Origin of the sequence: Grimontia sp. AD028, from assembly GCF_000973155.1 — a bacterium.
In the GTDB taxonomy this organism is placed as follows: domain Bacteria; phylum Pseudomonadota; class Gammaproteobacteria; order Enterobacterales; family Vibrionaceae; genus Enterovibrio; species Enterovibrio indicus.
The window spans coordinates 1-47,715 of record NZ_LASY01000062.1 but is presented as its reverse complement, the minus strand read 5'-3'; the positions used below and the strand labels follow the sequence as shown (position 1 = coordinate 47,715).

Genomic DNA, 47,715 nt, shown 5'->3' with positions numbered 1-47,715 from the left:
AGTTGACTGACGCCGTGCTCATTGTTGTTCCTACTGGATTTCTGGGCGATGCCTCCCAACATTACGTCCTTACTTTTTGTAGGTTTAAAGGAGTCAATCCAAACAATGAGGAGAGGTCTACACGATGCCAGGAAAAGTTTCCGATTACATGACACGTAAACTGGTGACCATCAGCCCCGACATGGGAGTGCGTGAAGCGTATTTCCTCATGAGGGACAAAGACATTCGCCACCTTCCTGTCGTAGAAAACGACGAATTGGTGGGGATCATCAGTGACCGACAACTTCGTCGCCCCAACTGGGCCGATGAAGCACCTGACATCGAACACCCTTATCTGCTTTCAGATGACCTCAATGTGGGTGATGTCATGGTGACAGATGTGATTTCCTGTCACACCTACGAAACCCTTTCCAAAGCGAACCAGAAACTACTCGATCACAACGTCGGTGCCCTGCCAGTTCTGGACAAAACAGAAACACTGGTCGGTATTTTGTCTGCCGTCGATTTGCTCGGCGCTTTGCAAGATATGCTTCAGCGCGAGAAGAGTCAGAAAAAGCTTCGTGCTTAGGGGCCGTTTACCTTTACAAAAAGAAAGCCGCATTACGCGGCTTTCTTCATTCATGAGCTTTATCAATATAGCGTCAGCGTTAGTTGAACAAACCTTGAAGTAGCTTATTGGCCGCATCCTTCACTTTGTCGTCCTCTGCTTTATCACCCAACAGCTTTTTCAAACCGCGCTCCGCTTCTTTGCGCGCTTTTTCTTCCAGCACTTTGTTAGAGGTCAGCAATGCTTTTACATCGAGGTTATAGCTAGGCGCTGTCCACGTACCGCCAATCTTCACAGGAATCGTGACATCTTTGAGCTCATCGATATCTTTGCCACCCTGACCTTTACTGGTGCCTACCACAGAGACAAACACTTCAAAGTCGAGGTCTTCTTTCACCAGATTGGTTTGGCCTTCGCTACGAACGCGCAGCGCTGGCGCTTCCATCTTCATATTACGGGTAGAAGCGATACCTTTGCCGAGGTTGAAAGTCGCCGTCAGTGCGCTGAAGTCTGTCTTACGGGTTTCTTCCACATACTCTGCACGCTGGCCTTTCAGCGTTGCTTTCGCTTCACGGATCATTTCAGGTATGTTGATACCGTTGATGGCACCGTCTGCAAAGTTAATCGCTACCGTGCCGGTAATGCCTGTACGCAAGCGCTTTTCAGACAGGCCAACACCACTGACGTTTGCGTCAATGCTGCCTTTACCCGCCAACATATCCTGATTTGCTGCCGCCTGAAGAAGTGGGAGCACATTGACGTTCTTGATGTCTTTTTTCACCTGATAACGGGCAGGAGAAGTGGTCGCATCGAGCTTGCCTTCTACCTTGATTGTCCCACCGTATAACTTGGCATCGAACTGTTTGACATCAACCTTGCCACGGTTAACGGCAAAGTTAGCAATCACATCAGTCACTTCCACGTTGCTCGCAACGAAGTCATCAATAACGATTTTACCTGCGATATCCAACCCTTTCAGAGCAGAGAGGTCAGGTTCAACATCACTAAGCGGTTTCTTCTCCGCTGGCTTTTCAGCAGAGCCGCCTTGCGAGCCACCCGATGCTGCTGGCTTATCTTCTGCTGCGGCCGCTTTGCCTCCAGGAAAAGTATCCAGGTTGATTTTCGGGCTGTGAACGTCAAATCGAATGGCTGGAATATCTGCCAGTGCAACTGACGCTTTACCATCAAAATTCAGTTCGTCGACTGCCGCTTTCAGATTTTCCAGAGACAGTTTCTGCGCCTTGTTATCGAAGGCCACGTCACCGCCCATACTGATTTTCATTTCAGGACGAGGCAATGACTTGCCTGCTACTGTCGTATTCAGTTCCAGCGCTTTTGCGGTGATCAGAGAAATCGCTTCGTCGACTTGCACTGTGGTTTTACCTTGGGCGTCAAACGACATGTCGCTGGCATTACCCTTGGCCGCAAAATCAAACACCATAGGAATCGCAAGGCCGAGGCGATCTGCTTTCAGCGTGAAGCTTTCCAGTTTTGTCGCCGCATCATTGGCGCTGGCTTCCAGTGTGAGAGTGCGAAGCTGAGATTTCATGATCTCTTTGTCGATCATAGCTTCAGCGTCACCCTTGGCGGAGAAAGCCAAAGCGTTCTGTTTGCCCACCACATCAAATTCGATTGGCACCCAAATACCGGTTTCAAGTTTGCCGATAGTCAGGTTCAGTGAGCTGATTTCACTGCTGGTATGCGTTTTGTCATCCCGCACGGTGGCGCTGGCATCCAGCAACTCCAAACCGCCGATAGAAATCGTCCACGCTTTTGCTGGTTCACCAGCGGATGCAGACTCAGAGGCCGGCTGAGTATTGCCCTCTGGCGGGGCTTTCTCTGCGCTTTGCTCACCGCTCAGACCATCGAGGTTGGTCACCCCATTTGGCAGGGTCTGAATGAATACGTGAGTGCCATGCAAGCTGACAAGGCCGATATCCAACGTATCTGACAATAGCGGCATGACCGCAACTGACATCTCCGCTTTTTTCAGTTTCAGCATGTCAGGCTCGGCAAAGCCCTCGGGGTTTTTGAACGCTAGTTGCTCAACGGACAGGCCCAAGCTAGGCCAGAAACGCCAACTGATATCGCCATCGATAACCAGCTCACGTCCTGTCGCTTTTTTCACTTCGTCAGTGATCAGCGGTTTGAAGTCATTGGGGTTGATGAATGCAACGATGGCACCAATGGCCACGACCACCAACAGCACCAGTCCGAGTAGAATGTAGAGAAGCTTTTTCATGATGATGCACATTTCCTTTTGAGATGCGGTTGAGGTTAACCAAAATGGACAAAAATTTCTGCTCTAAGTTCAGCAATTTCAGTCATTTCTGGTCCTCATCAATCCGTGATGCCACCGCACCCTGTTGATTTTTATACTTAGCATTCTGCCGTTTATGATAAGGGCGCTCCGCTGGGCTGGTCATGGTTTCAAAGCTTAGCGCACCAATTGGCATACCAGGTCGAAGTGCCAGAGGCAGTCGTCCGCTGTTGTAGAACTCCAGCACAATTTTGCCTTGCCAACCCGGGTCTATGCGATGGGCAGTGACATGCACCATCAACCCAAGCCTCGCAAGGGAAGAGCGTCCGTCCAACCAGCCAACGATATCGTCTGGCAAAGTCACGACTTCATGGGTCACCGCCAGTGCTAATTGCCCCGGATGAAGAAAGAATGCCTCGCCTTCCGCGATTTCGATTTCATCGCTCATCACCTTTTCAAGCTGTGCTGAGACTTCTTCCCTTGGACCGGATAAATCAATAAACGGCGCGCCATGCTCACTAAAGACACGAAACTTGTTGTCCAAGGTCACATCTGCTGTGACACCAGAGATAGCATCGTCAGAAGGTCTAGGTTCAATGACGATCTTGCTATCATCGAGATATTCTTTGATGTGTCTGTCACTCAATCTCATCGCACGGTCCTTCGAATAATGGCCTTTGTTTATTTTTAACCAACTTCAGGTATAAAAAAAGCCGGTCTAAACCGGCTTTTCTTTTATGCTTTCAGCAATTTGGCGATGTGTGCTTTGAGCACATCAATCGCTATTCGGTTCTTACCACCGCGCGGAACGATGATGTCCGCATATTGTTTTGATGGCTCGATAAATTGCATGAACATAGGACGAACTGTTTGCTGATACTGCTGAAGTACTGATTCCATGGTGCGGCCACGCTCAGCCACATCACGTTTCACACGGCGAAGCAGACAGATGTCCAGTGGGGTATCCATAAAGATGCTCGCATGCATCAGGTCACGAAGACGTGGGTCAGTCAGCAGAAGAATACCTTCCAGAATGATCACCTTCTTAGGCGTCAATGTGGTGGTTTCTTCCATGCGTGTGTGTTCAGCGTAACTGTATTGTGGGACTTCAACCGCTTTGCCTTCCATCAGGTCTTGAAGATGCTTGCACAGCAGATCATGGTCCAAGGCTTGAGGATGGTCGTAGTTGGTTTTGACACGCTCTTCCATGCTGAGGTGACCTTGGTCGCGATAATAGCGGTCTTCCGTGATAACACCGATCTGATGATCGCCAACTTTTTCTTTTAGTTCTTGATAAATAGTACTAGCGATCAGACTTTTACCGGATGCAGATGCGCCTGCAATACCGATAATGACACATTGGTTGTTGTCACTCATAAATGAATACCCGGAGAGTTGGCGATAAATAAACCGCCTGATTATAGGGAGTTGAACTCCCTCACGCCATCTAAATGTGTGATTAAGATCTCAAATAAAAGCAAGATGCATATTGTTTCATCACTGTGCACACGAATTGCGCACCAATTCTCGCTCTCAATATGAAACTTGTCAGTAATGTACTTGCTATTCACTCACTGTGGTGATGGATATTTGATCTGCCACACGCTCTCCATGCCAGAACAGCTGACTCGCGACTTTCTCTGCCAGTGCGAGATAAACGTCGGCATGTTCACTTTCTGGCTTGCTGGCGACAGTAGGTGCGCCAGCGTCAATATCCTCTCGAATACTAATGTGAAGGGGAACTTGAGCTAACAGCGACAAGCCATAGTCACTGGCCATTTTCACCGCGCCGCCTTGACCAAAGATCGGCTCATGGTGACCACATTGACTGCAGATATGGTAGCTCATGTTCTCTACCACTCCGAGGACCGGAACCGCGACCTTCTCAAACATGGCTACACCTTTGATAGCATCCGCTAAAGCAAGATCCTGAGGCGTGGTGACTACGACGGCTGCCGTGACGGGAAATTGCTGCGCCAGACTCAACTGGATATCACCGGTGCCCGGTGGCATATCCACCACCAGATAATCCACATCCGGCCAATGTGTTTCGTTAACGAGTTGTGCAAAGGCTTTTGATGCCATTGGGCCACGCCACACCATGGCATTCTCATCCGGTACTAAATAGCCAATGGAATTACTGAAAAGGCCATGCGCTTCAACTGGCTCCATGGTTTTTCCGTCCAATGTCGTCGGCTGTTTTCCTTTGGTACCCAGCATGATTGGCAAGGACGGACCATAGATGTCTGCATCAAGGATACCGACTTTGGCTCCTTGAGCGCGGAGGGCTAGCGCAAGGTTCACTGATGTTGTCGATTTACCTACGCCGCCTTTTGCAGAACTCACGACAATGACATTCTTCACCCCTTTAATCAGCGGTTTTTCGCCCGCTTTGAGTGGTGCAACTTTCTGCTCGATGACTAGCGCAGGAACATCCTCACCCGCTGTTTTCTGCGTTTCAATCCAGTCCCTTAACGCTTGGATCAAAGAAGATGCGGCAAAGGGGAACGAGACTTTTAACTCACCGCTTTTTGCTTGGGTCACCATGCCTTGTTTATCAGCCCAACCTTCAACAAGCGAAGCATGGGTAAATTGATTAAGGAACGTTTTCACGGTATCTAAGTCAGGTTGTGAATTCTTATTGCGGCCGAAAAACATAGGACATGCACTCTTCAGTAATGATTCTTCTAGCCTAATGAATTTTTTACGATTTCACACCCTTTAGGCAGAAGGGTTATTCGATACTGTCGCTAATGACCATTTTCTCTGTCTCTCAAGCGCTTCAAACTATGTTTTCTGGGCCTGATCAGGTAAGATTTGCGCCATTCATTCGATTCAATTGTCAAAAGCGAACTATCTAAATTATGGCTGCAAACCAACGTAAAATTCTGGTTACCTGTGCCCTGCCTTACGCGAATGGCTCTATCCATTTGGGTCATATGCTCGAGCATATTCAGGCAGACGTGTGGGTGCGTTATCAGCGCCTGCGTGGCAACACTGTAAACTTTATCTGTGCAGACGACGCACACGGTACGCCAATCATGCTGAAAGCTCAGCAATTGGGTATCGAGCCTGAAGCCATGATCGCTGAAATGCAGAAAGAACACGAAGCAGACTTCGCGGGCTTTGACATCAGCTTTGACAACTACCACAGCACGCACAGTGAAGAAAACCGTGAGCTGGCGTCTTACATCTACACCCAACTGAAGAACAAGGGCTATATCAATAGCCGTACGATTTCTCAGCTGTTTGACCCTGAGAAAGAAATGTTCCTTCCAGACCGTTTCGTTAAAGGCACTTGCCCGAAATGTAAGTCTGAAGATCAGTATGGTGACAACTGCGATAACTGTGGTGAAACCTACAGCCCAACTGAATTGATTAACCCTAAATCAGCAGTGAGTGGCGCAACCCCAGTACTGAAAGATTCTGTTCACTTCTTCTTTGACCTGCCACAGTTCGAAGACATGCTGAAAGCATGGACCAAATCTGGTGCGTTGCAGGAAGAAATGGCGAACAAAATGAACGAGTGGTTCGAGTCTGGCCTGCAGCAGTGGGACATTTCTCGTGACGCGCCTTACTTCGGTTTTGAAATCCCGGGTGAGCCAGGCAAATACTTCTACGTATGGCTGGACGCGCCAATCGGATACATGGGTTCATTTAAGAACTTCTGTAATAAGAATGGCAATGTCGATTTCGACGAATACTGGAACAAAGACAGCGACGCTGAACTTTACCACTTCATTGGTAAAGACATCGTTTACTTCCACAGCCTGTTCTGGCCAGCCATGCTGGAAGGCGCGGGCTTCCGCAAGCCAAACAACGTGTTCGTTCACGGCTATGTGACCGTTAATGGCGCGAAGATGTCGAAGTCGAAAGGTACCTTCATTAAGGCTAGCACTTACCTGAAACACCTGGATCCAGAGTGTCTGCGCTACTACTACGCAGCCAAACTGAACAACCGCATCGACGATCTTGATCTGAATCTGGAAGACTTCGTTCAGCGTGTTAACTCTGACATCGTAAACAAAGTGGTTAACCTTGCATCTCGTAACGCAGGCTTCATCGCGAAACGCTTCGACGGCATGCTGTCTGCTGAATGTGCAGAACCAGCACTTTATGAAGAGTTCACTTCTGCAGCTAGCCGCATTGGCGAACTGTTTGAAAACCGCGAGTTCAGCCGTGCTATCCGTGAAATCATGGCGCTGGCTGACAAAGCAAACCAATACGTTGACGAGAAAGCACCTTGGGTCGTCGCCAAAGAAGAAGGCAAAGACGCTGAGCTTCAAGCAATCTGTACTATGGGTATCAACCTGTTCCGTGTACTGATGACTTACCTGAAGCCAGTGATGCCAGAACTGGCAGAGCGTTCAGAAGCATTCCTGAACGAAACCCTGAGCTGGGATGGTATTGCAACGCCGCTGACTGCTCATAAAGTTGAAGCGTTCAAAGCACTCTTCAGCCGCATCGATCCGAAGAAAGTTGAAGAGATGGTTGAAGCATCTAAAGAAGATGCAGCAGCAGAGAAAGCGGTGGCTGAAAAAGCCAAAGGTCCTTTGGAAGAAGAGCCTATTGCAGATGAAATCGAGTTCGGTGACTTTGCGAAAGTGGACCTGCGTATCGCAAAGATCATTTCTTGTGAATCAGTGCCAAAAGCTGACAAACTGCTGAAGTTCCAGCTGGATATCGGCGGTGAGACCCGTCAGGTGTTCTCTGGTATCAAGTCCGCATACAATCCTGAAGATCTGGTTGGCAAATACACAGTAGTGGTCGCTAACCTGAAACCGCGTAAGATGAAGTTCGGTATGTCAGAAGGCATGATTCTGGCCGCTGGCCCAGGTGGCAAAGATCTGTGGCTGCTTGAACCTCACGAAGGGGCACAAGCAGGTATGCGTGTGATGTAATCACGACGCAGAATTCGAAAAGGAGCCAGATGGCTCCTTTTTTTTGTGCATCTAAGGGAATATTTTGTCGACCCTCATCACACTTTTGCACCAAGTTGGTTAGATTCTGCGCCATTGCTGGTCAGAAAATTCGGCATAAAAACATAACCCATTGTTTTTAAATGTATTATAAATTGGCATACACACTGCACTACTTGTTCAGGCACTCAGGAAAGAGGAACAAGTTATGGCACTGTTATCGATCATCACTCCAAACTGGCTAGTTCGCATGACGAAAGGTCTGTCGAGCTCACAGAAATCCCGACGCGACCACTACCGTTCGCAAATCAGCGATCTTCGTTCATTGCTTTGGATGCTGCATGACCACAACACCCGCTACATCCGCTGCCCTCAGTCACCTCAGGCCAGCAAAGCTCGCAAAGAGATTGCGGAGTACTGCGATAAATTGCTGGTTGAGTGTAACAACCCTCAACGCCCTTTGTTCCGTGTATTGAAGTCTCGGATGGAACAGGTGTTGTCGTCACTTCCGAATCAATCTAAAGCTGGCTGGTACGCGATACACCATAGAGCTTCAGACCACCTCATTTACATCATCGATGAAGTGACACGCTCTTATCTGGCGGAAGGAACACTCGATGCAACCTATGAAGAATATCAAGCGTTCTGGCAAACCTGGATTGATACTAAAGAAGCGCAGCTTCGTTACGAACAAGCCGTGATGCGGTTGATGGAAGGTAAAACAGCCGCGTGGCAGTCCGTGAACTTGCAAAGCCGAATCTTACAAAAGCGGATGCATCAACTTTCATTGATGTCGAGCGGAGATGCGACTTTGGCTTTTGATCGCGTAGATAATCGCTTTGATTCCGTTATTCGCTCAACGGAAGAAGAAATTCCAGCATCTTCTCTGATTAAAATCAGTCAGGATTTAAGCGTCATCTTACTGCACCTTTTTGACCGCGAATTGATTGTTCGTACTGCAGAAAACGAGACAGTCACTGCAGCTTCAGAAGACATCAAAGCGCTTCCTTTAAAAACAGGATGAGTGCCCTTCAGAAAATAAACACATAAAAAAGGTCAGCCCAGTGGCTGACCTTTTTTGTATCTGGTTTTACTAGCCGACTCGTCGGAACTGACCCACAAGTTGTTTCTGGGCAGACAAGGCTTCAACCAATCCTTGAGCTTCCTGAACTGTCTCTTTCGCAATATTCAGAGACTGATGTGAGAGCTCAGAAACAGACTGAATATTACCGTTCATCTCATTAGATACCGCCGCCTGCTCTTCAACCGCAGTCGCCACCTGATGGTTACGATCGTTGATATCAGACACCAACTCCTGCGAACGACGAAGCGCATCACCCGCTTTCTCAGCGCTGGTCACACACTCACCTGATAAGGTTGTGCCTCGTTCCATGGCATCAACCGCTTGTTGCGTACCGTTCTGAATCAATGAAATGACGTCTTGGATTTCAGAAGTCGACTCTTGTGTGCGTTGTGCAAGTGCGCGAACTTCGTCTGCAACCACCGCGAAGCCTCGGCCTTGTTCACCGGCTCGCGCTGCCTCAATAGCGGCGTTAAGTGCCAGCAAATTGGTTTGCTCGGCAATACCTTGAATAACGTCAGACACAGAGCCAATGCGCTTGCCGTGTTCTTCCAGCTCGGATATTACGCTTGAAGCGTCGCTAAGCTGCTTGGCGAGGTTCTGAATGGCATCAACTGTTTGACCCACCGTTTCCATACCGGTAAGGGTAGCATCCTGAGCTTCCGTCGCAGCGTCGGAGGCGCTCTGTGTGTTGCCTGACATATCGTTTGCTGTCGCCGACATTTCATTAATTGCCGCAGCAATCTGTTCGGTTTCAGCATTTTGATTTTCAAGATTACTGGCGGTTCTTTCACCATTTGTCTTAGCATTGGCTGCTGCATTCAACACTTGATCGCTACCATCGAGTATTCGACCAACAACCGCGTTTATTTCGGCAGCGCGCATTTTCAGTGCCAACTCAATTTCAGACACATCATCAATCGCACCATTGTAGAGATACTCCATCAATGGGTTGTCATAGGCTTCTTTCGCCAGTTTGGTCACGTTTTCTAAGCGGCGCGTCAGCATAAACATTGCCAGTATCGAGAAAACAAATTGCACTGCGATGGCTGCAGCAAACCCGGCAAAGAAACCAGCAGCACCCGCTAATATCGCCCCCGGAACAAACCACATTGCTGCTCGTTGCCACATGCGAGTACGCGGCATTTTGAGCGCTGATGGTGTTTTTCCAGCCAGCAACTGTGGATACACTTTTTCAGCACGCTCTACCGCTTTGCGGTCTGGCGTGGTTCGAACAGACTGAAATTCAACAATCTGACCGTTTTGTTTGATAGGAGAAGCGAACGCATTTACCCAGTAGTAATCGCCGTCTTTAGTGCGGTTCTTTACCAAGCCCATCCAGTTGTTACCGGCTTTGATAAAGTCCCACATATTCTGGAATGCTGCCGGTGGCATACTCGGGTGACGAACCAGGTTATGAGGCTGCCCCACAATTTCATCAAGCGTGTAGCCCGCCACCTCGCAAAAATCCTTACTCGCGTACTTAACGATACCGCGCGGATCGGTTGTCGAGAGCAAATTGTAGTCAGCTGGGAATTTTATTTCTTTATCCGTTACGGGATTGTTGACTCGCATACGACACTACCCTTTATTAGTTGCGACGATTTCTAATAAGTAATAGTAGACGAATAAACAGGAAGGAAATGATAAGGTTGCAAACAAATAACCACAATTTAATTAATACTTTATTAACTTTCTGATTTACATGATTGTTTCTCGAAAATATGAAAATAGTTTCATCAATTAAGGTGTATTAATATGTTGCTCATTAAGTGTACGCTTTCAAACTTAATGCATTAAAAATTAGGCAATGAAAAAAGAGTAATTTTCTGTTTTCAATAAAAAACCGGCCGTGGAGGCCGGTTTTTTTAAGATTTCGATTGTATTAACCGATGTGAGTCAGGCCACCCATGTAAGGACGAAGTACTTCTGGCACTTCAATGCGACCATCTTCCAACTGGTAGTTTTCAAGGATTGCTACCATGGTGCGACCAACCGCCAGTCCTGAGCCGTTAAGTGTGTGTAGCAATTCTGGCTTCTTCTCAGCCTTACGGCGGAAGCGCGCCTGCATACGACGTGCCTGGAAATCACCCATGTTTGAACAAGATGAAATTTCACGGTAAGTACCTTGAGCCGGTACCCACACTTCCAGATCGTACGTCTTCGCAGAGCCGAAGCCCATGTCACCGGTACACAGAATCACCTTACGGTAAGGCAGATTCAGCAGTTGCAGAACTTTCTCAGCGTGACCAGTCAGTTCTTCCAGCGCCGCCATTGAGTCTTCTGGCTTCACGATTTGTACCAACTCGACTTTATCGAACTGGTGCATACGGATAAGGCCACGGGTATCGCGACCGTATGAGCCTGCTTCTGAACGGAAACACGGTGTGTGCGCTGTCATACGGATTGGCAGATCGGCTTCTTCCACGATGGTGTCACGAACCATGTTGGTCAGCGGCACTTCAGCGGTTGGGATCAGAGACATGCCCACGCCTTCTTCGGTCGCAGGTTGAGTGTGGAACAGGTCTTCACCGAATTTAGGCAGCTGGCCAGTACCAAACAGGCTGTCAGCGTTGACCAAATATGGCACGTACATTTCGGTGTAACCGTGCTCAGTGGTGTGAAGATCCAGCATGAACTGGGCAATTGCACGGTGCAGGCGCGCCATTTGGCCTTTCATTACGATGAAACGTGAGCCAGACAGTTTCACTGCGCTCGCAAAATCCAGACCGCCAGTCAGCTCGCCCAGATCAACGTGGTCTTTCACTTCAAAATCGTAAGTTTTCGGCTCACCCCAAACAGAGATTTCTACGTTTTCAGATTCATCTTTACCTACTGGCACTGCATCATCAGCGATGTTTGGCACACCCATAGTGATGTCATTCAGTTGGTCCTGAAGCTCAGCCAGTTCCGCTTTCGCTTTGTTCAGCTCGTCGCCCAGGTTTTCTACCGCTGCCAGCAGTGGCTGGATATCTTCACCTTTCGCCTTCGCCTGACCAATGGACTTGGATCGTGCATTACGCTCAGCTTGCAGCTCCTCGGTGCGTACTTGCAGCGATTTGCGCTTTTCTTCCAGATTGCGGAGAGTGTCAACGTCAAGCTTGAAGCCACGACGTGCCAGTTTTTCAGCTGTTGCGTCCAGCTCGGTACGAAGTAGTTTTGAATCCAGCATGTTAATCCTGTGAATCGTTAAACAGTGCCTTAAAAGAAGTTGACGCTGCCACGCACTATTATGGCAACGTCAAATTGAAAGGATTTTTCTTCCTGAGATGGGTGACTTTAATCACCACATTTATTGGGTAAAACAATACCCAAATTGACCTTTATTTCCTAGCGTTTTCGAGGGCTATTTGCATTCAACTGCTCAAGAAACGCCAGCTTTTCTGCAATTTTGATTTCCATTCCCCGATTCACTGGCTGGTAGTAGCGTGTGCCTTTCATTTCTTCAGGGAAATAGCTCTCACCTGCGGCATACGCATTTGGCTCATCATGGGCATATCGATACCCATCGCCATACCCCATTTCTTTCATCAGAGTTGTTGGCGCATTGCGAAGGTGGTTTGGCACTTCATAATCAGGGTGCATTTTGGCATCACGTAATGCCGCTTTCCATGCGACATAAACTGAATTACTTTTTGCTGCACATGCCATGTAAACCGTTGCCTGCGCAATGGCACGTTCGCCTTCGGCAGGCCCCACACGGGTAAAACAGTCCCAGGCATTAATCGCAATTTCCATTGCACGTGGGTCAGCGTTCCCAATATCTTCTGAAGCAATTGCTAACAATCGACGGGCAACATAGAGCGGGTCACCACCAGCGGTGACGATTCTGGCGTACCAATACAAGGCAGCATCTGGATCAGAACCACGGACCGACTTGTGAAAGGCGGAAATTAGGTCGTACCAAAGATCACCCTTGTTATCAAAGCGTGCAATCTTCTCTCCGGCTACTTCGGCGAGCAAAGGCAAGGTGATCAGCTTCTTACCGCTGGCGTCTGGTTCTGCCATGTCAGACAACAGTTCCAGATAGTTCAGCGTCATTCGAGCATCACCAGAGGTAAAATCAGCCAATTGCGCTTTCACACCCTCAGCGAATTCCAGTTTTTCACCACCCAGTCCACGCTCGTTGTCAGACAGTGCCTGATCGATCACTTCCAACACATCGTCAGTATCAAGAGATTTGAGCTTGTAAACTCGTGCTCTTGAGAGCAGTGCGTTGTTCAGCTCGAATGACGGGTTTTCGGTCGTTGCACCAATAAAGGTGATGGTGCCATCTTCAATATGCGGCAGAAAGGCATCCTGCTGGCTTTTGTTGAAGCGATGCACCTCGTCAACAAACAGAATCGTTCGTCTGCCGACCAATTGGTTTTCTTTGGCTTTATCTATCGCAAGGCGAATGTCTTTTACACCGGATGTGACTGCAGATACCCGTTCAATTTCTGCGTTGGCATAACCTGCGGCGACTTCTGCCAGCGTGGTTTTACCTGTACCAGGCGGCCCCCAAAGGATCATTGAATGCAGCTGGCCGCTTTCGAGAGCACGGCGCAGAGGTTTGCCTTCATCGAGGAGATGTTTTTGGCCTATGTATTCGGCGAGGTTAGTTGGCCGCATACGCGCGGCCAAGGGGCGAAAGTCGTCCGCAAAATCCAGACTGAGGTTACTCAAATTAGCTTTCTCTGATTACTGTCGCTGGTCATCCAGCTCAACACCTTCCGGAACAGTAAAGCTGAACAGTGACGCTTTCGGAGTGACATTCTTTACGTCATCCAGTGCAAAGCGACTTTGCTGTCCGTCCTGCTCCACCACGGCAAATTCGGTAATTTTGCCATCAGGTTTCACACTAACAACAAACTCACCCAAATTTGAGGCTTCTTTTGGAGACAAAGTGAAAGTATCGCCATCCTGCTCCACGTCGTAGTTTGCCCAGTCACTCGGGTTATTGCGGGTCAGCAAGACAAAAGGCGTCTGTGAAGTGGCATCGTCCAACCGCATAGCAGTGACTTGTTCAATGAAAGGGCTGTAGTACCACAATGTTTCACCATCTGAAATCAGATAATTTTCATCCGGTGTCACCGTTTCCCAATTGAACAGGTTTGGGCGCTTCATAGCGAGACTGCCTTCGCCTTCACTGATCACATCCCCTTCCGGGCTGGTAACTGTCTGTTCAAAATTCGCAGTGAAGCTGTTGAGCTTTGACAAGCGAGAATTCAGCTCTTGCTGCGGATTTGCAAACACTGCAGGTGCTACCAGCAGCAAAGAGAACAACATTTTTTTCATTCTTATTCCAATCAATCTCTTGGCGGTGGTGGCGGTGCCAACACCTCACGATTCGAGTTATGGCCTGGCGGGCTGACAATGCCCTGCGCTTCCAACTGTTCAACAATTCGCGCGGCACGGTTATAACCGATTTTAAAGCGGCGCTGTACTCCTGAGACTGACGCGCGACGAGATTCGGTCACAAACTCAACCACTTGGTCAAACAGTTGATCCAGTTCTTCGCCGTCCCCGCCTTCTGGAGCTTCACCCGGCAACAAACCATCGCTGCCCTGATCACCGCTGGTAATTTCTGAAATGTACTGCGGCTTGCCACGCGCCTTCCAGTTGCTGACCACGCGGTGAACTTCATCATCGTTAACGAAGGCGCCATGCACGCGCGCCGGATGGTTTGAACCATTTGGCATAAACAGCATGTCACCCATACCCAGCAGGGATTCCGCCCCACCCTGATCCAGAATGGTTCGCGAGTCTGTTTTGGTTGATACCGTAAACGCCATGCGCGTCGGAATGTTTGCTTTGATTAAACCCGTAATCACGTCGACAGATGGGCGCTGAGTAGCCAGCACAAGGTGAATACCCGCAGCACGTGCTTTCTGGGCAAGACGTGCAATCAGCTCTTCTACCTTCTTACCAACCACCATCATCAGATCTGCAAATTCGTCGACGATCACTACGATGTAAGGCAGTTTCTCCAACACAGGTGCAGTTTCATCCATGCTGTCGCCCGGCTTCCATAGCGGGTCAGGGATCGGGTGGTCGGCTTCTGCCGCTTCGCGGATTTTGTCGTTGTAGCCAGCAATATTTCGAACACCCAATGCAGACATGAGTTTGTAACGACGTTCCATCTCCGCCACGCTCCAGCGAAGCGCATTGGCGGCGTCTTTCATGTCAGTGACCACTTCGGTCAACAAATGTGGGATACCTTCGTAGACGGAAAGTTCCAACATTTTCGGGTCAATCATGATGAAGCGAACATCTTCTGGCCCAGCTTTGTAGAGCATACTGACGATCATCACGTTCACACCGACAGATTTACCGGAGCCTGTTGTACCTGCCACCAGCATGTGTGGCGCTTTGGCAAGGTCCGTCACAATCGCTTCACCGGCGATATCTTTACCCAAAACCACTGAAAGCGGTGATTTCGAAGACTGGAAGCGTTCACTCGCTACCACTTCAGACATGAACACGGTTTCACGGCTGGTATTCGGCAATTCAAGGCCGATATATGGCTTACCTGGGATCACATCAACAACACGAACAGCGCTGGTTGAAAGCGAACGGGCAATGTCTTTTGAAAGGCTCATGATACGGCTGACTTTCACACCCGGTGCCAACTCAAGTTCAAAGCGCGTGATAACCGGACCAGGGAAAATTCCCTTCACAGTGACTTTGATTTTGTATTCTTCAAGGCGTGTTTCAATCAAGCGGGCCTGATACTGCAGCTCTTCATCCGATGCGCGGGTTGCTGTGTTGCGCGGAGGGTCAAGAAGATCAATGGTTGGCAGCGGTTCTTTCGGCTTCGGCAGGTTCGGTTCATCTTTGACAAGGAACGGATGCACTGCACCAGCAGCATTTTTCTGCGCTTCACGAATGGTTTCGAGGAAAGGATCTTCTTCGTCAGGAATCACCGATTCTGCCTGCGCGCGGTCAAGTTCTGACAACCCATCAGTGTTACCAATAACAATGTCTTCTCGTGTCTCTTCAATCACGACAGACTCTGTTGAGCCAAAGTTCACATCGTCATCCCAAGGGACATCATTGGTATCTGCTGATGTTTCTTCTGAAACCGTTTCTGAAACAGGTTCTTCAATCGCGACTGGGTTGGCCCGATCCAATTCGGGTTCATCTAGAGCGTTGATGTCATCATCAACTTCCGTCTCTTGATTGGCGCTGTTAAAGACGGGTTTTGGCTCCGGCGAGATAACTGGCTCATCCAACTCTGGCTCTAACGTCATCATCGGCTCTTTGCGCTCAGCAGCGGCAGCGATTGCAGCATGGATCACTGGCGGAACGGAAACTGGCGTATCTTTTTCATCGTCATCAACACGCTGTGCTTTGTTGAGCAAAGAGACATCTGCCAACTCACGCGTTTTTGCAACCGGCTTGGCGAACAGTGGATCCGATTCATCGATGTCATCTGTTAGCTCAGAGGTGTCAACGGTTGAGCCAATCATTTGTGGTTTGTCACCACGGGCCCGGTTCACCATCCAAGTGATGCCCGACAGCGTTTTCTCACCAAGAGTATCTACAATCGTCAGCCAAGAAATACCCGTAAACAGCGTAAAGCCAGCAGCCCAGACGAACATAAAGACCAGTGTGGTACCCAAGAGGTTGAACAAGGGCATTGAAAGCTCTGTGAGTACATCGCCGACGACACCACCGGATGAAAAGAACCAGAAGTCATCAAAGTTCAGGTCAGCCAACCCGCAACTGGTTAATAGCAATAGAACAACACCAAGGATTCGGGTCGCTAAGATAGTGTAATTTAAAGGCTCAGATTCGCCCCGGCGGCGGAAGAAAACCCAGCCACCGAGAAGCAAAAGAAAAGGAAGCGGATAAGCCAAGGTACCCAATGTAAAAAACAGGGTATCAGCCACCCAGGCACCTGCGTTGCCAGCAGCATTTTGTACTGGGCCATCCCAAGCAGTTTGGGACCAGGATGGGTCGGATGAATCGTAACTGAGCAGAGATACGAGGATGAAGACAGCAGACAGCAGCGCGATAATCAGTGCGCTCTCTTTCAAACGTTGTTTTCCGTTTAATCGACGTGAGGTGTCTGTCTGTTTCTGCTCCTGACGCAAGAAGAACTCCATTATCACCTATCTTTCTAACTTTAAGCCCTGAAATCGTTTCGTACCCCATCAGCACTAAGGCTGATTAGAGCGGCTTTATTATTCATTATGATTGCCTATGCCCATTTGACGAAAAACGCTTCAATAACGGGCAAATACTGGGTTAATACCCATGCTTTTGCAAAAGTGTACACCAAACAAAAAAACAAACCGAGCAGCAAGCTACTCGGTTTGTAGAATATAACACTAATCTCAGCCCTGTTTGTCCGAGGGCTGTGAGCATGTTAACGCGTTTTGATCACCAGATGATTGGTCTGTTTCACTTCTTCCATTACCACGTAGGTTCGGGTGTCATTAACACCTGGAAGGCGCAGCAGGGTTTCACCCAACAGCTTACGGTATGCAGACATATCCGATACGCGCGTTTTCAACAGATAGTCAAAATCACCGGAAACAAGATGACATTCCTGAATATCTTCGAGTTGTTGAACGGCCTTGTTAAACTGTTCGAACACATCAGGAGCACCACGGTTCAGGGTAATTTCTACAAATACCAGAAGCGACGCATCGAGAAATTGAGGGTTCAATAACGCGGTATACCCAGAGATATACCCTTGTCGTTCAAGACGACGAACACGCTCAAGACATGGGGTTGGCGACAGTCCTACTCGCTTAGAAAGTTCGACGTTAGAAACACGTCCATCCTTCTGAAGTTCATTAAGAATATTTCTGTCAATACGATCCAATTCCTTGGAGGGTTTCTTTTTGGCTTCAACCATTTTTTATTCCACCTTTTTACTTCCTTGCAATGTTAAATGCCATTTTTTCTAACATATTTTATATATTTAGCATCAAATCCGGCTTTTGGCGAACTATACTAGCTCTAAATACAACAATACTACAAAACAACAGCCAATAACTCTACAAAGAAGCGAGGTTTCAGGATGATCATTGGTGTACCTAAAGAAATCAAAAACCACGAGTACCGTGTCGGTATGGTCCCTGCCAGCGTTCGCGAGCTGATATCCCATGGCCACACTGTTCACGTCCAGTCCCAGGCGGGTGCGGGTATCGGCTTTAGCGATGATGACTACATCAAGGCTGGTGCTTCTATTCTTCCAACTGCAGAAGATGTCTTCGCAGCTGCTGAAATGATTGTCAAAGTTAAAGAGCCACAGGCAGTTGAACGTGCCATGCTACGCGAAGGGCAAATATTGTTTACCTATTTGCACCTTGCACCAGATTTTCCACAGACACAAGACCTTATCAAGAGCAAAGCTGTCTGTATAGCCTATGAAACCGTAACAGATTCTAAGGGTAGATTGCCACTTTTGGCGCCGATGTCAGAGGTCGCAGGACGAATGTCTATTCAGGCAGGTGCTCAGGCGTTGGAAAAATCGCGCGGCGGCGCCGGTATGCTGCTAGGCGGTGTTCCAGGCGTTGAACCCGCTAAAATCGTGGTGTTAGGCGGCGGCGTGGTCGGCTCAAATGCAGCTCGAATGGCTGTTGGAATGCGGGCAGATGTCACAATTTTAGACCGCAACATCGACACACTTCGTGCTTTGGACGAAGAGTTTCAGGGACGCGCAAAAGTTTTATATTCAACAGAAGAAATTCTTGAAAAACACGTTCTCGCCGCAGATTTGGTCATCGGAGCAGTGCTTATCCCTGGTGCAGCAGCACCAAAATTGGTAAATGCTGACCACATCAAACGAATGAAACCAGGCGCAGCAGTCGTCGATGTTGCTATCGACCAAGGTGGCTGTTTCGAAACCTCGAAAGCAACAACACATGCCGACCCAACGTATATTGTCGACGACGTGGTTCACTACTGTGTTGCAAACATGCCCGGCGCAGTAGCCCGTACTTCCACATTTGCACTGAACAATGCCACCCTTCCGTACATAGTGAAGCTGGCAAACTTGGGTTATCGCGACGCGCTGCTTTCTGATCAGAACCTGCTGAATGGCCTGAATGTCATCGACGGCAAAGTCACCATCCGTGAAGTGGCGGAAGCATTTGATCTGGAATACGTCGACGCAAAGGCAACACTGGCCTAACTCAAGGGTAATAACAGATAACATTTTTCGATAAAGGGCACCGCATGGTGCCCTTTCTTTAGCTCTACAATTTCCCTACAATCGGTTCCATTGCATAACACTAAATCCACCCGGAGAAATAATGAGCAACGTAAAGCATGCAAGCCTTCTTATCTTAGGTTCTGGCCCTGCTGGTTACACCGCTGCAGTTTACGCGGCGCGCGCTAACCTGAACCCAGTGATGGTAACTGGTCTGCAACAGGGCGGTCAGCTAACGACCACGACAGAGGTTGAGAACTGGCCGGGTGACGCTGAAGGTCTAACTGGCCCAGCACTGATGGAGCGCATGAAAGAGCACGCTGAGAAGTTTGAGACTGAAATCCTCTTCGATCACATCAACGAAACGGATCTGACCCAGCGCCCTTTCCGCCTGAAAGGCGACAATGGCGAATACACCTGTGATGCACTGATCATTGCAACGGGTGCATCTGCTCAGTACTTGGGCATGGAATCAGAGGAAAACTTCAAAGGGCGCGGCGTATCAGCTTGTGCGACCTGTGACGGCTTCTTCTACCGCAACCAAAAAGTCGCAGTCATTGGTGGTGGTAACACGGCTGTTGAAGAAGCACTTTACCTGTCTAACATCGCTTCAGAAGTTCACCTTATCCACCGTCGTGACAGCTTCCGTGCGGAGAAAATTCTGGTTAACCGCCTGATGGATAAAGTCGAAAACGGTAACATCGTTCTGCACACTGACCGTGTTCTGGATGAAGTACTGGGCGACGACATGGGTGTGACTGGCGTTCGTATTAAAGACACGCAGTCTGACAATACTGAAGAGCTGGATGTGATGGGTCTCTTCGTTGCTATCGGCCACAAGCCTAATACAGGTATTTTCGAAGGCCAGCTTGAAATGCATAACGGCTACATCAAAGTGCAATCAGGCCTTGAAGGCAACGCGACACAAACCAACGTAGAAGGTGTGTTCGCAGCCGGTGACGTAATGGACCACATCTACCGTCAGGCAATCACTTCTGCCGGTACTGGCTGTATGGCTGCACTGGACGCTGAGCGTTTCCTAGACGCACAAGCTAAAACCCAGTAATCCACTTCTGTTAGGCCCGTTATTATGCGGGCCTATCATTTTGCCATTTCAGCCTTCCAAAGACCGATGTAAACCGCGGAGATCTCTCCTTTAGGTTTAATCGTATCGGTCACATAAAAATACCAACGAAGTACTATGGATAAAAAGAAACAGCGTTCGCTCGCCCAGTGGCTCAAAGGGCAAAGCAAGCTTGGAAAAACCTGGCTGATGGCAGCCATTGGACTGGCGTTCTTGTCCGGTCTTTTCCTTGTTGCCCAAGCAGCTTTGCTCGCCAATATTCTCCACGACTTAATCATTGAGAAAGCCGACAAATCCGAACTTTGGCTCTCTTTTGTCGCACTCGGTATCGTTGTCTGTATTCGTGCCCTCTGCAGTTGGGGTAAAGAGCAAGCCGGCTACCGAGCAGGCGAATCCGTGCGTCTTCATATCCGCAAACTGATCCTCGATAAGCTCCATGAACTGGGTCCTGCCACGATTCAGGGCAGACCAGCAGGCACATGGGCAAGCTTGATACTCGAACAGGTAGAGGAAATGCAGGACTTTTTTGCCCGCTACCTGCCACAAATGGCCATTGCTGTTCTGATTCCCTTTATCATTCTGATTGCCGTATTCCCCTTGAACTGGGCGGCGGGTCTGATATTTCTGGTGACTGCACCACTCGTACCATTTTTCATGGCTTTGGTGGGAATGGGTGCAGCTGATGCCAATCGACGCAATTTTAAAGCACTACAGCGACTTTCCGGTCACTTCTACGATCGCCTACGTGGCCTTTCTACCATTCGCCTGTTCGATCAGGCAGAAGCCGAAAGCAATCACCTTCGCGTCGCTTCAGAAGACTTCCGCAAACGCACCATGGAAGTGCTGCGACTGGCATTCCTCTCGTCCGCCGTGCTGGAGTTTTTCACCGCGCTATCTATTGCGGTCACTGCGGTGTATTTCGGTTTCAGTTACATTGGGGAACTAAACTTCGGCCATTACGGTATGGGTATTACCCTCTTCATTGGTATTTTTGTTCTTGTACTGGCACCTGAGTTTTACCAACCACTGCGTGATCTAGGTACTTTCTATCACGCGAAAGCACAGGCGATTGGTGCTGCGGAATCCATCGTTAACTTCCTCGACTCCACACCGGAACATCAAGCATCAGGCAGTGCGAAAGTGTCTGATGAAGCGATCTGTATCAAGGCTACCGATCTCGAAGTTCTTAGCCCTGATTGTGCTGTTCTCGCCGGCCCTATCAGCTTTGAAATTCAGGAAGGTCAAAAGGTCGCGCTTGTTGGCCAAAGTGGCGCAGGTAAAACCAGTCTGATTAACGCAATCCTTGGATTTTTGCCTTATCGTGGCAGCCTGTCTATCAACGGTCTGGAACTGAAGAACGCCGATTTGGCTTACTGGCGCAAGCAGGTGAGCTGGGTAGGCCAAAATCCGCAGTTGTTCCATGGTTCAGTGAAAGACAATGTTTGCCTTGCAGCTCCTATGGCAACTGATGAGCAAATACAACGTGTAACTAAAGCAGCTTATGCTGACGAGTTTATCCAGCGACTCGAGAAGGGTCTGGAACACTCAGTCGGTGATCGTGCATCTGGGTTGTCCGTCGGTCAGGCGCAACGTATCGCGGTTGCCAGAGCATTACTTCAGGAAGGACGCTTCTGGGTGCTTGATGAACCAACAGCAAGCCTGGATGCTTCCAGCGAACGTTTAGTCATGGAAAGCCTCGACCATGCCACCAAAGACACCACCTCTTTGTTGGTGAGTCACCGCATCGACCAACTAGGCGGTTGTGACAACATTTTAGTGATGCAGCTGGGTAAACTGGTGCAACAAGGCACCTTTGAACAACTGAAACATGAAGGGGTCTTCGCCGAGATGATCCAGGCTGTCGACAGGAGCGATCTCGATGCGTGATTTGATTCCTTTCCTGAAACTCTACAAAAAGCACTGGTTCGGCTTGTCGCTTGGCATGTTGCTGTCTTTCGCGACACTGGCTGCTGCAATTGGTTTGCTGACCCTGTCAGGTTGGTTCATCGCAGCGTCTGCAGTTGCAGGCCTGCTGGCAACAGCAAACTTCAACTACATGCTGCCAGCTGCAGGCGTGCGCGGTTTTTCTATCGCAAGAACGGCTGGCCGTTGGGGCGAGCGCGTTGTCAGTCACAATGCCACCTTCAAGCTGCTGGCAGACCTTCGCATCTTCTTCTTTGAGAAACTGACGCCACTTATCCCAGGTAAAGTCGGAAACCTACGCGACGCCGATATCCTTAATCGTCTGGTGGCGGATGTGGATGCGATGGACCATGTTTATCTTCGTCTGGTCAGCCCGCTAATTGTCGGAGTGCTGGGCATTTTGAGTATTAGTGGTTTCCTGTATTGGTTTGATCCAGTTATCGGTCTCACGCTTGGTGCCATCTTGCTGTCGATGATGTTGGTGCTGCCTGTGGTGTTCTACCACCTTGGTAGGTCACATGGCATTGAAATCACTCAATCCAAGTCGCAACTGCGTATTTCTTTGCTCGACTGGCTACAGGGTCATGCCGAACTGCAAATCTTCGGCGCCGCTGATCGTTATCGCGACGCGGCAGTAGAAGCAGAGCAACGTCTTTTGTCATCACAAAGACAGATGGCGCGAATTACAGGCTTGGCAAATGGTGTATTGCTGGCAGCCAATGGCCTGACACTGGTGTTTATGCTTTGGTTGGCCGCTGATGGCATTGGTGGCGAACTGCCTAATCCTTATGTCGCAATGGTTGCATTTGCCACAATGGCAAGCTTCGAATTGATGATGCCTGTAGCCGGAGCATTCCAGTACCTGAGCCAGACAATGACATCAGCGAAGCGTCTAAACGAAATCATAGAGGCAGAGCCGGAAACGCCGTTTGATCCCATGGGCCACAACAACACAGCCAAAGGAGATATCACTTTCAGTGATGTGACCTTCTCTTACCACGGAGCCGAGCAACCCGCGGTGAATGGTATTTCACTGTCCGTGAAAGCCGGCGAAAAGGTAGCACTATTGGGCCGTACCGGTTGCGGAAAATCCACCCTGCTACAGTTGATCACCCGCGCGTGGGATCCATCATCAGGCAGCATCTGTATTGATGGTGTCGCTTTGGATACCTGGCGTGAGTCTGCTCTAAGAAGCTCAATTGCTGTCGTCAGCCAGCGCGTTGACGTATTCAATGGCGCAGTGCGTCATAACCTCTCCATGGCGAAGCCCAACGCCTCGGATGAAGAGCTAACATCCGTAATCCAACAAGTGGGTCTATCTGCTTTGCTGGAAGGTCCGGGCTTAGACACTTGGCTGGGAGATGGCGGACGCCAGCTATCCGGTGGTGAGAGGCGTCGCCTTGGCATTGCAAGAGCCTTGCTGCGAGACGCCCCTATCCTGCTGCTGGATGAGCCTACGGAAGGTTTGGATGTGAAAACAGAGCGACAAATTCTGTCTTTGCTGCTCAACCATGCCAAAGACAAAACCGTTTTGTTTATTACACACCGTCTGGTGGGACTGACCGAAATGGACAAGGTGTGTTTAATGGATGAAGGGCGAATTATCGAACAGGGCTCTCACCAAACCCTGAAAGAAGCAGGCGGTCGATACAGCCAACTGCTTCAACGAATTCAGTAAGACGTTTAAACTAAAGGGAGCATTGCTCCCTTTTTTAACAGTGAAAGAAAATACATGACGATCTATCTGCCTCCATTGGATGACAACAACCCCGACTTTTTTCCGCCCGTTTCATCGGCTCTGGAAGAACCCGATGGCTTGTTGGCTATTGGCGGAGATCTATCGCCAGAACGATTGCGTGTAGCGTATTCAAAAGGCATTTTCCCTTGGTTTGGTGAAGATGAACCGTTGCTCTGGTGGTCACCAGCGGAACGGGCAGTGATTGACCCCATCGCTTTTGTGCCAAGCCGGAGCCTCAAAAAGTATGTGCGCAAACAAGGCTACCGGGTTTCCATCAACCGGGCGTTTGAACAGGTCATTCAGCATTGCGCGCTAATCCGAGGCGAAAATCAGGTGTGGATTACACCTGAAATGCGCGAAGCTTATATCCGTCTCCACCAACTTGGTTCGGCTCATAGTGTCGAGGTATGGCAGGAAGATGAGTTGATTGGGGGGTTGTACGGCGTCAATGTCGGTTCACTCTTCTGCGGTGAATCCATGTTCTCGCTGAAAACCAACGCATCAAAAACTGCTCTTTGGTATTTCTGTGAACATTTCCGGCACCACGGGGGGAAGTTGATTGATTGTCAGATGATGACAGATCACCTCGCTTCGTTAGGCGCAAAACCTGTTCAGAGGCATGATTTCACTCTGCTGCTCAGTGAACTGAAGCACCAGATCACCGATGCATCTCTCTTCCGTTCGCAATGGATTCACGTCAATCATGGCTAGCCAATCAATACGTATCGGCGTAATGGCACCGTCTTCCTGCAGCTATCTGGCAGAGCAGGAAGAATCTGTTGCCGTGGTACTTGACCCAGAGCTTCACACTGACCGCGGCTATGGGTTTCTGGTGCAAAGTGGTTTTCGTCGTAGTGGAAACAATATATACCGCCCCTATTGTCGCGCCTGTACAGCGTGTCACTCCCTTCGCGTTGATACGTTTGGATTCATACCATCCCGTAGCCAAAAACGTCATTTGAGCCAACTGAAGCGCCTTACCGTTGAGCTTAAGGATAAGATGGACAGAGAATGGTTTGATCTATACGAGCGCTATATCTCTACCCGGCATAGAAATGGCTCCATGTATCCAGCGAGCAAGCAGGATTTCAGTTCATTTGTACAAAGTGATTGGCAGACCTCTAAGTATCTGCATCTTTATGAGAATGGGACGCTGATTGCCATTGCGGTCACGGATGTTCTCGAGAATGGATATAGCGCCATTTACAGCTTTTTTGAGCCGGAGCACCCATGGTCTCTGGGTTCACTGTGTGTTCTTGCTCAAATCAAACAGGCACGGACAAACGACATCCCCTGGTTATACTTAGGTTTTCAAATCGATGCCTGCAGTGCTATGAACTACAAACAGAAGTTCAAACCTCACCAGCGTTATGTGGCAGGAAGTTGGATAGATGGCGACCAGTTTTAGACAACAGTCCCTTGCGAGCCTACCTCTCGGTTTTCTTTAAGCCAACCGGCAGAAAAGCGACCAAACCTTAACCGATAGCTGATTTTTGCTGGTCAGTACGGATGCAAAGGGGTAAAATTCCGCCCCTAAACTTTACAGACTCAATCAATCAAGGCATTATCTGCCGGTCAAAATTTGGCTGATCGGTAGCCCAAGAGGATTAAATGGCAAAAGAAGACGTAATTGAAATGCAAGGTACCGTTCTGGATACCCTGCCAAACACCATGTTTCGCGTAGAACTAGAGAACGGCCACGTAGTCACTGCTCACATCTCTGGTAAGATGCGCAAAAACTACATCCGTATCCTGACCGGTGACAAAGTTACCGTTGAGATGACGCCTTACGACCTGTCTAAAGGTCGCATCATCTTCCGCGCGCGCTAATCCTCACGTCTCGCGAATACAAAAAACCCGGCAATGCCGGGTTTTTGTCGTTTTGAAAAACCGGACAATTATGCGTCCGGTTTTCTATTTAGGCTGGTTCCATTTCATCGCTGAAGCTGAACGTGAGTTTGTCGTTCTTCACGCCAACCTTAACCGTCCCGCCATTGACCAAACAGCCAAACAGTAGTTCATTGGCCAGATTCTTCTTCACATGATCCTGCATGACCCGCGCCATAGGACGCGCACCCATCGACTTGTCATAGCCTTTCTCTGACAGCCAAAGCTTGGCTTTGTCTGTGACTTCCAGTGACACGCCACGGGCATCCAATTGAGCCTGTAGCTCCACGATAAACTTATCCACCACCTGAAGAATAATGCTCTTATCAAGATGGTTGAACCAAATGATGTTATCGAGACGGTTACGGAATTCAGGTGAGAATACCTTCTTGATTTCCGACATTGCATCATGGCTGTGGTCTTGTTGGATCAGACCTATAGACTTGCGCACCGTTTCGGTCACACCGGCATTGGTCGTCATTACCAGAATCACATTACGGAAGTCAGCTTTGCGACCGTTATTGTCAGTCAGTGTGCCGTTATCCATTACCTGCAGCAGAAGGTTAAAGACATCCGGGTGAGCTTTTTCAATCTCATCCAGCAGCACTACACAATGCGGATGCTTGATCACAGCGTCAGTCAACAAACCGCCCTGATCGTAGCCCACGTAACCTGGAGGCGCACCAATCAGACGACTGACAGTGTGACGCTCCATGTACTCAGACATATCAAAGCGCTGAAGTTCGATACCCATAGCGCGGGCGAGCTGAACCGTCACTTCTGTCTTACCAACACCAGTAGGGCCTGCGAAAAGGAATGAGCCCACTGGCTTATTCTCTGCGCCTAATCCCGCTCGACTGAGTTTGATCGCTTCGCACAGTGCGCTGATTGCATCATCCTGTCCGAATACCAGCATTTTAAGCTTCTGCTCAAGCGACTGGAGCACGTCGCGGTCAGTAGAAGATACCGATTTTTCTGGGATACGCGCCATCTTGGCGATCATCGCCTCAATGTCACCCACACCCACGGTCTTCTTACGCTTGCTGGCTGGAGCCAGACGACAACGTGCGCCCGCTTCATCAATCACATCGATAGCTTTATCTGGCAGATGACGCTCATTAATGTATTTCGCAGAAAGCTCAACCGCGGCACGAATCGCTTTGTTGGTGTAACGAACTTCGTGGTGAGCTTCGTATTTAGGCTTCAGGCCCATCAAGATCTTAGTCGTGTCATCCAATGATGGTTCCACCACATCGATCTTCTGGAAACGACGCGCCAACGCACGCTCTTTTTCGAAGATGCTGCTGTATTCCTGATAAGTCGTTGAACCGATACAACGAAGCTTACCGCTGGATAGCAGTGGTTTTATCAAGTTGGCGGCATCGACCTGACCACCGGACGCTGCACCGGCGCCGATGATGGTGTGGATTTCATCAATGAAAAGCACCGCGTGGTCTTCTTTCTCTAGCTGTTTCAAAATGCTCTTGAAGCGCTTTTCGAAATCACCGCGGTATTTTGTACCGGCAAGCAATGAGCCTATATCCAGTGAATAGATCACGCAGTCCTGAATGATTTCCGGCACCTGACCTTCAACGATACGCCATGCAAGACCTTCGGCAATGGCTGTTTTACCGACGCCAGCTTCACCCACCAGCAACGGGTTATTCTTACGGCGACGACATAGCACCTGAATGGTGCGCTCTAGTTCTTTGTCCCGGCCAATCAGTGGATCGATACCACCCACACGGGCTAGCTGGTTAAGGTTTGTAGCAAAGTTCTCGAGACGTTCTTCACCACCACCTTCAACCGCAGCTTCATCCGACGACAAATCTGCACCAGGTAATTCTTCATCGCTGCTGGAAGACTTGGTTGTACCGTGTGAAATGTAATTAACGACATCCAGACGGCTGATGTCATTTTTCTTGAGAAGGTAAGCAGCATGCGATTCCTGTTCGCTGAAAATCGCGACCAGTACGTTAGCACCACTAACTTCGCTGCGACCTGAAGACTGCACGTGGAAAACGGCACGTTGAAGCACACGCTGGAAACTCAGGGTTGGCTGTGTTTCACGGTTATCATCGTCGACAGGGATAAGTGGAGTGGTTTGTTCAATGAATGCTTCCAGCTCTTTACGCAGAGCATCGAGATCCGCGCGGCAGGCGAGTAAAGCTTCTCGGGCCGCGACGTTTTCCAGAAGCGCCAGTAGCAGATGTTCAACTGTCATGAACTCATGACGTTTTTCACGTGCTCTTGCAAATGCCCCATTAAGGCTTGCTTCGAGTTCTTTGTTTAGCATAAGGCACCTCCCTCAAATACCACATTATGGTGTGCCGGAGAAAAACCGGGTTTGCGACTTAGGCCTTCTCCATTGTGCACAACAGTGGGTGTTGATGTTCTTTCGCATGCATCATTACTTGTGCGACTTTCATCTCGGCAACTTCCGCAGTGAATACGCCACAAACAGCTTTACCTTCGTAATGCACCGTAAGCATCAGCTGTGTTGCTTTCTCTATATCCATAGAAAAGAACCGCTGCAACACCTCCACTACAAACTCCATGGGGGTGTAATCATCATTATTCAATACCACTTTGTATAATGATGGCGGTTTTACCTTGGTTTCTTCCGCTTCCTTTACATCGGAATCCGGAACTATCCATTCGTACTTTTTACTCATAAGGGATTACAATCTTTAAGGTAGCTCAAGTGTTTCTTATAAAACAACTATTTATACGTCAGAATCATAGATTGAGACATTTAACACAAGAATCTCTACCACTATTTAAAACGTAATCCACAGATTGTATTCCAGCAACCGTTTCATTGCTACGGCGCGCTGATTTTCGCCTGCAAATCACCACATAAATCACGCTCACTCCCCTATCTACTATCAGACCGCCATCATAGTCACTCAATTTCACTTCAATATCTGGCATTTAGCAAAATCGCAATGTCAGCTTTTCCATACATAAAAATTCAAAATTATTTGGTCTCATTTTTATCAAGGTGTCTCGAAGTATCAAAACTTAATTTGCTAGATGAATGTTTCGGGATTTCATATTGCGTTTGGAAATATCGAATAATGGGTGTATTAACATATTAATTCGCAAGGAGTGATACCACTGGCAACACCCTAGTTTTACTCATAATATTCCTGTTGGTATGACCACCCCGTTGAGCCACAAGAAGGGTTCTCGTTGATGGAGTTGTAAATTAAGCCCACCAATCAACCTCTTAACGAATAAACTTTCGTTTCATTAATGAAACTCAGTTTACAAAAATGATACCCCCATCATCCTTCTGTCAGAACAATAGCCATTTTTATTAAAATGTTGTTATATGGGGGCAAGCAGGCTTGACTGTCTAAATCTTTCTACTAGAGTGGGAATTGAAGTAAAAACATACTGCATCAATTACTTCTGAGTAACGTGATTGCACGGGTTGGTTTTACTCATAGTTATGCAATTTGAATGCAAGAGGGATGTTTCGCATGGCAACTGGTACAGTTAAATGGTTTAACAACGCTAAAGGGTTTGGGTTCATTTGCCCTGACGAAGGTGATGGCGATATTTTCGCGCACTACTCCACAATACAAATGGACGGCTACCGCACGCTAAAAGCGGGTCAGACTGTGAACTACGAGGTACAGGAAGGTCCGAAAGGTTACCACGCCAGCCAAATCGTTCCTGTCGAGAACGAAGCTTTAAAATAATAGTGTTGCTATAAACTTTTTCGCTGCCGGAAGGTCGAGAATTGAAAGAGCGAACGTTACGTTCGCTCTTTTTTATTTGCGCTGATCATACCCTGAGCCCCTCACCTACTTCCCTTTATTACAATACTCCAACTCTTTCACTACCTGGTTTCACCCGTTCGACTGCCCTCATGCCTCAGAGTCGATAACATGACTGTTAAATCACTGAAAAATTGAAACTATTCCCAACTGTGGAACTCATTGCTGTGCAGATATACGAGTACATTGAGATAGCGTCATTCTAGTGCCGTAAGAGCACAACATGATGTTTGTTGGAGGACCTATGAAGACAAAAATCTATTCAACTGTACTAACCCTAATCTTACTCTTTTCATCCATCACCCATGCTTCCTTTATCGACTTTCAGAGCGAACAATGGGTAGACAATGCCCTGACGAATAAGATCGCCCAATACTCACTGACCGGCGACCCTAGGGAGCATCGCACCATCCCTTCCATTAACACACCAAAAGCGCAGCTCGGGAAACTGCTGTTTTTTAGCAAAATCCAAAGCGGCAACTTCGATACAGCTTGCGTTAGCTGTCATCATCCCACGCTCGGGGGTGCAGATGCCTTATCGATAGCTATAGGTGTAGACTCCGTCAACCCAGACTTACTGGGGCCAGGTAGACAGCATCGCTCAACGGCTGTGAATTATGATGGTGGACCCACTATGCCGCGTAATGTGCCCACCTCTTTCAATCTGGGGTTCTGGGACCGCCATCTATTTCATGACGGGCGAGTTGAAGCACTTCTCCCTGTGCCGTTTCAGCACGGGGCGATTGGCCCTATCAGTACGCCTGACTCGGGAATAGGTAATCCTGACAGTGATGCAGGTGCCAATCTTTCCCATGCGCAAGCTGGTTTTCCAATCACACCACACGAAGAAATGAGGGGTTTTTCATTCGCACAGGACAAGAGCAATCAAGAAATCCGCGACTTAATTGCTGCCAGGCTACGTGGAGAGCTTGAGCCACTGAGTATCAATCAATGGCCAACCTTATTCCGGCAGACTTTTAACAAACAGGATGCGCCTTTAGAAGAGGTGATAAACAGCGCGACGATTCGCGAAGTTCTGGGCGAATACATGCGCTCCCAGTCTTTTGTAGACAATAGATGGTATCAATATATCAAAGGCGACAAGGCCGCCTTATCCCTACAAGAAAAACGAGGGGCATTAAAGTTCTTCGCTGGCCGCTTTGAAGGTGGGTTCGATTGTCAATCATGCCACCAAGGCGATTTAATGACAGATGAAGGATTCCACAATATCGCCATGCCACAAATTGGCCGTGGTAAAGAAGATGGTGAAACGGGTACCCATGACTTTGGCAGATATAGGGAAACTTTACTCTTCCGCGATGCTTATGCCTTCAGGACTCCCTCATTGCTGAATGTAGAAATGACTTCTCCCTACGGCCACAGCGGCGCTTTCAATACGCTGGAGGGAGTCATCCGGCATCATATGGACCCATTTTATTCCGGCGTACTGTACACCTACGATGGCCCACAGCCCAATATTCAGCAGGCAGATCGTAGAGCAAATACCTATGAAGCACTTTGGACCATGTTCTTCCAACAGGCGATGGGCCTGAGTAAACTCAAATCACCTTACTTCTACGGTTCGACCGACATTAACGACTTAGCATCCTTTCTGCGAGCGCTCACTGACCCCTGCACTCAAAACCGTGAATGCTTAGAACCCTGGCTGGTTGATGACGACATTGACCCCGATGGCTTGCGTGTCCACGCTGTCGATAGCAATTTAAACCCGCTCTAAAACAAAAAACCCGGCATAAGCCGGGTTTTCAATCAATCGAGAGCCAAATTACATTTGGTCGATCATGTCTTGTGCGAACTCAGAACACTTACGCAGGGTTGCGCCGTCCATCAGACGCTCAAAGTCATAGGTCACAGTCTTGTTGCTGATCGCTTTTTCCATTGAGCTGATGATCAGGTCAGCGGCTTCAGTCCAACCCATGTGACGCAGCATCATTTCAGCAGACAGGATCAGTGAACCTGGGTTCACTTTGTCCTGACCTGCGTACTTAGGTGCAGTACCGTGAGTTGCTTCGAACAGTGCAATGCCGTCGCCGATGTTTGCACCAGGGGCAATACCAATGCCACCAACTTGTGCAGCAAGCGCATCTGATACGTAGTCACCGTTCAGGTTCATTGTTGCAATCACATCGTACTCCGCTGGGCGAAGCAGGATTTGCTGCAGGAATGCGTCTGCGATAACGTCTTTGATGATGATCTCTTTGCCCGTGTTCGGGTTTTTCAGAGTCATCCATGGACCGCCGTCCAGCAGCTCAGCACCGAATTCTTCTTTCGCTACTTCGTAACCCCAGTCTTTGAATGCACCTTCGGTAAACTTCATGATGTTACCTTTGTGCACCAGAGTCATCGAGTCACGCTCGTTGTCGATGGTGTACTGGATAGCAGCACGAACCAGACGCTTAGTACCTTCTTCAGATACTGGCTTGATACCAATACCACACTCCTCGTCGAAACGGATTTTCGTTGCACCCATTTCTTCTTTAAGGAATTTGATGACTTTGTCTGCTTCTGCAGTGCCAGCTTTAAACTCAACACCCGCATAGATATCTTCCGAGTTTTCACGGTAGATAACCATGTCAGTCAGTTCAGGTTGTTTCAGAGGGCTTGGCACGCCATCGAAGTAACGTACTGGACGTGCACAGATGTACAGATCCAGTTCCTGACGCAGTGCAACGTTCAAAGAACGGATACCACCGCCAACAGGGGTAGTCAGAGGGCCTTTAATAGCAACTTTGTATTCACGAATAAAATCCAGTGTTTCAGTCGGCAGCCATTGGTCTTCACCGTAGACTTGAGTCGACTTCTCACCAGTGTAGATTTCCATCCAGGAGATCTTACGGTCACCGCCATAAGCTTTTTCTACTGCCGCATCTACAACTTTGAGCATTGCAGGACTAACGTCAACACCAATACCATCACCTTCGATGTAAGGGATAACTGGGTTGTTAGGAACGACCAGCTTGCCGTTTTCTACCGCAATTTTCTCACCAGCTGGCACGACTACTTTACTTTCCATTTAATTCTCCTAGCGTCCATTTGTTATTTTGCGCTCACCAAACAGAACAATTTTCTGTCGCACTTCGACGCACTTTTAAGTCTGTAGCACGTCAGTTAATTGTTCTGTCTGGTACATACCCAAGGTCAACGGGCATAACATGCGGGCAAAAGAATACTGTAATTCCCGCAACACGCCAATCACATAATTCCATGTATAATACCAAGGTCTCATTTGTTACCAGACCTGATTGACACGACTTAATGACGTTTAAAACCACACCTAAAAGAGGCACTAAACCGCCGTCTTCAAAGCCGAATTTCCGACGCACTTCACGCCGACGCACTGATAAACCATCGCGTCCGAAAGGGCCGACGAAAGTTATTCTATTCAATAAACCTTTCAACACCCTGACACAGTTCACGGGCGAGCCGGGGGATTCGACCTTGGCCGACTTCATTCCAGTGAAGGACGTTTATCCTGCTGGACGCCTCGATAAAGATAGCGAAGGCTTGTTGGTGTTAACCAACGACGGCATTTTGCAGGCACGCCTGACCCAGCCACAATCCAAGTCCGCCAAAACTTACTGGGTACAGGTAGAAGGTGAGCCTTCCGAAGAATCGCTGAAGACTCTTCGTGATGGTGTGGAGCTTAACGACGGCTGGACACTCCCTGCTGGCGTGGAAGTCATGGCTGAACCCGCTATTTGGGATCGCAATCCACCTATTCGCCATCGTCCTTCCGTGCCGACAACCTGGCTAGCCATCACGCTGACAGAAGGCCGAAACAGACAGGTTCGCCGAATGACCGCTGCAGTGGGTCACCCCACCTTACGTCTGGTGAGATACAAAATGGGCAACTGGACCGTCGATGACTTGCAACCCGGTGAATGGCGTGAAGTGCCACCACCAGCACGCAATTAAATTGTGACTCACATCTCATCTGTAACCGCGTAAAGGTTTCTGTTAAACTCTGCCCCCGATTTTATTGGAGCTAGAAATTTCGTCATGTCAGATAACAGCAGCAAAAAAGTTATTGTCGGTATGTCCGGCGGCGTCGACTCCTCAGTGTCCGCCTACCTACTGAAGCAACAAGGCTATCAGGTAGAAGGCCTTTTCATGAAAAACTGGGAAGAAGATGATAACGACGAGTACTGTTCGGCAGCGGAAGATCTGGCCGATGCACAGGCCGTGTGTGACAAGCTGGGGATTACCCTGCACACCATCAACTTCGCCGCAGAGTACTGGGACAACGTGTTCGAGCACTTCCTGACCGAATACAAAGCAGGTCGCACACCGAACCCGGATATCCTGTGCAACAAAGAAATTAAATTCAAAGCCTTCCTCGAGTTCGCCGATGAAGTGCTGGAAGCCGACTACATTGCGATGGGTCACTACGTGCGCCGCACTTTCCCGACTCAGGAAGGCGAAAAAGCACAAATGCTTCGTGGTCTTGATAGCAACAAAGACCAAAGCTACTTCCTATACACACTGAGCCACGATCAGGTCGCGCGCAGCTTGTTCCCGGTTGGCGATTTGGAAAAGCCTGAAGTTCGCCGCATTGCCGAAGAGCAAGATCTGATCACCGCGAAGAAAAAGGATTCCACTGGCATTTGCTTTATCGGTGAGCGCAAGTTCACAGACTTTCTGTCGAAGTACCTGCCAGCGCAGCCAGGTATCATTGAAACCGTTGATGGCGACGAGATTGGTGAACACCAGGGCCTGATGTACCACACTTTGGGTCAACGCAAAGGTCTTCACATCGGTGGCCAAAAAGGTGGCAACGGCAACGAAGCGCCTTGGTATGTGGTTGATAAAGACGTTGAACGCAACGTACTTATTGTTGCTCAAGGTCACGACCACCCTCGCCTATTCTCAAAAGGCTTGGTGGCAGGCCAACTACACTGGGTAGATCGTGAAACGATTACCGAACCATTGAAGTGCACCGTAAAAACGCGATACCGCCAGCAAGACATATCATGTACCATCGAACCCATTGATGGTGACCAGATCAAAGTGATTTTTGATGAACCGCAATCGGCGGTGACTCCTGGTCAATCAGCGGTATTCTATAGCGGTGATGTTTGCCTGGGTGGCGGCATCATCGAACAGCGTATTTAAGGAGCACTCATCTGTGGCTAATACTTTGTTTGATCGTACCATCGCGTTCGCAGGTATCTGTCAATCCGTCAAACTGGTTCAGGAGATAGCACGCAAGGGAAGTTGTGATTACGACGCTCTAAGTGCCAGCTTGAACAGTATTATCCTCACGAATCCGTCTTCAACTTTGGAGGTTTTCGGCAATGAAGAAAACCTCACCATTGGTTTGAACACACTGATTAATGAATTAGATAACAGTCCGGGTGGCAGTGAGCTTACCCGTTATCTGATCAATCTCCTCGCGTTGGAACGCAAGCTGTCCGGTCGCCGTGACAGCCTTGCGCAACTTTCGGATCGTATCGAAACTGTCCAGCGTCAGGTTCAACACTTTGAACTGCTCGATGATCAAATGATCAGCAACCTTGCCAGTATTTACCTCGACACCATCAGCCCTCTAGGCCCACGTATTCAGGTAACCGGTAACCCTGCCCAACTGCAACAAACTGGCGTACAACACAAAGTACGCGCCCTGTTGCTTGCAGGTATCCGTGGCGCAGTGCTTTGGCGTCAGGTAGGTGGCAAACGTCGCCATCTTATCTTTGGCCGCAAGCAAATGATCGAGCAAGCCAAAATCATCCTAGCCAGAAATTCGTAATATTTAATTCAGGAGAAAGCCCATGGAACTGTCAGCATTGACAGCTGTTTCACCGGTTGATGGCCGCTACGGGACGAAAACGATTGCGTTACGTTCTATCTTCAGTGAATTTGGTCTGCTGAAGTACCGTACTATCGTAGAAGTCCGTTGGCTGCAGAAGCTGGCTGCAACAGATGCCATCAAGGAAGTACCGGCATTCAGCGCAGACGCAAACGCACTACTCGACAAAATCGCTGCAGAATTCAGCGAGGAAGATGCACAGCGCATCAAAGAGATTGAGCGTACCACCAACCACGACGTAAAAGCGGTTGAGTATTTCCTGAAAGAAAAAGTTGCAGACAATGCAGAGTTGAACGCGGTTAACGAGTTCATTCACTTTGCATGTACCTCAGAAGACATCAACAACACTTCTCACGCCCTGATGCTGAAAGAAGCACGTGAGCAAGTGATCCTGCCAGAAATCCGCAACGTGATTGACGCGATTAAAGCACTGGCTGTTGAATACCGCGATGTTCCTCTTCTGTCACGTACCCACGGCCAGCCAGCATCCCCATCTACTATGGGTAAAGAAATGGCGAACGTGGCGTACCGTATGGAACGTCAATACAAGCAAATCGAAAACGTAGAGATCTTGGGTAAAATCAATGGTGCCGTAGGTAACTACAACGCGCACCTGTCTGCATACCCAGAAGTTGACTGGCACCAGTTCAGCGAAGAGTTCATCACTGAATCTCTGGGTGTTACCTGGAACCCATACACCACGCAAATCGAACCGCATGATTACATCGCAGAGCTGTTCGATGCGATTGCACGTTTCAACACCATTCTGATCGACTTTGACCGTGACGTATGGGGTTATATCGCACTGGGTCACTTCAAGCAGAAGACGATTGCTGGCGAAATCGGTTCTTCAACCATGCCGCACAAAGTCAACCCAATCGACTTCGAAAACTCAGAGGGTAACCTGGGTCTGGCGAACGCAGTATTCGGTCACTTGGCGCAGAAACTCCCAATTTCTCGCTGGCAGCGTGACCTGACGGATTCAACCGTACTGCGTAACCTGGGCGTAGGCGTAGGCTATGCGATCATCGCTTACACCTCTACCCTGAAAGGTATCAGCAAGCTGGAAGTGAACCGTGAAGCACTTGAAGCTGAGCTGGACAAGAACTGGGAAGTACTGGCTGAGCCGGTACAAACCGTGATGCGTCGCTACGGCATTGAGAAGCCTTACGAGAAGTTGAAAGAACTGACTCGTGGTAAACGTGTAGACGGTGAAGGTATGCGTGCATTCATCGACGGCCTTGATCTGCCAGAGCATGAAAAAGCGCGTCTGAAAGAGATGACCCCAGCAAACTACATCGGTGATGCAATCAAGCTGACTGACGCGCTGTAATTTAGCGCTTCAGTCTGAAAGCCCGAATACGCCAGTATTCGGGCTTTTTATTTTGTCTGTCTTCCTACACCCAAGGGTATATAATTGCCCCCAATCCCAAGAAACAGCAATCCCACTATGTATCAGTTAAATTTTGATCTGAACGATTTCCTTACCCGCTTCTGGCATAAAGAGCCTGTTGTGATTAAAAACGGTTTCATCGATTTTGAAGATCCTATCAGCCCGGATGAAGTAGCGGGTCTGGCGATGGAAGAAGAAATCGATTCCCGCTTTGTATCCAATCTGGATGGTAACTGGGAAGTTCAACATGGGCCATTTGAAAGCTTTGAAAGCTTCCCAGACACGCATTCCCAGCTGATCGTGCAGGCAGCCAACCATTGGCATCCAGGGCCGCGTGCGTTGTCAGAGCCTTTCCGCGGTCTGCCGAACTGGCTGTTCGATGATGTGATGGTTTGTCTGTCTATGCCGGAAGGCGGCGTGGGTCCGCACATTGACCAATATGACGTGTTTATCTGCCAGGGCATGGGTAAGCGTCGCTGGCGTGTCGGTGATAAAGGCGAATACAAAGATGCCAATCACCATACTGGCCTCCGCCAGATTGAAGGCTTCGACCCGATTATCGACGAGATCCTTGAGCCAGGTGACATCCTGTATATTCCACCGGGCTTCCCGCACGAAGGCAATACTATTGAAGTGTCACTCAGCTATTCAGTAGGTTATCGCTCGCCGAAGAAACAAGAGCTTCTTAACGGCTTTGCAGATTTCGTGCTAACCAACGAATTGGGTGACAAGCACTTCTACGATCCGAATATTCAAACCCGTGATGAGCACGGCATGATCCCAACGGCAGAATACAATGCGCTGAACGACATGCTAATGAAGCTGATCAACGATGAAGATGCCAAAGCGCGATGGATGGGTGAGCAACTCAGTCAGTCTCGCCACGAGCTAGATATCATGCCAGCCGATCCACCATGGCAATCTGATGAGCTTCAACAGTTTATGGAAGACGGTTTATATCTGGAAAAAGTGTCTGGTCTTAAAGCGTTGTACCATGAGAACAATCCTTCACTGGTTTTCATCAACGGCGAAACCATTGAACTGCCAGAAGGTTGTGAAGCGGCAGCGAAGGTCTTCTGTGATATGGAATACTTCTCGGGCGAAGATTTGGGAGCAATCGCTAACAACCCTGCCCTTTTGGCACTGTTGCTTGATTTCTGCAATCAAGGATTGTGGTACCCGCAAGCCTAATACGCCGAAATATAGAAATAAAAAAGCCTTCCGTTTGGAAGGCTTTTTCATATCAGGTATCTGTTAAAGATGAACCTGCAGACAGGAAACAGAATGCAAATTCGTCCCTGCCAGCCTTGGTTTCGTCTGTGCACACGCGTCTGTCGCTTGAGGGCAACGGGTACGGAATACACAACCCGAAGGCGGGTTCATCGGCGAAGGAAGCTCACCTTCCAACAGTTGAATTTCTTTGTTCCGCTCTTTCACAGGATCCGGTACCGGAACCGCAGACATCAGGGCTTTGGTATACGGGTGTTGCGGGTTGTCGAAAAGCTCTTTGCCTTCCGCGAGTTCCACTGCGTTACCCAGATACATCACCAGAACGCGATCAGAAATGTGCTTCACTACTGAAAGATCGTGCGCGATAAAGATCAGGCTCAGGCCCATTTCTTTTTGCAGCTCTTTCAACAGGTTCACCACCTGCGCCTGAATCGAAACGTCCAATGCAGAAACCGGCTCATCACAGATCACCAGCTTAGGTTTCAGGATAAGCGCACGGGCAATACCAATACGCTGACACTGGCCGCCCGAGAACTCGTGCGGGTAACGGTTAATCACGTTCGGCAGCAGACCAACACGGGTCATCATTGCCTGTACCTGCTGTTTCACTTCGTCCTTAGACAGTTCTGGATAGAAGGTTTTCAGCGGCTCAGCGATGATGTCACCCACAGTCATACGTGGGTTCAGAGATGCCAGAGGATCCTGGAAAATCATCTGGATTTCTTTGCGCTTCTCACGCAGATCGTTACCTTCCAGCTTGGTCAGATCCTGTCCCAACCAGACAACCTGACCTTCCGTCGCCTGCACCAAGCCAATCACAGCGCGGGCAAAGGTGGATTTACCACAGCCAGACTCGCCCACGACACCTAAGGTTTCACCCTCATATAGCTTGATGTCTACGCCATCAACGGCCTTCAATGCCGTTGGCTTTGCCCAAGGCCATACTGACTTGGACGCAATATTGAAGTGCACTTTCAGGTCTTCAATATCCAATAGCAGTTTTTTATCCATCGCACCCATTACCAAGCCTCCTGATCAGAAAAACATGCGCGCAGGCGTCCATCAGCAAAAGGCGTCAGGATAGGTGATTCGCTCTTACAGCGGTCACCAACGCGATGGCAGCGGTCCTGATACGGACAGCCCGGTGGCAGTTTCAGAAGGTTTGGCGGGTTGCCCGGAATCGTCGGTAGAATTTCACCTTCCGTATCCAGACGTGGAATCGCCTTCAATAGCCCTTCTGTGTATGGGTGGCTTGGTTTGTAGAATATTTCATCGACCTTGCCGTATTCCATGGTACGGCCCGCGTACATGACCAGCACTTTGTCACAAGAGCCGGCGACTACGCCCAGGTCATGGGTGATCATGATGATGGCAGTATTGAACTCAGATTTCAGCTCGTTCAACAGCTCCATGATCTGCGCCTGTACGGTCACATCAAGGGCAGTGGTTGGTTCATCAGCAATCAGCAGTTTTGGTCGGCACAGTAGCGCCATCGCAATCATCACACGCTGGCGCATACCGCCAGAGAATTCATGCGGGTACATGGTAATACGCTTGCGCGCTTCAGGAATTTTCACGGCTTCCAGCATGCGAACAGACTCTTCGAATGCTTCCGCTTTCCCCATGCCTTTATGGAGCATGAGAACTTCCATCAGCTGATCGCTGACTTTCATAAACGGGTTCAATGAGGTCATTGGATCCTGGAAAATCATCGCGATTTGTTCCGCGCGGATTTTGTTCAGTTCCTTTTCAGGAAGGTTCAGGATCTCGTTGCCTTCAAATTTTGCGCTGCCGGAAACAACGCCGTTTTTCGCCAGCAAACCCATGATAGAGAACACGGTCTGGCTTTTACCTGAACCCGACTCACCTACGATGCCCAGCGTTTCGCCACGGTCGAGTGAGAAGTTCAGGTCATTAACTGCGGTGACAGACCCATCCTGGGTTTTAAACTCTACGCGCAGATCTTTTACATCTAACAGGCTCATACTTCCTCCTTATCGATCCTTCGGATCCAGCGCGTCACGCAAACCATCACCCACATAGTTAAAGCAAAGCAGTGTAGTGACCATAAACAGCGTTGGGAAAGCCAACTGCCAGATTGCCAGTTCCATGGTTTGGGAACCTTCTTGCAGCAGCGCGCCCCAGCTCGTCATTGGCTCTTGAACACCTAAGCCCAAGAAGCTCAGGAATGACTCAATCAGAATCATGGTTGGGATGAGCAGAGTTGAGTAAACCGCTACGATACCCAGCACGTTCGGTACGATATGACGGAGGATAATATTCTTGGTGCTAACACCACACACATGTGCCGCTTCGATAAATTCCTTGTTACGCAAGCTGAGTGTCTGGCCACGTACGATACGTGCCATATCCAGCCAGGCAATAGCACCGATAGCCACGAAAATCAGGAAGATGTTACGGCCAAAGAAAGTCACCAATACGATAACCAGGAACATGAATGGAATCGCATTCAGAATTTCCAGAATACGCATCATCACGCGGTCAGTTCGGCCGCCAATATACCCGGACGTTGCACCGTAAATGGTACCAATTACAACCGCCACCAAGGCGCCCATCAGACCTACCATCAGTGAGATTTGACCACCAACCAGAGTACGGACATAGATGTCACGACCCAGCGCGTCAGTACCAAAAATATGGCCTTCTTCGCCGAAAGACGGTGCAGCGTGCATCGCATACCAATCGGTATCATCAAACGCATAAGTCGCGAACATTGGACCGATCAATACCCATGCAGTGATACACACCAGAATGAAAAGACTGGTCATTGCGGCTTTGTTACGCATAAAACGGATACGCGCATCTTGCCAAAGGCTTCGACCTTCTACTTCCAGCTTCGCCGAGAAATTTTCGATAGCTTCGTTATTTTCTTCTCTTTTTAAAATCATGATTCAAACCTCAATAACGAATCTTCGGATCCAGCCACGCCAGAAGAATATCGACGATGGCGTTGAAGATAATAAACAGCGCACCAATCAAAATGGTGACACCCAGAACCAATGAATAGTCCCGGTTGAAGGCTGCGTTAACGAACAGCTTTCCGATACCCGGCAGGCCAAAGATGGTTTCAATGACCACCGAGCCGGTAATGATGCCCACGAACGCCGGCCCCATGTACGAGACCACAGGCAGCAGCGCTGGACGCAGAGCGTGCTTGATAACGATGTATCGCATACTCAGGCCTTTCGCTTTCGCGGTTCGGATAAAGTTACTGTTCAGGGTTTCAATCATGCTGCCACGTGTAATACGGGCAAATGTAGCGATATACAGGAATGACATGGCAACAATCGGCAGAATCATGTACTGGATTGCACCGCCATTCCAACCACCCGCTGGGAGCCAGCCCAGACCGATGGAAAAGATATAGATCAATACCGGGGCAAGAACGAAAGACGGCAATACAACCCCAAACATCGACGTGGACATGATGAGGTAGTCCACCCAACTGTTTTGCCGTAACGCGGCAATGGTGCCGACAATGACCCCGATAATGACGGTCACGATAAATGCATAAAAACCTACTTTTGCAGAAACAGGCAGTGCAGAGGCGATCAGTTCGTTGACGGTATAGTCTTTGTATTTAAAAGAAGGACCGAAGTCACCGCGCAGTACCACGTTGCCAAGATAGGTGGTGTATTGCTCAAATAATGGCTTATCCAAACCATATTTGGCGTTGATGTTTTGCATTACCTCTTGTGGCAATGTTTTTTCTGAAGAAAAGGGATTTCCGGGCGCAAAACGCATTAAGAAAAAGGAAATCGTAATCAATACCAAGAGGGTTGGTATCGCTTCCAGTGTACGAGTAAAAATCAATCTAAACATAAAGCATCCTACTTATGTTCGAAAAAACATGCGCCTGCAGCGAGGCAACAGGCGCATGGAGTAACGCTATTATTATTCTGCGATGATGAACATATCTTTCGAGTAGATATTGTCTTGCGGGTTTTGGTCTGGGTAGCCACCTACGTGCGTGCCAACCAAGCGAGGTTGTACGTACTGGTAGATAGGCGCGATTGGCATGTCTTGCGCCAGTTGCGCTTCAGCAATCGCGTAGAAGTTATTACGCTCAGCTTCAGTTTTCGCTACTTTAACCGCGTCGTTCATTGCTTTATCGAAGACATCGCTTGAGTACTTCTGGTCATTCGAGCCATTCTCAGTCATCGCGATAGCCAAGAAGGTAGATGCTTCGTTGTAGTCCGCACACCAGCCTGCACGACGTACATCAAAGTTGCCCTGCTTACTGTTGTCCAGGTAGGTTTTCCACTCTTGGTTTTCCAGCGTGACATTCACGAAGTTACCCAGAGATTTTTTCCACATAGACTGGATTGCAACGGCAATCTTCTTGTGGTTTTCGCTGGTGTTATACAGCAGAGTGAAGTCCAGAGGCTGACCAGGACCGAAGCCTGCTTCTTCCAGCAGTTTCTTCGCTTCTGCGATGCGCTCTTTCTGCGTCATCTTCGCGTATTCTGGTGCTTCTGGTGCGAAGCCAGTAATACCGCTATGAGTCAGTGCGTAAGCAGGCTTTTGGCCTTGACCCAGAATCGCTTTAGTGACGATGTCGCGGTCGATAGTGTAAGAAAGCGCTTTACGAACACGCACATCATCGAATGGTGCTTTCTGAGTATTGAAACCGTAGTAGTAAGTACACAGGTTAGGTGAAACCACTACATTGTCTGGGTATTGCTTAGCCAGACGGCGGAACTGTTCGTTAGGCACTTCATAAGTGATATCGATTTCGCCAGAAAGGAAGCGGTTCATTTCCGCATTCTGGTTTTCGATTGGCAGGAAGGTTACCTGATCGATAACGGTATCTTTGTTATCCCAGTAGTTAGCATTGCGCTCGAGAACAATTTTTTCGTTCACTACCCAGTCAGACAATACAAAAGCACCGTTACCCACAAAGTTTCCTGGTTTGGTCCAAGAATCACCGTGTTTTTCAACCGTTGCTTTGTGTACAGGGTACATGGTGGTGTGCGCCATCATCTTCACGAAATATGGCAGCGGAACTTCAGTTTCAATGACCAGTGTGCGGTCATCAATAGCTTTAACAGCCAGCTCGCTTGCTGGTTTCTTCCCGGCAATAACGTCTTTCGCATTCTTCATCTTGGTATATTCAATGTACCAAGCGTATGGGGAAGCGGTTGCTGGATCGGCTGCACGTTTAAAGCTGTATTCAAAATCTTGTGCGGTTACCGGGTCACCATTTGACCACTTAGCGTCTTCGCGGATCTTAAAAGTGAAAGTTTGGTTATCTTCAGTGCTCCAAGACTCCGCTGCACCCGGGATAGTGGTACCCACTGCATCCTGAATAACCAGACCTTCCATCAGGTCACGCAATACATGGGCCTCAGGCACACCTTCTACTTTATGTGGGTCCAAAGACGCCACTTCAGTACCGTTACCACGAACGAGCTCTTGCTTCGGAGCCAGTTTCACACCAGCAGGTACTTCTGCTGCTGTTGCCGTGAAAGAGGTAACGGCTACCGCCATACCTGCGCCAAGTAGTAGCGCCTGAGTGATTTTGTTCTTATACATGCAGATACTCCAATTTATCCTTCAGTTGCATCCATGACACTCTCCGCCCCTTTGTCATAAAACGGGCAGCGAATTAAGCTGCTTACCGCCACAAATATTGGGTGTTTTACGGAGAATTGTTTGGAACATTACCAAGCATCAAAGCAATTTGCCACAAAAACGACAAAAAAAGTCACATATATCCAACATTGAGAGCATTATTAGCATCTATCACTATTTCAATGCACTGCATTGAACATATGCTTCACCTTCAGATGCAATATAAGTGAAATATTGTAGAAATACCCTAATAAGCACATTAATTAAGCATTAACATCTGGTGTTATCGGTATCTTTTGCAACAAAAAACGTTATTAAAGCCTGTTTAAAAAACAATCAATCGATTAAAAATTCAATATTCCTGAATAAAACCACCAATTCAGCGACGAAATCTTCAGCAACAAAGATCAACGACTTACAGAGAATTAAGCTTAAGCCATTGATTTTAAAAGTTTTTGAACTATTTTCGCCACATAACATAAGTTGTTATTGGGTAAATATTGGACAAAGTTGCCGGGGAGTGTGTCGCACATTCGCGAAGGGAATAAAAAAGCCAGCTGCAATCAACTGGCTTATTGCGGTCTGTTGACCTTGTGAGTGGGGGAATTGGCTATTTTTGCTGATCTTGCGTTTGAAGAGGATCCTGATTAGCACTTTTCTGTTCTTTGCCCTCAACGAGAGTCCCAGTCTTATCCTGGTGAACATCATCCGGCAGAACTTCCTGCAGCATCTGCTTCATCTTTTTGTTGCTGATACGTCTATGTCCCATTGTGATCCTCCTGATTGATTCCACTATGACACACTTACTGCGGTGCACATTTGTGAGGCCAGAAACACGACATGTGCTCTGGTCTAGCCATAAAAGTGTAGCAAAGCCTATTCACTCCCCCGCTCCACATTTGAAACAATGAGAATGCGAGCACGTAGGTACCGAAAAACACTACAAATTATGATGTTTTAATAACGTACGGTAATAAAAAAAATGCTGGTTAGAATTTATTCGTTCTAATTTGAGATGTGACACAGATTGAATTGTGAAAGTCTTAAATATTGCGCACTATGTCTCTGTACCGATGTAATGAAAGTTTGTTTTATCGGCACTGAGGTGCAACAACCAGAATTAATCAACAATTAAACAAAGAGACGATCACGAAAATGAGACCTGCCGGTTCCCAATCTAGACCTCTGTGCTCTCGCGTCCGACATGGCTTTATTCCTTCTGCCAAAAAGCAGGCAAACGAAGAAAAAGCAAAAGGCACCCGTTGATACACAGTTCATTATGTAAATGAATAACCTCTCTACTGAGAGGTTATTTTTTTCCTGCAAACTTAATTCGCCAAGACGATAAAGTGGGCGATTTTTGTGATGACCTGTTCAAAAACAACCCGCAATGTAACGAGCTCGTTACTTTTTTCTCTTCTACACCTCTAATTCCTTACCCTCTGATTTTGCTTTAAATCTGTTTCTTACCAAGTATCAGGACAGAGTCAGCGCAGATTGGCTCATATTGATGCGATGAATAGATAATTCTCGCAATAAATTTTCGAGGGATATTAAGATGAACAAACAGGCTTTTCTGAAGGGGCTGCTCGCTGCCTCAATTGCCAGTGCGACTGCGGCGCCAGTCATGGCGGCACCTGGCGCACCCATTATCGCTTGGGGTGAAACAAACTTTGCGATTATCGAAGTCAACGATGCGGCGACTGCTTATAAAGATTTAGTGACTGTAAAACCTTACGCAGAAGTACCGGTTTCATGGGATCGTTGGTCCGGTGAACCAGGTGATACTTGGCGAGTACTCCTTAACGGCCAAGTGGCACATGAAGCGTCAGTCACTCCATCTGCCAGCCAGAAAGAATCTGCCATTGTGCAGGTTGCTAAAGGCGGCAAATATGACATGGTAGTAGAGCTGTGTAGCGGCACTGGTGCAGCGCAAGCTTGTACCCAAAGTGCACCGAAGCAGATTGTTGTTGCAGACACAGATGGCAGCCACCTTGATCCACTGCCAATGAACGTTGACCCTAACAATGGTAACTACACCACACCAGCAAACACTGTTGTTGGTGCATACTTTGTTGAGTGGGGCGTTTACGGTCGCAAATTCCCAGTAGACAAAATTCCAGCGCAAAATCTGACTCACATCATTTATGGCTTCGTGCCAATTTGTGGTAACAACCCTTCTCTTGATGATGGCCCGCTGGCTGCATTGAACCGCGCATGTGCTGGCTTACCAGATTACGAAGTCGTTATTCACGACCCTTGGGCGGCAGTTCAAATGCCTCACCCGCAATCAGGCCAGAGCTACTCTTCTTCTTACAAAGGCACCTATGGTCAGATCATGGCGCTAAAACAGCGTTACCCTGATCTGAAGATCCTACCTTCTATCGGCGGCTGGACACTGTCTGACCCATTCTACGAGTTTGGCGATAAAGCTAAGCGCGACAAGTTTGTGGCTTCGGTGAAGAAATTCCTGCAAACCTGGAAATTCTATGACGGCGTAGACATTGACTGGGAATACCCAGGCGGTCTGGGCGCTAACCCGAACCTCGGCGATCCTGCGAAAGATGGCGACGCTTACGCGGTGCTGATGCAAGAACTACGTGCAATGCTGGATGAGCTTTCTGCTGAAACTGGCCGCACGTACGAACTGACTTCAGCAGTTGGCGTTGGCTACGACAAGATTGCCAATGTTAACTATGTGGATGCTGTTCCTTACATGGATTACATCTTCGCCATGACTTACGACTACTACGGTGGTTGGAACAACGTTGTAGGTCACCAAGCAGCACTGGATTGTGGCAGCCATATGTCCGCTGACGAGTGTGCAGGTAAAGGTGTCGATGCAGAAGGTAAACCACGTAAAGGCCCTGCTTACACTACGAAAAACGGCGTAAATCTGCTGCTTGAAAAAGGCGTTCCACCTGAAAAACTGGTTATTGGTGCAGCGATGTACGGCCGTGGCTGGACAGGTGTAACTGAAGCAAGCATGTCAGATCCAACTAACCCAATGACGGGTGTAGGTAACGGCAAAATTGCGGGCTCTTGGGAAGCGGGCGTTATCGATTACAAAGATATCGTGACTGACTACGAGAACAAAGCTGGTGTTGTTCTTGGTTATGATGAACAAGCTGAAGCACCTTGGGCCTGGGATCCATCAAACGGTGATCTTGTCACTTACGACAACAAGCGCTCTGTGATGGCTAAAGGTGCCTACGTTCGCCAAAACAACTTCGCGGGTCTGTTTGCTTGGGAAATCGATGCAGACAACGGTGATATCCTGAACGCAATGCAAGAGTCACTTAAAGGTGGCCCTGTTGACCCTGTTAACAAAGCACCTGTCGCCAATGCTGGCGCCGATGTTACCGTTAACGCAGCGGGTACTGTAGCACTTGATGGCTCAGCGTCGAAAGATACTGACGGACAAGTTGTTTCGTACAGCTGGAAACAAACTTCAGGCCCTTCAGTTGCACTGACTGGCGCAAGCACCGCAACCGCATCTGCGGATATCCCAGCCGTGACTACTGATACCCAGTTCGTGTTCTCACTGACTGTAACAGACAATGAAGGCGCAACCGCAACCGATACCGTTGTGGTGACTGCTAAAGCAAAAGTTGTTGATCCAGTCAACGAAGCTCCAGTAGCAGTGCTGACAGCACCAGCTACAGCGAATGCAGGTGATGTGGTTCTGGTGGATGCTAGCGGTTCAAGCGATGCAAACAATGATGCACTGACTTATACCTGGGATGTTCCAGCGGGTGTGACTGCAACACAAAACGGCGCTTCACTGACTTTCACTGCGGGTAGCTACTCAGTAGATACAACTCTGACATTCTCAGTGACCGTATCAGATGGCAAACTGACCGACTCTGCAACCGTATCGGTTGTCGTCGCGAAAGATGAGCCTGTCGTGACTTGTCCTAACGCTTGGGCGAAAGGTACCGTTTACAACTCAGGTGACGTTGTGACTCATAAAGGTGTTGAGTACTCTGCCAAGTGGTGGACCACCAACGAAGAACCTGGCACAACTGGCCAATGGGGTGTTTGGAAAGAACTGGGCGCAGCAAGCTGCCAGTAATCTGAACCTTTAACCACTAGAACGAAAAAGGGATGCATTTGCATCCCTTTCTTTGTTTCGGTGAAACCTGAAAGTAATACCAATCACAGTAGGTAGGTGATCAGAAATAGCGCAGGAAAAATGCTCGAGAACAAGGCGGAAAATTTCGATAAGTAGTTATTCTACAATCAAATTTTTCAACGCAGTTATCGAGCATTTTAACAAGCTAGGATGAGCAGATA

General features: G+C 48.6%; 37 protein-coding genes. 18 read left to right on the top strand and 19 right to left on the bottom strand.

What is annotated here, in order from left to right; translation table 11 throughout:
- Window positions 1-124: 124 nt before the first annotated feature.
- The gene (locus RN22_RS14115; protein ID WP_046305265.1) at window positions 125-568 is read left to right on the top strand and encodes a CBS domain-containing protein; all 444 of its coding nucleotides are present in this window, start codon (window positions 125-127) and stop codon (window positions 566-568) included.
- A 79-nt stretch (window positions 569-647) separates the two neighbouring features.
- On the opposite strand, the gene RN22_RS14110 is transcribed toward RN22_RS14115, so the two are convergent.
- The 4 genes from RN22_RS14110 to apbC all read right to left on the bottom strand — a co-directional run bounded on the left by RN22_RS14110 (window position 648) and on the right by apbC (window position 5,465).
- A complete protein-coding gene (locus RN22_RS14110) occupies window positions 648-2,789 on the bottom strand; it encodes an AsmA family protein (protein WP_046305269.1) in 2,142 nt (713 codons plus the stop codon).
- 82 nt (window positions 2,790-2,871) lie between these two features.
- Window positions 2,872-3,459 carry a dCTP deaminase gene (gene dcd / locus RN22_RS14105; protein WP_046305263.1) on the bottom strand — a complete coding sequence of 196 codons (588 nt, stop codon included), beginning with the start codon at window positions 3,457-3,459 and terminating at the stop codon, window positions 2,872-2,874.
- An 83-nt stretch (window positions 3,460-3,542) separates the two neighbouring features.
- The gene (gene udk / locus RN22_RS14100) at window positions 3,543-4,184 is read right to left on the bottom strand and encodes a uridine kinase (protein ID WP_002539180.1); all 642 of its coding nucleotides are present in this window, start codon (window positions 4,182-4,184) and stop codon (window positions 3,543-3,545) included.
- 186 nt (window positions 4,185-4,370) lie between these two features.
- Entirely contained in the window at window positions 4,371-5,465 is a 1,095-nt protein-coding gene (gene apbC / locus RN22_RS14095; protein WP_046305261.1) for an iron-sulfur cluster carrier protein ApbC, read from the bottom strand.
- Between the two features lie 206 nt (window positions 5,466-5,671).
- Between apbC and metG the strand changes: the two genes are divergently transcribed.
- On the top strand, window positions 5,672-7,708 hold the full coding sequence (gene metG / locus RN22_RS14090; RefSeq protein ID WP_046305258.1) for a methionine--tRNA ligase: 2,037 nt from the start codon (window positions 5,672-5,674) through the stop codon (window positions 7,706-7,708).
- Window positions 7,709-7,934: 226 nt separating this feature from the next.
- Complete coding sequence (locus RN22_RS14085) at window positions 7,935-8,750, top strand: hypothetical protein (RefSeq protein ID WP_046305256.1); 816 nt, start codon at window positions 7,935-7,937, stop codon at window positions 8,748-8,750.
- A 69-nt stretch (window positions 8,751-8,819) separates the two neighbouring features.
- On the opposite strand, the gene RN22_RS14080 is transcribed toward RN22_RS14085, so the two are convergent.
- The 6 genes from RN22_RS14080 to lrp all read right to left on the bottom strand — a co-directional run bounded on the left by RN22_RS14080 (window position 8,820) and on the right by lrp (window position 17,655).
- Complete coding sequence (locus RN22_RS14080) at window positions 8,820-10,382, bottom strand: PAS domain-containing methyl-accepting chemotaxis protein (protein ID WP_046305254.1); 1,563 nt, start codon at window positions 10,380-10,382, stop codon at window positions 8,820-8,822.
- Window positions 10,383-10,692: 310 nt separating this feature from the next.
- Complete coding sequence (serS, locus tag RN22_RS14075; protein ID WP_046305252.1) at window positions 10,693-11,979, bottom strand: serine--tRNA ligase; 1,287 nt, start codon at window positions 11,977-11,979, stop codon at window positions 10,693-10,695.
- A gap of 158 nt (window positions 11,980-12,137) precedes the next feature.
- Entirely contained in the window at window positions 12,138-13,472 is a 1,335-nt protein-coding gene (locus tag RN22_RS14070) for a replication-associated recombination protein A (protein ID WP_046305250.1), read from the bottom strand.
- 15 nt (window positions 13,473-13,487) lie between these two features.
- Window positions 13,488-14,084, bottom strand: a complete 597-nt coding sequence (lolA, locus tag RN22_RS14065) for an outer membrane lipoprotein chaperone LolA (RefSeq protein ID WP_002539169.1) — start codon at window positions 14,082-14,084, stop codon at window positions 13,488-13,490.
- An 11-nt stretch (window positions 14,085-14,095) separates the two neighbouring features.
- The gene (locus tag RN22_RS14060) at window positions 14,096-16,897 is read right to left on the bottom strand and encodes a DNA translocase FtsK (protein ID WP_046305248.1); all 2,802 of its coding nucleotides are present in this window, start codon (window positions 16,895-16,897) and stop codon (window positions 14,096-14,098) included.
- 263 nt (window positions 16,898-17,160) lie between these two features.
- Entirely contained in the window at window positions 17,161-17,655 is a 495-nt protein-coding gene (lrp, locus tag RN22_RS14055; RefSeq protein WP_040528471.1) for a leucine-responsive transcriptional regulator Lrp, read from the bottom strand.
- A 165-nt stretch (window positions 17,656-17,820) separates the two neighbouring features.
- Here lrp and ald point away from each other — a divergent pair, with 165 nt between their 5' ends.
- From ald to infA, 7 genes are all read left to right on the top strand, one after another.
- Window positions 17,821-18,936: an alanine dehydrogenase gene (gene ald, locus RN22_RS14050; RefSeq protein WP_002539164.1), complete on the top strand. Its 1,116-nt coding sequence runs from the start codon at window positions 17,821-17,823 to the stop codon at window positions 18,934-18,936.
- Window positions 18,937-19,057: 121 nt separating this feature from the next.
- Complete coding sequence (gene trxB / locus RN22_RS14045; protein ID WP_046305244.1) at window positions 19,058-20,020, top strand: thioredoxin-disulfide reductase; 963 nt, start codon at window positions 19,058-19,060, stop codon at window positions 20,018-20,020.
- A gap of 135 nt (window positions 20,021-20,155) precedes the next feature.
- Window positions 20,156-21,925, top strand: coding sequence for a cysteine/glutathione ABC transporter permease/ATP-binding protein CydD (cydD, locus tag RN22_RS14040; protein WP_046305242.1), 1,770 nt, complete (start codon window positions 20,156-20,158; stop codon window positions 21,923-21,925).
- Complete coding sequence (gene cydC / locus RN22_RS14035) at window positions 21,918-23,639, top strand: cysteine/glutathione ABC transporter ATP-binding protein/permease CydC (protein WP_046305240.1); 1,722 nt, start codon at window positions 21,918-21,920, stop codon at window positions 23,637-23,639. The genes cydD and cydC overlap by 8 nt, the downstream gene beginning before the upstream one ends.
- Window positions 23,640-23,693: 54 nt before the next feature.
- Window positions 23,694-24,410: a leucyl/phenylalanyl-tRNA--protein transferase gene (gene aat, locus RN22_RS14030; RefSeq protein ID WP_046305237.1), complete on the top strand. Its 717-nt coding sequence runs from the start codon at window positions 23,694-23,696 to the stop codon at window positions 24,408-24,410.
- Window positions 24,403-25,107: an arginyltransferase gene (locus RN22_RS14025; protein ID WP_046305235.1), complete on the top strand. Its 705-nt coding sequence runs from the start codon at window positions 24,403-24,405 to the stop codon at window positions 25,105-25,107. Before aat ends, RN22_RS14025 begins: the two co-directional genes overlap by 8 nt.
- Window positions 25,108-25,310: 203 nt before the next feature.
- On the top strand, window positions 25,311-25,529 hold the full coding sequence (gene infA, locus RN22_RS14020) for a translation initiation factor IF-1 (RefSeq protein WP_002539157.1): 219 nt from the start codon (window positions 25,311-25,313) through the stop codon (window positions 25,527-25,529).
- A gap of 88 nt (window positions 25,530-25,617) precedes the next feature.
- Here infA and clpA read toward each other — a convergent pair whose 3' ends face one another.
- On the bottom strand, window positions 25,618-27,882 hold the full coding sequence (clpA, locus tag RN22_RS14015) for an ATP-dependent Clp protease ATP-binding subunit ClpA (RefSeq protein ID WP_002539155.1): 2,265 nt from the start codon (window positions 27,880-27,882) through the stop codon (window positions 25,618-25,620).
- 58 nt (window positions 27,883-27,940) lie between these two features.
- Window positions 27,941-28,261: an ATP-dependent Clp protease adapter ClpS gene (gene clpS / locus RN22_RS14010; protein WP_002539153.1), complete on the bottom strand. Its 321-nt coding sequence runs from the start codon at window positions 28,259-28,261 to the stop codon at window positions 27,941-27,943.
- Window positions 28,262-29,074: 813 nt separating this feature from the next.
- On the opposite strand from clpS, the gene cspD reads away from it, so the two are divergent.
- Both cspD and RN22_RS14000 read left to right on the top strand, forming a co-directional pair.
- Entirely contained in the window at window positions 29,075-29,296 is a 222-nt protein-coding gene (gene cspD / locus RN22_RS14005) for a cold shock domain-containing protein CspD (protein WP_002539152.1), read from the top strand.
- A 322-nt stretch (window positions 29,297-29,618) separates the two neighbouring features.
- Window positions 29,619-31,112 carry a cytochrome-c peroxidase gene (locus RN22_RS14000; protein WP_046305267.1) on the top strand — a complete coding sequence of 498 codons (1,494 nt, stop codon included), beginning with the start codon at window positions 29,619-29,621 and terminating at the stop codon, window positions 31,110-31,112.
- Window positions 31,113-31,160: 48 nt separating this feature from the next.
- Here the strand turns inward: RN22_RS14000 and icd are convergent, their stop codons facing one another.
- The gene (icd, locus tag RN22_RS13995) at window positions 31,161-32,408 is read right to left on the bottom strand and encodes an NADP-dependent isocitrate dehydrogenase (protein ID WP_002539149.1); all 1,248 of its coding nucleotides are present in this window, start codon (window positions 32,406-32,408) and stop codon (window positions 31,161-31,163) included.
- A gap of 242 nt (window positions 32,409-32,650) precedes the next feature.
- Between icd and RN22_RS13990 the strand changes: the two genes are divergently transcribed.
- The 5 genes from RN22_RS13990 (at window position 32,651) to RN22_RS13970 (ending at window position 37,785) form a co-directional block, all read left to right on the top strand.
- Window positions 32,651-33,310 (top strand): pseudouridine synthase, encoded by a 660-nt coding sequence (locus RN22_RS13990; protein ID WP_002539147.1) that lies wholly within the window; start codon window positions 32,651-32,653, stop codon window positions 33,308-33,310.
- Between the two features lie 84 nt (window positions 33,311-33,394).
- The gene (gene mnmA / locus RN22_RS13985) at window positions 33,395-34,507 is read left to right on the top strand and encodes a tRNA 2-thiouridine(34) synthase MnmA (RefSeq protein ID WP_046305232.1); all 1,113 of its coding nucleotides are present in this window, start codon (window positions 33,395-33,397) and stop codon (window positions 34,505-34,507) included.
- A gap of 13 nt (window positions 34,508-34,520) precedes the next feature.
- Window positions 34,521-35,141, top strand: a complete 621-nt coding sequence (hflD, locus tag RN22_RS13980; RefSeq protein ID WP_002539144.1) for a high frequency lysogenization protein HflD — start codon at window positions 34,521-34,523, stop codon at window positions 35,139-35,141.
- Window positions 35,142-35,163: 22 nt separating this feature from the next.
- Complete coding sequence (gene purB / locus RN22_RS13975; RefSeq protein ID WP_046305230.1) at window positions 35,164-36,534, top strand: adenylosuccinate lyase; 1,371 nt, start codon at window positions 35,164-35,166, stop codon at window positions 36,532-36,534.
- A gap of 117 nt (window positions 36,535-36,651) precedes the next feature.
- Window positions 36,652-37,785: a cupin domain-containing protein gene (locus tag RN22_RS13970; RefSeq protein ID WP_046305228.1), complete on the top strand. Its 1,134-nt coding sequence runs from the start codon at window positions 36,652-36,654 to the stop codon at window positions 37,783-37,785.
- A 63-nt stretch (window positions 37,786-37,848) separates the two neighbouring features.
- Here the strand turns inward: RN22_RS13970 and oppF are convergent, their stop codons facing one another.
- From oppF to RN22_RS25155, 6 genes are all read right to left on the bottom strand, one after another.
- Window positions 37,849-38,844, bottom strand: a complete 996-nt coding sequence (oppF, locus tag RN22_RS13965) for a murein tripeptide/oligopeptide ABC transporter ATP binding protein OppF (RefSeq protein ID WP_046305226.1) — start codon at window positions 38,842-38,844, stop codon at window positions 37,849-37,851.
- Complete coding sequence (locus RN22_RS13960) at window positions 38,844-39,809, bottom strand: ABC transporter ATP-binding protein (protein WP_002539140.1); 966 nt, start codon at window positions 39,807-39,809, stop codon at window positions 38,844-38,846. Before RN22_RS13960 ends, oppF begins: the two co-directional genes overlap by 1 nt.
- 9 nt (window positions 39,810-39,818) lie before the next feature.
- Window positions 39,819-40,730: an oligopeptide ABC transporter permease OppC gene (oppC, locus tag RN22_RS13955; protein WP_156168210.1), complete on the bottom strand. Its 912-nt coding sequence runs from the start codon at window positions 40,728-40,730 to the stop codon at window positions 39,819-39,821.
- A gap of 13 nt (window positions 40,731-40,743) precedes the next feature.
- The gene (oppB, locus tag RN22_RS13950) at window positions 40,744-41,667 is read right to left on the bottom strand and encodes an oligopeptide ABC transporter permease OppB (protein ID WP_046305221.1); all 924 of its coding nucleotides are present in this window, start codon (window positions 41,665-41,667) and stop codon (window positions 40,744-40,746) included.
- Between the two features lie 72 nt (window positions 41,668-41,739).
- On the bottom strand, window positions 41,740-43,380 hold the full coding sequence (locus RN22_RS13945; RefSeq protein WP_046305219.1) for an ABC transporter substrate-binding protein: 1,641 nt from the start codon (window positions 43,378-43,380) through the stop codon (window positions 41,740-41,742).
- A gap of 649 nt (window positions 43,381-44,029) precedes the next feature.
- Window positions 44,030-44,188 (bottom strand): hypothetical protein, encoded by a 159-nt coding sequence (locus RN22_RS25155; RefSeq protein WP_197076301.1) that lies wholly within the window; start codon window positions 44,186-44,188, stop codon window positions 44,030-44,032.
- Window positions 44,189-44,977: 789 nt separating this feature from the next.
- Here RN22_RS25155 and RN22_RS13940 point away from each other — a divergent pair.
- Window positions 44,978-47,494 carry a glycosyl hydrolase family 18 protein gene (locus tag RN22_RS13940; RefSeq protein ID WP_046305218.1) on the top strand — a complete coding sequence of 839 codons (2,517 nt, stop codon included), beginning with the start codon at window positions 44,978-44,980 and terminating at the stop codon, window positions 47,492-47,494.
- Window positions 47,495-47,715 lie beyond the last annotated feature (221 nt).

Coding starts and splice junctions, on each gene's coding strand:
- RN22_RS14115 (WP_046305265.1), top strand. CDS start 125: ATGCCAGGAAAAGTTTCCGATTACATGACACGTAAACTGGTGACCATC.
- RN22_RS14110 (WP_046305269.1), bottom strand. CDS start 2,789: ATGAAAAAGCTTCTCTACATTCTACTCGGACTGGTGCTGTTGGTGGTC.
- dcd (WP_046305263.1), bottom strand. CDS start 3,459: ATGAGATTGAGTGACAGACACATCAAAGAATATCTCGATGATAGCAAG.
- udk (WP_002539180.1), bottom strand. CDS start 4,184: ATGAGTGACAACAACCAATGTGTCATTATCGGTATTGCAGGCGCATCT.
- apbC (WP_046305261.1), bottom strand. CDS start 5,465: ATGTTTTTCGGCCGCAATAAGAATTCACAACCTGACTTAGATACCGTG.
- metG (WP_046305258.1), top strand. CDS start 5,672: ATGGCTGCAAACCAACGTAAAATTCTGGTTACCTGTGCCCTGCCTTAC.
- RN22_RS14085 (WP_046305256.1), top strand. CDS start 7,935: ATGGCACTGTTATCGATCATCACTCCAAACTGGCTAGTTCGCATGACG.
- RN22_RS14080 (WP_046305254.1), bottom strand. CDS start 10,382: ATGCGAGTCAACAATCCCGTAACGGATAAAGAAATAAAATTCCCAGCT.
- serS (WP_046305252.1), bottom strand. CDS start 11,979: ATGCTGGATTCAAAACTACTTCGTACCGAGCTGGACGCAACAGCTGAA.
- lolA (WP_002539169.1), bottom strand. CDS start 14,084: ATGAAAAAAATGTTGTTCTCTTTGCTGCTGGTAGCACCTGCAGTGTTT.
- RN22_RS14060 (WP_046305248.1), bottom strand. CDS start 16,897: ATGGAGTTCTTCTTGCGTCAGGAGCAGAAACAGACAGACACCTCACGT.
- lrp (WP_040528471.1), bottom strand. CDS start 17,655: ATGGTTGAAGCCAAAAAGAAACCCTCCAAGGAATTGGATCGTATTGAC.
- ald (WP_002539164.1), top strand. CDS start 17,821: ATGATCATTGGTGTACCTAAAGAAATCAAAAACCACGAGTACCGTGTC.
- trxB (WP_046305244.1), top strand. CDS start 19,058: ATGAGCAACGTAAAGCATGCAAGCCTTCTTATCTTAGGTTCTGGCCCT.
- cydD (WP_046305242.1), top strand. CDS start 20,156: ATGGATAAAAAGAAACAGCGTTCGCTCGCCCAGTGGCTCAAAGGGCAA.
- cydC (WP_046305240.1), top strand. CDS start 21,918: ATGCGTGATTTGATTCCTTTCCTGAAACTCTACAAAAAGCACTGGTTC.
- aat (WP_046305237.1), top strand. CDS start 23,694: ATGACGATCTATCTGCCTCCATTGGATGACAACAACCCCGACTTTTTT.
- RN22_RS14025 (WP_046305235.1), top strand. CDS start 24,403: ATGGCTAGCCAATCAATACGTATCGGCGTAATGGCACCGTCTTCCTGC.
- infA (WP_002539157.1), top strand. CDS start 25,311: ATGGCAAAAGAAGACGTAATTGAAATGCAAGGTACCGTTCTGGATACC.
- clpA (WP_002539155.1), bottom strand. CDS start 27,882: ATGCTAAACAAAGAACTCGAAGCAAGCCTTAATGGGGCATTTGCAAGA.
- clpS (WP_002539153.1), bottom strand. CDS start 28,261: ATGAGTAAAAAGTACGAATGGATAGTTCCGGATTCCGATGTAAAGGAA.
- cspD (WP_002539152.1), top strand. CDS start 29,075: ATGGCAACTGGTACAGTTAAATGGTTTAACAACGCTAAAGGGTTTGGG.
- RN22_RS14000 (WP_046305267.1), top strand. CDS start 29,619: ATGAAGACAAAAATCTATTCAACTGTACTAACCCTAATCTTACTCTTT.
- icd (WP_002539149.1), bottom strand. CDS start 32,408: ATGGAAAGTAAAGTAGTCGTGCCAGCTGGTGAGAAAATTGCGGTAGAA.
- RN22_RS13990 (WP_002539147.1), top strand. CDS start 32,651: ATGACGTTTAAAACCACACCTAAAAGAGGCACTAAACCGCCGTCTTCA.
- mnmA (WP_046305232.1), top strand. CDS start 33,395: ATGTCAGATAACAGCAGCAAAAAAGTTATTGTCGGTATGTCCGGCGGC.
- purB (WP_046305230.1), top strand. CDS start 35,164: ATGGAACTGTCAGCATTGACAGCTGTTTCACCGGTTGATGGCCGCTAC.
- RN22_RS13970 (WP_046305228.1), top strand. CDS start 36,652: ATGTATCAGTTAAATTTTGATCTGAACGATTTCCTTACCCGCTTCTGG.
- oppF (WP_046305226.1), bottom strand. CDS start 38,844: ATGGGTGCGATGGATAAAAAACTGCTATTGGATATTGAAGACCTGAAA.
- RN22_RS13960 (WP_002539140.1), bottom strand. CDS start 39,809: ATGAGCCTGTTAGATGTAAAAGATCTGCGCGTAGAGTTTAAAACCCAG.
- oppB (WP_046305221.1), bottom strand. CDS start 41,667: ATGTTTAGATTGATTTTTACTCGTACACTGGAAGCGATACCAACCCTC.
- RN22_RS13945 (WP_046305219.1), bottom strand. CDS start 43,380: ATGTATAAGAACAAAATCACTCAGGCGCTACTACTTGGCGCAGGTATG.
- RN22_RS25155 (WP_197076301.1), bottom strand. CDS start 44,188: ATGGGACATAGACGTATCAGCAACAAAAAGATGAAGCAGATGCTGCAG.
- RN22_RS13940 (WP_046305218.1), top strand. CDS start 44,978: ATGAACAAACAGGCTTTTCTGAAGGGGCTGCTCGCTGCCTCAATTGCC.